This window comes from Mycobacterium sp. IEC1808 (assembly GCF_002101935.1).
Classification (GTDB): domain Bacteria; phylum Actinomycetota; class Actinomycetes; order Mycobacteriales; family Mycobacteriaceae; genus Mycobacterium.
This window is the reverse complement of record NZ_LQPV01000037.1, coordinates 1-57,671: the sequence shown is the minus strand read 5'-3', so window position 1 is coordinate 57,671 and position 57,671 is coordinate 1. Positions and strand designations below refer to the sequence as shown.

Annotated in this window: 51 protein-coding genes, 2 tRNA genes and 1 pseudogene (1 of these 54 running past the window's edge); 35 read left to right on the top strand and 19 right to left on the bottom strand. The window is 67.4% G+C overall.

What is annotated here, in order from left to right:
- A protein-coding gene (locus tag AWB92_RS20235) for a PPE family protein (protein ID WP_085188825.1) crosses the window boundary here: on the top strand, positions 1-73 show its end. 1,088 nt of this gene lie to the left of the window's left edge; 73 of the gene's 1,161 nt are visible here — the last part of the coding sequence; the start codon falls outside the window, past its left edge; its stop codon occupies positions 71-73.
- Positions 74-104: 31 nt separating this feature from the next.
- Here AWB92_RS20235 and AWB92_RS20230 read toward each other — a convergent pair whose 3' ends face one another.
- Positions 105-311, bottom strand: coding sequence for a long chain fatty acid-CoA synthetase Faa4p (locus tag AWB92_RS20230; protein ID WP_068111512.1), 207 nt, complete (start codon positions 309-311; stop codon positions 105-107).
- Between the two features lie 282 nt (positions 312-593).
- Here AWB92_RS20230 and AWB92_RS20225 point away from each other — a divergent pair, with 282 nt between their 5' ends.
- Positions 594-917: a hypothetical protein gene (locus tag AWB92_RS20225; protein ID WP_158090394.1), complete on the top strand. Its 324-nt coding sequence runs from the start codon at positions 594-596 to the stop codon at positions 915-917.
- 44 nt (positions 918-961) lie between these two features.
- Here the strand turns inward: AWB92_RS20225 and AWB92_RS20220 are convergent.
- From AWB92_RS20220 to dnaA, 9 genes are all read right to left on the bottom strand, one after another.
- A tRNA-Ala gene (locus AWB92_RS20220) sits at positions 962-1,034 on the bottom strand.
- A gap of 151 nt (positions 1,035-1,185) precedes the next feature.
- A tRNA-Ile gene (locus AWB92_RS20215) sits at positions 1,186-1,259 on the bottom strand.
- Between the two features lie 124 nt (positions 1,260-1,383).
- A complete protein-coding gene (locus tag AWB92_RS20210; RefSeq protein WP_085188821.1) occupies positions 1,384-2,274 on the bottom strand; it encodes a DUF3566 domain-containing protein in 891 nt (296 codons plus the stop codon).
- 121 nt (positions 2,275-2,395) lie between these two features.
- Positions 2,396-4,912, bottom strand: a complete 2,517-nt coding sequence (gene gyrA, locus AWB92_RS20205) for a DNA gyrase subunit A (protein WP_085188819.1) — start codon at positions 4,910-4,912, stop codon at positions 2,396-2,398.
- A gap of 39 nt (positions 4,913-4,951) precedes the next feature.
- Positions 4,952-6,985 carry a DNA topoisomerase (ATP-hydrolyzing) subunit B gene (gene gyrB, locus AWB92_RS20200; protein WP_085188817.1) on the bottom strand — a complete coding sequence of 678 codons (2,034 nt, stop codon included), beginning with the start codon at positions 6,983-6,985 and terminating at the stop codon, positions 4,952-4,954.
- 254 nt (positions 6,986-7,239) lie between these two features.
- A complete protein-coding gene (locus tag AWB92_RS20195) occupies positions 7,240-7,797 on the bottom strand; it encodes a DUF721 family protein (protein WP_068178777.1) in 558 nt (185 codons plus the stop codon).
- Positions 7,794-8,936 carry a DNA replication/repair protein RecF gene (recF, locus tag AWB92_RS20190; RefSeq protein WP_085188815.1) on the bottom strand — a complete coding sequence of 381 codons (1,143 nt, stop codon included), beginning with the start codon at positions 8,934-8,936 and terminating at the stop codon, positions 7,794-7,796. Before recF ends, AWB92_RS20195 begins: the two co-directional genes overlap by 4 nt.
- Positions 8,937-10,136 carry a DNA polymerase III subunit beta gene (gene dnaN, locus AWB92_RS20185; RefSeq protein ID WP_085188813.1) on the bottom strand — a complete coding sequence of 400 codons (1,200 nt, stop codon included), beginning with the start codon at positions 10,134-10,136 and terminating at the stop codon, positions 8,937-8,939. It lies immediately after the preceding gene.
- A gap of 480 nt (positions 10,137-10,616) precedes the next feature.
- A complete protein-coding gene (gene dnaA / locus AWB92_RS20180; protein ID WP_085188811.1) occupies positions 10,617-12,173 on the bottom strand; it encodes a chromosomal replication initiator protein DnaA in 1,557 nt (518 codons plus the stop codon).
- 590 nt (positions 12,174-12,763) lie between these two features.
- On the opposite strand from dnaA, the gene rpmH reads away from it, so the two are divergent.
- From rpmH to AWB92_RS20135, 9 genes are all read left to right on the top strand, one after another.
- Complete coding sequence (rpmH, locus tag AWB92_RS20175; protein WP_068111553.1) at positions 12,764-12,907, top strand: 50S ribosomal protein L34; 144 nt, start codon at positions 12,764-12,766, stop codon at positions 12,905-12,907.
- A gap of 21 nt (positions 12,908-12,928) precedes the next feature.
- Positions 12,929-13,285 carry a ribonuclease P protein component gene (gene rnpA / locus AWB92_RS20170; RefSeq protein WP_085188857.1) on the top strand — a complete coding sequence of 119 codons (357 nt, stop codon included), beginning with the start codon at positions 12,929-12,931 and terminating at the stop codon, positions 13,283-13,285.
- The gene (gene yidD, locus AWB92_RS20165) at positions 13,285-13,638 is read left to right on the top strand and encodes a membrane protein insertion efficiency factor YidD (RefSeq protein WP_085188859.1); all 354 of its coding nucleotides are present in this window, start codon (positions 13,285-13,287) and stop codon (positions 13,636-13,638) included. The genes rnpA and yidD overlap by 1 nt, the downstream gene beginning before the upstream one ends.
- On the top strand, positions 13,619-14,752 hold the full coding sequence (gene yidC / locus AWB92_RS20160; protein WP_142282205.1) for a membrane protein insertase YidC: 1,134 nt from the start codon (positions 13,619-13,621) through the stop codon (positions 14,750-14,752). The genes yidD and yidC overlap by 20 nt, the downstream gene beginning before the upstream one ends.
- 78 nt (positions 14,753-14,830) lie before the next feature.
- On the top strand, positions 14,831-15,418 hold the full coding sequence (locus tag AWB92_RS20155; RefSeq protein WP_085188807.1) for a R3H domain-containing nucleic acid-binding protein: 588 nt from the start codon (positions 14,831-14,833) through the stop codon (positions 15,416-15,418).
- A gap of 86 nt (positions 15,419-15,504) precedes the next feature.
- Positions 15,505-16,224 carry a 16S rRNA (guanine(527)-N(7))-methyltransferase RsmG gene (gene rsmG, locus AWB92_RS20150; RefSeq protein WP_085188855.1) on the top strand — a complete coding sequence of 240 codons (720 nt, stop codon included), beginning with the start codon at positions 15,505-15,507 and terminating at the stop codon, positions 16,222-16,224.
- Entirely contained in the window at positions 16,119-17,201 is a 1,083-nt protein-coding gene (locus tag AWB92_RS20145; protein WP_085188805.1) for a ParA family protein, read from the top strand. The genes rsmG and AWB92_RS20145 overlap by 106 nt, the downstream gene beginning before the upstream one ends.
- A gap of 23 nt (positions 17,202-17,224) precedes the next feature.
- Complete coding sequence (locus AWB92_RS20140; protein WP_085188803.1) at positions 17,225-18,208, top strand: ParB/RepB/Spo0J family partition protein; 984 nt, start codon at positions 17,225-17,227, stop codon at positions 18,206-18,208.
- A 275-nt stretch (positions 18,209-18,483) separates the two neighbouring features.
- Positions 18,484-19,236 carry an acetyltransferase gene (locus AWB92_RS20135; protein WP_068133929.1) on the top strand — a complete coding sequence of 251 codons (753 nt, stop codon included), beginning with the start codon at positions 18,484-18,486 and terminating at the stop codon, positions 19,234-19,236.
- Here the strand turns inward: AWB92_RS20135 and AWB92_RS20130 are convergent.
- The 6 genes from AWB92_RS20130 to murJ all read right to left on the bottom strand — a co-directional run bounded on the left by AWB92_RS20130 (position 19,233) and on the right by murJ (position 27,109).
- Positions 19,233-20,453 (bottom strand): N-acetylmuramoyl-L-alanine amidase, encoded by a 1,221-nt coding sequence (locus AWB92_RS20130; RefSeq protein WP_085188801.1) that lies wholly within the window; start codon positions 20,451-20,453, stop codon positions 19,233-19,235. The genes AWB92_RS20135 and AWB92_RS20130 overlap by 4 nt on opposite strands.
- A 132-nt stretch (positions 20,454-20,585) precedes the next feature.
- Entirely contained in the window at positions 20,586-20,939 is a 354-nt protein-coding gene (gene trxA / locus AWB92_RS20125; RefSeq protein ID WP_068111571.1) for a thioredoxin, read from the bottom strand.
- Entirely contained in the window at positions 20,936-21,943 is a 1,008-nt protein-coding gene (trxB, locus tag AWB92_RS20120; protein ID WP_085188799.1) for a thioredoxin-disulfide reductase, read from the bottom strand. Before trxB ends, trxA begins: the two co-directional genes overlap by 4 nt.
- A 152-nt stretch (positions 21,944-22,095) precedes the next feature.
- Positions 22,096-22,827, bottom strand: a complete 732-nt coding sequence (locus AWB92_RS20115; RefSeq protein WP_085188797.1) for a hypothetical protein — start codon at positions 22,825-22,827, stop codon at positions 22,096-22,098.
- The gene (gene sigM / locus AWB92_RS20110; protein ID WP_085188795.1) at positions 22,820-23,431 is read right to left on the bottom strand and encodes an RNA polymerase sigma factor SigM; all 612 of its coding nucleotides are present in this window, start codon (positions 23,429-23,431) and stop codon (positions 22,820-22,822) included. Before sigM ends, AWB92_RS20115 begins: the two co-directional genes overlap by 8 nt.
- A gap of 69 nt (positions 23,432-23,500) precedes the next feature.
- Entirely contained in the window at positions 23,501-27,109 is a 3,609-nt protein-coding gene (murJ, locus tag AWB92_RS20105) for a murein biosynthesis integral membrane protein MurJ (RefSeq protein WP_085188793.1), read from the bottom strand.
- Positions 27,110-27,207: 98 nt separating this feature from the next.
- Here murJ and AWB92_RS20100 point away from each other — a divergent pair, with 98 nt between their 5' ends.
- Positions 27,208-28,392: an RNA-guided endonuclease TnpB family protein gene (locus tag AWB92_RS20100; RefSeq protein ID WP_085188791.1), complete on the top strand. Its 1,185-nt coding sequence runs from the start codon at positions 27,208-27,210 to the stop codon at positions 28,390-28,392.
- A 50-nt stretch (positions 28,393-28,442) separates the two neighbouring features.
- On the opposite strand, the gene AWB92_RS20095 is transcribed toward AWB92_RS20100, so the two are convergent.
- Together AWB92_RS20095 and AWB92_RS20090 are read right to left on the bottom strand one after the other, a co-directional pair.
- A complete protein-coding gene (locus AWB92_RS20095) occupies positions 28,443-30,830 on the bottom strand; it encodes a hypothetical protein (RefSeq protein WP_085188789.1) in 2,388 nt (795 codons plus the stop codon).
- The gene (locus AWB92_RS20090; protein ID WP_068178826.1) at positions 30,827-31,561 is read right to left on the bottom strand and encodes an NUDIX hydrolase; all 735 of its coding nucleotides are present in this window, start codon (positions 31,559-31,561) and stop codon (positions 30,827-30,829) included. Before AWB92_RS20090 ends, AWB92_RS20095 begins: the two co-directional genes overlap by 4 nt.
- Positions 31,562-31,672: 111 nt before the next feature.
- On the opposite strand from AWB92_RS20090, the gene AWB92_RS20085 reads away from it, so the two are divergent.
- The 9 genes from AWB92_RS20085 to AWB92_RS30665 all read left to right on the top strand — a co-directional run bounded on the left by AWB92_RS20085 (position 31,673) and on the right by AWB92_RS30665 (position 41,389).
- Entirely contained in the window at positions 31,673-33,115 is a 1,443-nt protein-coding gene (locus tag AWB92_RS20085) for a CCA tRNA nucleotidyltransferase (RefSeq protein ID WP_085188787.1), read from the top strand.
- Between the two features lie 71 nt (positions 33,116-33,186).
- Positions 33,187-34,638 carry a MinD/ParA family protein gene (locus tag AWB92_RS20080; RefSeq protein ID WP_085188785.1) on the top strand — a complete coding sequence of 484 codons (1,452 nt, stop codon included), beginning with the start codon at positions 33,187-33,189 and terminating at the stop codon, positions 34,636-34,638.
- A gap of 110 nt (positions 34,639-34,748) precedes the next feature.
- Positions 34,749-35,396, top strand: a complete 648-nt coding sequence (locus AWB92_RS20075; protein WP_241523531.1) for a hypothetical protein — start codon at positions 34,749-34,751, stop codon at positions 35,394-35,396.
- The gene (locus AWB92_RS20070) at positions 35,393-37,099 is read left to right on the top strand and encodes a hypothetical protein (RefSeq protein ID WP_085188781.1); all 1,707 of its coding nucleotides are present in this window, start codon (positions 35,393-35,395) and stop codon (positions 37,097-37,099) included. The genes AWB92_RS20075 and AWB92_RS20070 overlap by 4 nt, the downstream gene beginning before the upstream one ends.
- Before the next feature lie 62 nt (positions 37,100-37,161).
- Complete coding sequence (locus tag AWB92_RS20065; protein WP_085188779.1) at positions 37,162-37,671, top strand: pullulanase; 510 nt, start codon at positions 37,162-37,164, stop codon at positions 37,669-37,671.
- 76 nt (positions 37,672-37,747) lie between these two features.
- Positions 37,748-38,077: a DUF2563 family protein gene (locus AWB92_RS20060; protein WP_085188777.1), complete on the top strand. Its 330-nt coding sequence runs from the start codon at positions 37,748-37,750 to the stop codon at positions 38,075-38,077.
- Positions 38,044-39,897 carry an alpha/beta hydrolase gene (locus tag AWB92_RS20055; protein WP_085188775.1) on the top strand — a complete coding sequence of 618 codons (1,854 nt, stop codon included), beginning with the start codon at positions 38,044-38,046 and terminating at the stop codon, positions 39,895-39,897. Before AWB92_RS20060 ends, AWB92_RS20055 begins: the two co-directional genes overlap by 34 nt.
- A 213-nt stretch (positions 39,898-40,110) precedes the next feature.
- Positions 40,111-40,542, top strand: coding sequence for a hypothetical protein (locus AWB92_RS29515; RefSeq protein WP_142282203.1), 432 nt, complete (start codon positions 40,111-40,113; stop codon positions 40,540-40,542).
- A 685-nt stretch (positions 40,543-41,227) separates the two neighbouring features.
- A complete protein-coding gene (locus AWB92_RS30665) occupies positions 41,228-41,389 on the top strand; it encodes a hypothetical protein (protein ID WP_241523530.1) in 162 nt (53 codons plus the stop codon).
- 196 nt (positions 41,390-41,585) lie between these two features.
- On the opposite strand, the gene AWB92_RS30660 is transcribed toward AWB92_RS30665, so the two are convergent.
- On the bottom strand, positions 41,586-41,846 hold the full coding sequence (locus AWB92_RS30660; protein WP_085188773.1) for a hypothetical protein: 261 nt from the start codon (positions 41,844-41,846) through the stop codon (positions 41,586-41,588).
- Between the two features lie 160 nt (positions 41,847-42,006).
- Between AWB92_RS30660 and AWB92_RS30655 the strand changes: the two genes are divergently transcribed.
- From AWB92_RS30655 to AWB92_RS19980, 14 genes and pseudogenes are all read left to right on the top strand, one after another.
- Positions 42,007-42,750: a DUF5632 domain-containing protein gene (locus AWB92_RS30655; protein ID WP_085188771.1), complete on the top strand. Its 744-nt coding sequence runs from the start codon at positions 42,007-42,009 to the stop codon at positions 42,748-42,750.
- A gap of 161 nt (positions 42,751-42,911) precedes the next feature.
- Positions 42,912-43,754, top strand: coding sequence for a hypothetical protein (locus AWB92_RS20040; protein WP_085188769.1), 843 nt, complete (start codon positions 42,912-42,914; stop codon positions 43,752-43,754).
- A 249-nt stretch (positions 43,755-44,003) separates the two neighbouring features.
- Complete coding sequence (locus tag AWB92_RS20035; RefSeq protein WP_068109340.1) at positions 44,004-44,339, top strand: DUF2710 family protein; 336 nt, start codon at positions 44,004-44,006, stop codon at positions 44,337-44,339.
- 7 nt (positions 44,340-44,346) lie between these two features.
- Positions 44,347-45,156: a transglycosylase gene (locus AWB92_RS20030; RefSeq protein WP_085188768.1), complete on the top strand. Its 810-nt coding sequence runs from the start codon at positions 44,347-44,349 to the stop codon at positions 45,154-45,156.
- A gap of 3 nt (positions 45,157-45,159) precedes the next feature.
- A complete protein-coding gene (gene eccB / locus AWB92_RS20025; RefSeq protein ID WP_085188766.1) occupies positions 45,160-46,644 on the top strand; it encodes a type VII secretion protein EccB in 1,485 nt (494 codons plus the stop codon).
- Between the two features lie 3 nt (positions 46,645-46,647).
- The gene (gene eccCa, locus AWB92_RS20020; protein WP_085188764.1) at positions 46,648-50,850 is read left to right on the top strand and encodes a type VII secretion protein EccCa; all 4,203 of its coding nucleotides are present in this window, start codon (positions 46,648-46,650) and stop codon (positions 50,848-50,850) included.
- A 302-nt stretch (positions 50,851-51,152) separates the two neighbouring features.
- On the top strand, positions 51,153-51,452 hold the full coding sequence (locus AWB92_RS20015) for a PE domain-containing protein (RefSeq protein WP_068109327.1): 300 nt from the start codon (positions 51,153-51,155) through the stop codon (positions 51,450-51,452).
- 9 nt (positions 51,453-51,461) lie between these two features.
- Complete coding sequence (locus AWB92_RS20010; RefSeq protein WP_085188762.1) at positions 51,462-52,658, top strand: PPE family protein; 1,197 nt, start codon at positions 51,462-51,464, stop codon at positions 52,656-52,658.
- 117 nt (positions 52,659-52,775) lie between these two features.
- Entirely contained in the window at positions 52,776-53,102 is a 327-nt protein-coding gene (locus AWB92_RS20005) for a WXG100 family type VII secretion target (protein ID WP_142282202.1), read from the top strand.
- A 39-nt stretch (positions 53,103-53,141) separates the two neighbouring features.
- On the top strand, positions 53,142-53,429 hold the full coding sequence (locus AWB92_RS20000; RefSeq protein WP_066941074.1) for a WXG100 family type VII secretion target: 288 nt from the start codon (positions 53,142-53,144) through the stop codon (positions 53,427-53,429).
- Positions 53,430-53,534: 105 nt separating this feature from the next.
- Positions 53,535-54,365 (top strand): ESX secretion-associated protein EspG, encoded by an 831-nt coding sequence (locus tag AWB92_RS19995; protein WP_085188760.1) that lies wholly within the window; start codon positions 53,535-53,537, stop codon positions 54,363-54,365.
- Between the two features lie 122 nt (positions 54,366-54,487).
- Complete coding sequence (locus tag AWB92_RS19990; protein ID WP_142282201.1) at positions 54,488-55,516, top strand: MinD/ParA family protein; 1,029 nt, start codon at positions 54,488-54,490, stop codon at positions 55,514-55,516.
- Entirely contained in the window at positions 55,513-57,042 is a 1,530-nt protein-coding gene (gene eccD / locus AWB92_RS19985) for a type VII secretion integral membrane protein EccD (protein ID WP_085188756.1), read from the top strand. Before AWB92_RS19990 ends, eccD begins: the two co-directional genes overlap by 4 nt.
- A pseudogene (locus tag AWB92_RS19980) lies at positions 57,027-57,671 on the top strand (type VII secretion-associated serine protease); the annotation flags it as partial. The gene eccD and the pseudogene AWB92_RS19980, both read left to right, overlap by 16 nt.

Genomic DNA, 57,671 nt, shown 5'->3' with positions numbered 1-57,671 from the left:
CCGTTACGGAAGAATGCTCCCGACCTACGGTTTCAAGCCGTCAGTGATGGCAAAGCCGCCGGCGGCCGGGTGACCGAGGCGCCTCGATCGAAAAGTGTTCGGCTCTAACCGATCTCGCGTGCAACGTAGATTGCGACATACCCGAGCGGGATGCCGGTGCGGTTCGCGATCGATTGCCGCGCCGCCAACTCCACGGCGGCCCGGCTGCTGGCGCGAGTCGCACCGCCGATCTCAGGAATTCGAATCAGCCATCCGTCGGCGTCGCGAGTGATCTCGATGTCGAAGCACTGGCCGACGGTGGGGCGCGTCACGCGGCGAGTGACGCGTTGCGTGCGGCTCCTGCGCAGCGTGCTGGGACGGTGCAGAGTCTGACCGGGCATGGCTACTTTCCTGAGTTGAAGATGGGCCGCGCGCAAGAGTAAATCCGACCGAACCAAAACACCTAATCGCCTGCTGCCGGGCCCGTCAGGTCGGGCGTTCGACCGAGATTGGATCGCGGCGGCTTTATACCGGGAGTGGAGCGAACCGGTGCTCTAGGGTCGTCTCTCGGATCTACCAAGGGGTGACCGGACCAGACGCAGGCCGGAGGCGTCGTGACCAAGATGCGGTGTGCAACGCCCGTCCGAGCGGGTGTGGCATCGGCGTTGATCGTCGCCTGTGTCGGCTACCCGCCCGCGCGCGCGGACGTGACTTACGGACCGGGATCCTACGCAGTGCCGGGCGAACTTCCCTACGGCGTATATGTCGCCCGCGCCGAATCCGGCGGCTACTCAGCAGCCTGCTCGTTCAGTACCTGGACCAGCGCCGGAAAATTCATCAGCTCCGACGACGGGGCTTCGCTTACCGCGCAGATCGTGGCGCCCGCGATCGGAAGATTCATTACCCACGGCTGCACGCCGTGGATCAAGGTCGGATAACGCCGTCGCATTGGGTTTCGGGAAGCGCCGACACATCACCGCGGTGGAGCCTAGGGGAATCGAACCCCTGACACCCGCCTTGCAAAGGCGGTGCTCTACCAACTGAGCTAAGGCCCCTCATCGTGGCTCGGTGGACGATCGGGTGGATCGGCCACCGCCACGTGCCAGACCTCGACTCCGCGTCGTGACCGCACCACCGCCGCCGCTACCGCGGCCAGTGCCAGTGGCAATGCAAGCCTCACGCAACGTCTGGACGGGCACATGGTTGTGGGCCTGGGAGGACTCGAACCTCCGACCTCTTCGTTATCAGCGAAGCGCTCTAACCGCCTGAGCTACAGGCCCGCACTCGCGTACGGCCGAGCGACGAGATTACCGCAATCGTCGCCGGACCCCCAAAACCGCGTGATCGCCACCAGTCCGATCGTGTCGACCCACTGCGCCCGGTTGCGCCGCGCTTGTGACGCCACTAGTCGCGGTCCGCCAATGTGACTTCGATGCCGCCGATCAGATCGGTGGCCAGGTTGTAGACGAACGCGGCGATGGTGGCCATCGCGGTCAGCAGGACGATGTTGACCAAGCCGATGAGCACGGCCCCGCCGAAGATCGTGCCGCTGGATACCAATTCCCCGCTGCTGCCGCTGGTGTTGTTCAGCAGGTCGCCGACGTTGCTGTTCAGCTTGGCCCACACGCCCATGCCGCCGAGCACGAGGTACAGGAAGGCCACCGCGATCATCCACACGAAGAACAGCGCCACCGACAGCAGCAGCGACACCTTCAGCGTGCTCCAGGGATCGATCCGCCGGATCTGCATGCTGGCCCGAACGGGACCGCGGGTCCGCCGCGACACCTGGACGCGGTTTTCGCGGCCTTCGTTGGTATCGGCGTTCGTCGACCTGGCCGAAACCGATGGGCTGGGCGCCTCCGCGCTGCGCTCCGGCGGAGGCTTGCGTTGCGGGGACCGGGGCAGCGGCCCGGACAGGTCGGGCAGCTCGCTGGCGTAGGCCTCGGCGGGCGGACCGTCACCGCGGGGCGGCGCGGGGTCGTACTCATACGGGTTCTTGGCACGAGCGGACGCGCCGGCCCCGGGCGCGGCCGTGCCCGAGACGAAGCGGTTGAGCCGGGCATCGGCACTGGTGGGAGCGGTGGCCGGTCGCGGCTCGCCGTGCGGTTCGGGCTCGCGATGCGTCGGGACAGCCGCCCGGGCGGCGCCGCGCTGCCGGGGCGGCGGATCGCCAGCTTCGGGTGCCCGGCCGGTCTGCGCAGGCGCCGCGCGGTGCGCGCCGGCGCGCTCGGCCGCGCCGTCCCCATTAAGGCCGTCGCCCTGTTTGGGGGCGCCCGGCTCGTTCGGTGAGGTCACCCCGACTCCTTAGATCTTCTGCGCTGGCCGCCTGCGGTGGCAGTCGCAATATGTCCGGTCGGGCCGAGTCTAGTTGCCTCGGCTTTTGTGCGGATCCCCGCTTGCCCGCATCGTTACCTGCCTAGCTCTGCGAGTCGTCGGCCTCGTCGGCGTCTCCGACGACCTCCTCCGCGGCTTCCTCGGCGTTGCGCGCGATGGCCAACAGCGTGTTGTCCTCGCCCAGGTTCATCAACCGGACGCCCTTGGTCTGCCGTCCCGCCTTGCGGACCTGGCGCGCCGCGGTACGGATCACGCCGCCCCCGGAGGTGATGGCGTACAGCTCGCTGTCGTCGTCGACGATCAACGCGCCGACCAGCCGGCCGCGCCGACGGTCGTACATCACGGTCAGGACGCCCTTGCCGCCGCGGCCCTGAACCGGGTACTCCTCGATCGCGGTGCGCTTGGCGTAACCACCGGATGTGGCGACCAGGAGGTACGTGCCTTCGCGGACGACGTTGAGCGACAACAGGTAATCGTCGGCGTTGAACCGCATGCCCTGCACGCCCGAGGTGGCCCGGCCCATCGGGCGCAACGCCTCGTCGGTCGCCGAGAAGCGGATGGACTGCCCGTTAGCCGACACCAGCAGCAGGTCGTCGTCGGACGAACACAGCACGGCGCCGACCAGCTCGTCACTGTCGCGCAGGTTGATCGCCACGATCCCGCCCGAACGGTTGGAGTCGAAGTCGGTCAGCTTGGTCTTCTTCACCAGGCCGTTGCGGGTGGCCAGCACCAGGTACGGCGCGTCCTCGTAGCTGCGGATCTGGATGACCTGGGCGATGCGCTCCTCCGGCTGGAAGGCCAGCAGGTTGGCCACGTGCTGACCACGCGCCGTGCGGGAGGCCTCGGGTAGTTCGTAGGCCTTGGCCCGATACACGCGGCCCTGCGTGGTGAAGAACAGGATCCAGTCGTGCGTCGAGGACACGAAGAAGTGCGCGACGATGTCGTCCTGCTTGAGCCCGGCGCCCTGCACACCCTTGCCGCCGCGTTTCTGGCTGCGGTAGAGGTCGGTCTTGGTGCGCTTGGCATAACCGGTTTCGGTGATGGTGACGACGACGTCCTCGCGGGCAATCAGGTCCTCGTCGCTGACCTCGCCGTCGGCCGCCACGATCCGGGTGCGACGGTCGTCGCCGTGCTTGTCGACGATCTCTTTGAGTTCGTCGCGCACGATCGCGCGCTGCCGCTCAGGCTTGGCCAGGATGTCTTCGAGGTCGGCGATCTCGGCCTCGATCTTGGCCAGGTCGTCGATGATGCGCTGGCGCTCCAGGGCGGCCAGGCGCCGCAGCTGCATGTCGAGGATCGCTTGGGCCTGGATCTCATCGATGTCGAGCAGCTCGATCAGGCCGGCCCTCGCGATGTCGACGGTTTCCGACGCCCGGATCAACGCGATCACCTCGTCGAGCGCGTCGAGCGCCTTGACCAGTCCGCGCAGGATGTGGGCCCGCTCGTTGGCCTTGCGCAGCCGATAGGTGGTGCGCCGGACGATGACGTCGAGTTGGTGCGCGACGTAATGGCGGATCATCTGGTCGAGCCGCAGGGTGCGCGGCACGCCGTCGACGATGGCCAGCATGTTGGCGCCGAAGCTGGTCTGCAGCTGGGTGTGCTTATAGAGGTTGTTGAGCACCACCTTGGCCACCGCGTCGCGCTTGATCTCCACGACGATGCGCACCCCGACCCGGTCGCTGCCCTGGTCCTCGACGTTGGAGATGCCGGCCAGCCTGCCGTCGCGGACCTGCTCGGCGATCGAGGTGATGAAGTTGTCGTGGTTGACCTGATACGGCAACTCGGTGATCACCAAAGACGTTCGGCCCCTGGCCTCTTCGACCTCCACCACACCGCGCATCCGAATCGAACCGCGTCCGGTCTTATAGGCGTCGGCGATGCCCTGGTTGCCCACGATCAAGCCGGCGGTGGGGAAGTCGGGGCCTTTGACCCGCTCCATGCAGGCGGCCAGGGTGGCTTCCTCGTCGGCCTCGTGGTTTTCCAGGCACCAGAACACGGCCTCGGCGAGCTCGCGCAGGTTGTGCGGCGGGATGTTGGTCGCCATGCCGACCGCGATGCCGCCCGAACCATTGGCGAGCAGGTTGGGGAACCGGCTCGGCAGCACCGTCGGTTCCTGCACGCGCCCGTCGTAGTTGGGAATGAAATCGACTGTCTCCTCGTCGATTTCGCGCAGCATCTCCATCGCGAGGGGGGTCAGCCGGGCTTCTGTGTAGCGCATCGCCGCCGGCGGATCGTTGCCCGGCGAACCGAAGTTGCCTTGGCCGTCGACGAGCGGGTATCGCAGCGACCACGGCTGGGCCATGCGCACCAACGTGTCGTAGATCGACGCGTCGCCGTGCGGGTGGTAGTTACCCATCGTCTCGGCGACCGAGCGCGCCGACTTCGCGTGGCTGCGGTCTGGGCGGAAGCCGGAGTCGTACATCGCGTAGAGCACCCGGCGGTGCACGGGCTTGAGGCCGTCGCGCACCTCCGGCAGCGCGCGGCCCACGATCACGCTCATCGCGTAGTCGATGTAGCTGCGCTGCATCTCCTGCTGGATGTCAACCGGTTCGATGCGGTCGCCGGCCTCGTCGCCCGGGGGCAGCGTGGTATCAGTCATCTATTCCTCGTTTGCGTCGGGATACGCGTGCCTGATCGATCAGACGTCCAGGAAGCGAACGTCCTTGGCGTTGCGGGTGATAAAGCTTCGGCGCGCATCGACGTCCTCGCCCATCAGGATGGAGAACAACTCGTCGGCGGCCGCCGCGTCATCCAGGGTCACTTGGCGCAGCACCCGCACGGACGGGTCCATCGTGGTTTCCCACAACTCCTTGGCGTCCATCTCGCCCAGACCCTTGTAGCGCTGGATGCCGTCTTCCTTATTGATCTTCTTGCCGGCCTTCAGCCCGGCCTCGAGCAGGCCGTCGCGCTCGCGGTCGGAGTAGGCGAATTCGGGATCGCTGCGCTGCCACTTCAACTTGTACAGCGGCGGCTGTGCCAAGAACACATGGCCGTTCTCGATGAGCGGGCGCATAAAGCGGAACAACAACGTCAACAGCAGTGTCGAGATGTGCTGGCCGTCGACGTCGGCGTCGGCCATCAACACGATCTTGTGATAGCGCAACTTGCTGAGGTCGAACTCGTCGTGGATGCCGGTGCCCAGCGCGGTGATGATCGCCTGAACTTCGGTGTTCTTCAGCACTCGGTCGATGCGCGCCTTTTCGACATTGATGATCTTGCCGCGCAGCGGAAGGATGGCCTGGAACATCGAGTCGCGGCCGCTCTTGGCCGAGCCACCGGCCGAATCGCCCTCCACCACATACAGTTCGGACTTCCGCGGGTCGGTGGAGCGGCAGTCGGCGAGCTTGCCCGGCAGCCCACCCAGATCGGTGGCGCTCTTGCGGCGCACCAACTCCCGCGCCTTGCGGGCGGCGATCCTGGCCTGCGCCGACGAAACCGCCTTGTTAACAACTACTTTGGCGTCGGCAGGGTTGGCTTCGAACCAGTGCGTCAGCTGCTCGTTGCAGACCTTCTGGACGAACGACTTGACCTCGGTGTTCCCCAGCTTGGTCTTGGTCTGGCCCTCGAATTGGGGCTCGCCGACCTTGACCGAAATGACCGCCGCCAGGCCTTCCCGGATGTCGTCACCGGTGAGGTTCGGGTCCTTGTCCTTCAGCAGTTTTTTGTCTTTGGCGTATTTGTTCACCACCGACGTCAACGCGCTGCGGAAGCCCTCTTCGTGGGTGCCGCCCTCGTGGGTGTTGATCGTGTTGGCGAACGTGTGGACCGACTCCGAATAGCCGCCGTTCCACTGCATCGCGATTTCGACCTCGTGGCCGGGGCCCTTGCCGTCGAAGTCGATGATGCTCTGCTGGATCGGGCTTTTCGTGCGGTTGATGTGCTTGACGAAGTCGACCAGACCGCCGGGGTAGTGGAAGGTGCGGTGCTTCACCTTGTGCGGCGCGGTCGATTCGGCCGCCTTCTCTTCGGCGGACTTTGGTGCGTCGGCCGTATCGCTGACCACCTCGTCGACGACCTCGTCCTGCTCCACCCGCTCGTCGGTGAGATTGATCGTTAGACCCTTGTTCAGGAACGCCATCTCTTGAAGCCGCCGCGCCACCGTCTCAAAGTCGTACTGGGTGGTCTCAAAGATGTCCGGGTCCGCCCAGAACCGGATGGTGGTTCCGGTCTTCTTGGTGGCCTCACCCTGTTTCAGGGTCCCGGGCACGGCGTGGTCGTAGAACTGCGACCACTCGTGGCCATCGCGGGAGATGTCGACCTCGAGGCGGGTTGATAGCGCGTTCACGACGGACACGCCGACGCCGTGCAAGCCGCCGCTGACGTTGTAGCCGCTGTTCTCACCGCCGAACTTGCCGCCGGCGTGGAGTTGGGTCATCACCACGTCGACGGTCGGCGCGCCGGTGGCGTGCATCGCCACCGGGATGCCGCGCCCGTTGTCGGCCACCTCGACACCGCCATCCTCCAGCAACCGGACGTCGACCTGGTTCGCGTAACCGGCCATCGCCTCGTCCACCGAGTTGTCGACCACCTCCCAGATGAGGTGGTGCAAACCACGCTCGCCGGTGGAGCCGATATACATGCCCGGGCGTTTGCGGACAGCCTCCAGCCCTTCGAGGACGGTGATCTGTTCAGCGCCGTATCCGGCTTGAGGCTTCTTCTTCTGGGCAGCCACGGTCGGAATGCTCTCCTTGGGGTTTCATGCGGGCGGTCCGGTCACCGCAGCAGTCGCACTCCGTCAGTCTACCGTGACTGGGGCTTAGCACCGATTTTCTGGGCGCGTTTCTACCCAGCTAACCGCGCCGTGCACACGATTTCTTTATTCTCACCGCGTCCCGACGTGCCTGATAGGGGTCTCTTTCGTCCTAGCGGCTCTGAGGCGCCTGTTGATACCGGCTCAACTGGGGACCGATTTGACCCCCGGACGCCTCAGCCGTACGTGTCCCGCGGCCCGCGGCCGGCGATGTGGCGGGGCCCCTTGCGCCACGACGGCGCGGTGGGTCCGGTGATCTTGAGCGAGGTCACCACGCCGTTGCCAACCGCCGCCGCGATCTTGGCCAACAGTTGTGCCTGGATCATCCGCAGCTGGGTGGCCCACGCCGTCGATTCGGCGGTGACACTGAGAACGCCATCGTTGAGCGCGGTCGGGGTGGCGTGATCGGCGATCTGGTGTCCCACCACCGACGACCAGTGGCCCAGCACCGTGCCTTCGGCGACGTGCGCCGTCCAGCCGCGTTTCTTCGCGAGGTCGCGCGCCAACCGTCCCAGCGGTTGTGGGTCGCGAACGTCGGGCCCCGGCCCCGACCAGCTCCGGCGCTGACCCGCGACGCGGCGGGGAGCCGATGGGACCGCGCGCCCACGGCCGGCGTCCTTTCCCTGCGCGCGGGCCGCCGCCCGGGCCTCCTCGAGCGTCCGGCGCACCAGGTCGATGCCGGTCAAGCCGCCCAGTCGCTCGACGTCGTCCTTTGTGTCGTCGGCATCGGTCATGACCGCACCGCCGATACCCGGCCCGTGTCGTCGTCGCGTAGATCGATGTGCACCCGCCTAGCATCCCAGTCCGCCGGAATGTCTTCCAGCACCGCCGCGGTCACCAAAACCTGCTCCGCTGACTCGGCCACCGTCGCCAACGCGCGACGGCGGGTGGCGTCGAGTTCGGCGAACACGTCATCGAGCAACAACACCGGTTCGCCGCCGTCCGCCCTCAGCAACTCATACGCCGCCAACCGCAGCGCGACCGCGAACGACCACGATTCGCCATGGCTGGCAAAGCCTTTGGCAGGTTGGTCGCCGAGTCGCAGCTCCAGGTCGTCGCGGTGCGGGCCGACCAGACACATCCCCCGCTCCAACTCCGCGTCGCGCCGGGTCGACAGGCCCGCCAACAAGGCGGCCTCCAGGAACTCGCGGTCGCTGATGTCGGAGGCATCGAGGCTCGCGCGGTAAGCGATCGAGGCGGGACGTGATCCCGGCGCCAGCAGCTGGTAGGCCTTCTCCACCTCCGGCGCCAGTTCGTTGACCAAATCGATGCGGGCGGCCATCAATTGGGCGCCGTGCTCGGCCAGCCGGCTGTCCCACACATCCAGCGTGTCCAGGGCGCCGCGATCGCCCCGAAACCGCGCACCGGAAAGGGACTTCAACAGCGCGGTCCGTTGCCGCAAGACCTTGTCGTAATCGGCGCGGACACCGGCCACCCCTGGGCGGCGGACCGTGGCCAAATCATCTAGGTAGCGCCGACGGTCCGACGGATCCCCGCGCACCAAGGCCAGGTCTTCGGGCGCGAAGAGCACCGCCCGCAATACACCGACCACCTCACGCGTGCTGCGAACCGGCGAGCGATTCAGCCGCGCCTTGTTGGCGCGGCCCGCGGCGATCTCCAGATCGATCGCGCATTCCCGGCCGTCGTTGACGACGATCGTCGAAATTACCGCGCGGTCCGCGCCCGCCCGGATCAACGGCGCGTCGGTTCCGACCCGGTGCGATCCCAATGTAGTCGAATACCACAGGGCCTCAACAAGATTCGTCTTTCCAAAGCCGTTTGGACCCACGAACACCGTGCGGCCCGGCTGCAATTCGAGGTCGACGTGGGCCCAGGACCTGAAATCGCGCAGACCTAAATGCCGGACGTACACCTAGCCAGGCAACCGGACTGGCATCAGCAGGTAAACATAATCCGTCGGCAACGCGGGGAAGGGCCCGGTGCCGGTGGGGGAGGCGTCGCCGTCCGACGCTGGGCGCAGCAACGCGGGCTTGCCCGGTGTCGTGAAGCCGAACGACACCCGTTCCGAATGCACCGATGCAAGGCCATCGGTCAAATACGTCGGGTTGAACGCGATCGTCAATGGTTCGCCGACGAAATCAACCTGGAGATCTTCCTCGGCCCGGCCCACGTCGTCGGCGCCGGCAGACAGCCGCAACGTCCCGTCGGAGAATTCCATCCGCACCTGCGCACCGCGGTCGGCCACCAACGCGACCAGCTTGATGGCCTCGGTCAGCTCGGCCACGTCGATGGTCGCGACCGCGGTGTGCTCGGCGGGCAGCAGCTGACGAAACTTCGGGAACTCCGCATCCAGAAGCCGGGTGGTGCTTTGCTTGCCGTTGCCGCTGATGCCGAGCAACCCGTCCTTTCCGACCCCGGCGCCCGCGCCCAGCGACAGCTGAACCTCAGACCCGTCGGCGCCGGCCTTGGCCGCCTCCGACAACGTCTTGGCCGGTACCAGCACCGCGGCCTCGATGTCAGGCGAAAGCGCCGTCCAGGTCAGCTCGCGAACCGCCAGACGGAACCTGTCGGTCGCGGCCAAAACCACCGTGTCGCCGGAAATCTCGACCCGAATCCCGGTCAGCATCGGCAAAGTGTCATCCCGGCCGGCGGCGATAGCGACCTGGCCGATCGCCTCCGCGAACAAGTCCGCCGGCAAGGTGCCGGTGCCTTCGGGCAGCGCGGGCAGCGTCGGGTAATCCTCAACCGGCATCGTCGGCAGGGAGAATCGTGCGCTTCCGCAGGTCAACGCGACCCGATTGCCGTCCACATAGAAGTCGACCGGTTTGTTCGGCAACGCCCGGGTGATGTCGGACAACAGTCTTCCGGATACCAAAACGCTTCCCGGAGAAGCGATTTCGGCGGCAACCTGGGCTTCGGCGGACACCTCGTAGTCGAACCCGGAGATCGTCAGGCCGTCGTCCGATCCGGACAACAGGACCCCGGACAACACCGGCACCGCGGGCCGGGTCGGCAGGTTCTTCGCAACCCACGACACCGCATCGGCGAATGACTCTCGCACCAGACGGAACTTCAAGTCGGTGAGGCCAGCTGTTGTCGTCGCCGCGTCCATAGCGTCCCTTTACCTGCCGAGTGTCCAAAAACCTTCAAAAACCACGGTGGCTAGCCGCCCGTCGCTAGCAGTCGAACCACAACCGTAGATCTTCTGCCGCCATCTTGAAAGCTAATGCCAGTGGCCGACAAGCGGGGTGAACGTGGGTCCCGGCGCGGCGCGCTCGACGGGTGTCCCCAACGTCGTTCTTCAAAGAAGAAATAACGGATAGATCTCAGTAACAGTATTAAGGCCTGTGCATTCTGGGGACAGCTTGGCTTTAGTGCAGCTAGGGGAGCGGCGGGGTTGTGGATGGTGCGGTTGACAACGGACCCGCGGTTGTTGGGCCGATGGGGATGGAAGACGGATGTGCACGGAAACCCCAATCCCGCACCGATCTTTGACCGGCTTGTGCACAGGGCTGCGCACAACGCCCTGGAGTGACAGCTGTGACAGGGGAGTGAGAAGTTTTTGAAAAAAAGTTCGGCGGAAGCGCCGCGGTCAGCGCTTGGACCGCTGCCGGATGCGGGTGGTGAGCTCCTTGACGTGATCGAAGACCTCACGGCGCTCGGCCATCTCGGACAAGATCTTTCGCTGCGCGTACATGACCGTGGTGTGATCGCGGCCGAATGCCTGACCGATCTTGGGCAGGGACAGGTCGGTCAGCTCGCGACACAGGTACATCGCGATCTGTCGTGATTGCGCCAGCGCCCGCGTCTTGCCCGGGCCGCGCAGTTCCTCGACGGTGGTGTCGAAGTACTCGGCGGTGGCGGCCATGATGGTGGCCGCGCTGATCTGCATCGTGCTCGCGTCGGCGATGAGATCGCGCAGCACGATCTCGGCCAGCGCCTTGTCGATGGGAGTCTTGTTCAGCGAGGCGAACGCCGTCACCCGGATGAGAGCCCCTTCAAGCTCGCGGATGTTGCGTTCGATGCTGCTGGCGATCAGCTCGAGCACGTCATCGGGCACCGCGAGCCGTTCCATCTGTGCCTTCTTGCGCAGAATGGCGATCCGGGTTTCGAGCTCGGGGGGCTGAACGTCGGTGATCAGTCCCCACTCAAACCGGGTCCGGAGCCGGTCCTCCAGCGTGGCGAGTTGTTTTGGTGGCCGATCGGACGAGATGACGATCTGTTTGTTGGCGTTGTGCAGCGTGTTGAAGGTGTGGAAGAACTCTTCCTGGATACCTTCCTTGCCTTCGATGAATTGGATGTCATCGACCAGCAGGACGTCGACGTCGCGGTAGCTGCGCTTGAACGCGACCTTGCGGTCGTCGCGCAGGGAGTTGATGAAGTCGTTGGTGAATTCCTCGGTCGAGACGTACTTCACCCGCATGCCGGGAAACAGCCGTTGGGCGTAGTTCCCGGCGGCGTGCAACAGGTGCGTCTTGCCCAGGCCGGACTCGCCCCAAATAAAGAGGGGGTTGTAAGCGCGGGCCGGGGCTTCGGCGATGGCCAGGGCAGCAGCGTGGGCGAAGCGGTTGGACGCGCCGATGACGAACGTGTCGAAGGTGTAGCGCCGGTTGAGGCTGGTTCCGCCGGCGACGGCCGGGTCTGCCGCGTGTGGGCGTTCGGTGAAGTAGTTCGGCCAGCTGTGCTCGGCGCCGCCCGGGACATCACCGTTCTCGTCGGTCTCGTCGGTGTCGATCGACGTGTCCAGGTCGGCGTCATCTACCTGGTCGAGGGTTTGGGTTTCCGAGACTTGGCCGAATGTTTCGGTATTGCTGAACGCGCCAGCGTCGGAATCGTCGGGGGGTGGGGCGATGCGGACACCCAGTTGGATCTGCTGCCCGAGCCGGCGGCTGAGCGCGTCGGTGATCGGGGCGCGGAGGTGACGCTCGATCTCGTTTTGCACGAAACTGCTCGGCACCGACAACAGCGCAAAGCCCTCGACGATCGTCAGCGGCCGGACGAGATTCAGCCACGCCCTTTGCTGGGGGGTCAGGGGGGTGACAAGCGTCGTGCGGTTGGAGCCCATCGCGTCCGAGGCAGACTCGCCGTTGAGCTCGGAGACGACCGCGTTCCAAACTGTTGTGAATCCTGAACCGGGGTCATCGGTCAACGACGTAATCTCCCTGGCTCTCGCAGATCCCGGGTCGAGGGGCAACAACGCTTAACGACGAAACAACTGTCCACATGGTTATCCACAGGTGTGGACAGGATAATCGTAGACGAGCCGCAGCCTACCGGCGACGGCTCGCGATCTCCGTGCTGATGGCAACCCCCGCCGGTCGCCTAGACAGCTACTTGATCCGCCATCCTCGCTTCGTCGTCGAGCGCCGCTCCACTCTGAAACGGCATTGGGAGAAGTTAACAGTTTTCCGTTCGGCTGCCAACAGTTCTGCTGCATTCCAATCGGCTTCTCTAGGGTGTCTTGGGGCCTGCTTGTCGCTCGTTCTCCCATGGTGCCGCAGGAACGGCTTCGAGAACTTCGGTTTTCGCGGATGTGTGAGTTTGGTGCGTTGCGGCAGACCAAGTTTGACCCAGCGAAGACACGTCAGTACCCTCGAACAGTCGCCCGAAAGTCGGCGATACGGCTGCGACCCAAATCAAGGCAGGGGACCGCGCCGGCCAGTAGCAAGACCCACCTCCGATCGACCCGCGGACGAATGGCGCGAGCGGCCGGAAGGTTCGAATTACGAGGAGAACGCCGTGGCCAAGGGCAAGCGGACCTTCCAGCCGAATAACCGGCGCCGAGCCCGCGTGCACGGCTTCCGGTTGAGGATGCGCACCCGCGCCGGGCGAGCGATCGTCTCCGGCCGGCGGCGCAAAGGCCGCCGCGCTCTGACTGCCTGATCGCAACGCCAGGTTTTGGCGGTGCTTTCCGCACGCAACCGCATGAGGCGGTCAACGGAGTTTGACGCCGCGGTGAAGTACGGGATGCGCTCGGCGCAGCCCGACGTCCTCGTGCACGTGCGGCGTGCTCCCGAGGACGGCACCGGTCCGCGTGTGGGGTTGATCGTCGGCAAACGGGTGGGCTCGGCCGTCGAGCGCCATCGCGTCGCGCGTCGGTTGCGGCACGTCGCCCGGACGATGCTGGGCGATCTCCACCAATCCGATCACGTGGTGATCCGCGCGCTGCCCAGCAGTCGGCTGGCGTCGTCGGCGCGCCTCGAGCAACAACTGCGGCGCTGCCTGCGACGCGCGTTCGAGTCGGCGGGAACCGACCGGTGATGCGCGCGGCGGGGATGCGCGCCGTGATCGGCGGGGCCGGCCGGGCCACCGTGCGCGGGCTGATTTTTGTGATCCAGCTCTACCGGCACATGGTGTCACCGCTCCGTCCGGCGACGTGCCGCTTCGTACCGACCTGTAGCCGATACGCCGTCGACGCCCTCACCGAGTACGGCTTGATCCGGGGGAGTTGGTTGTCCGTGGCCAGGCTGGCCAGATGTGGACCGTGGCATCCGGGAGGATGGGATCCGATACCGGATCGACACGGATGCCGGGCGAGCTTCGAAGGCGCCGGCCCCAGACAAGCGGGGCGCCCCGCGCCGCAGCAACGGGAGAGTGAGTCTTTTGTCGTTTGATTTTTTCAGCCTTGACATCTTCTACTACCCGGTGTCGTGGATCATGTGGGCCTGGTACAAGTTGTTCGCGGCCGCGCTTGGACCGTCGAACTTCTTCGCCTGGGCCCTGTCGGTGATGTTCCTGGTCTTCACCCTGCGCGCGATCCTGTACAAGCCGTTCGTGCGCCAGATCCGCACCACCCGGCAGATGCAGGAGCTGCAGCCGCAGATCAAGGCGCTGCAGAAGAAGTACGGCAAGGACCGCCAGCGCATGGCGCTCGAGATGCAGAAGCTGCAACGCGAGCACGGCTTCAATCCGATCCTGGGCTGCCTGCCGATGCTCGCTCAGATCCCGGTGTTCCTCGGGCTGTATCACGTGCTGCGGTCGTTCAACCGGACGACCGGCGGCTTCGGCCAGCCGCACATGTCGGTGGCCCAGAACCGGGCGACCGGCAACTACGTCTTCACCCCGGCAGACGTCGGGCACTTCCTGGACGCCAACTTGTTCGGCGCCCCGATCGGTGCGTTCATGACCCAGCACGCCGGGTTGGACGCCTTCACTCACTTCAGCCGGCCCGCGGTGATCGCCGTCGGTGCGCCGGTAATGGTCCTGGCCGGCGTCGCGACCTACTTCAACAGCCGAGCGTCGGTGGCGCGGCAGAGCGCGGAGGCGGCGGCCAACCCGCAGACCGCGATGATGAACAAGCTTGCGCTGTACGTGTTCCCGCTCGGCGTCGTCGTCGGTGGACCGTTTCTTCCGCTGGCGATCATCCTGTACTGGTTCTCCAACAACATCTGGACATTCGGACAGCAGCATTACGTGTTCGGCATGATCGAGAAAGAGGAAGAGGCCAAGCGGCAGGAGGCCGTTCAGCGGCGAGCCGCGAACGCGCCGGCGCCGGGGGCCAAGCCGAAGCGCAATCCGAAGGCGACGCCGGCGAGCGGCAACGGTTCGGCGACGGGGGCCGACGGGAGCGACGGTTCGGACTCGGATTCGGATCGATCGGATAACGGTGCCGCCGGGGCGAAAACGGTGACGGCGCAACCGGACAAGCCGAACGTGGCGGGCCGGACCGACGGCCCGACCAACCGCACCCCGCGACCCGGGGCGCGGCCGAAGAAACGGAAGCGCTGAGGCGCCACGGCTTTTAGGGGGTCCCCCGGGCGAGCGACCCGACTGGAGAGGGACCCGTGATGAGGGAGAGGGAACAACATGACAGACGCCGACACCACCGAGCGCGACGTGGACACGGAACTCGAGGCGCAGGAGCCGTCCGACGATGAGACGGCGGCGCCCGAGCGTGGCGACGACCAAGGCGATGACCAAGTCGACGACCAGGAGGAGCGATTGGTCGCCGAGGGGGAGATCGCCGGCGACTATCTCGAAGAGCTGTTAGACCTGTTGGACTTCGACGGCGACATCGACCTGGACGTCGAGGGCGACCGCGCGGTCGTCAGCATCGACGGCAGTGACGACTTGAACAAGTTGGTCGGCCGCGGCGGTGAAGTGCTGGACGCCCTCCAAGAACTCACCCGGCTGGCCGTGCACCAGAAGACCGGGGTGCGCAGCCGGCTGATGCTCGACATCGCAAGCTGGCGGCGTCGGCGCCGCGAGGAGTTGGCCGCACTGGGCGACAAGGTGGCGCGGCGCGTGCTGAACACGGGCGAACGCGAGGAGCTTTCCCCGATGACGCCGTTCGAGCGCAAGATCGTCCACGACGCCGTGGCGGCGGTGCCGGGGGTGCACAGCGAGAGCGAAGGCCAGGAGCCGTCGCGCCGCGTCGTCGTCCTGCTCGACTGACCCACTGAGTCACAGCCGTGTAATTCGCGGGTCGTAACGCGGGCGACAGAGGATCGAGGATGTTTCACGTGAAACAAGATCACGAGATGTTTCACGTGAAACATGCCCGCAGGCGCGGGGCCGCCGAAGGCCCCGGGTCCCTGAGCGATGCCGCGACCGCGGTGTTCGGCGACCGGCTAGATGTGGCGAAGCGCTACGCCGATCTGCTCGCCGGCGCCGGCGTGGAGCGCGGACTCCTGGGCCCCCGGGAAGTCGGCCGGCTCTGGGATCGCCATCTATTAAATAGTGCGGCTGTGGGGGAGCTTCTCGATCCGGGTGAGCGGGTGATCGACATCGGCAGCGGGGCCGGGTTGCCGGGGATCCCACTGGCGATCGCGCGGCCCGACCTTGAGGTCGTGCTCCTCGAGCCGATGCTGCGCCGCAGCGAGTTTCTCACCGAGGCCGTCGCCGAACTAGGGTTGGCGGTCGAGGTGGTGCGCGGCCGCGCGGAGGACCCTTGGGTGCGCGATCAGTTCGGCTCCCGGGACGTCGCCGTGTCGCGCGCCGTGGCGGCGCTGGACAAGCTGGCGAAGTGGAGCATGCCGTTGCTACGGCAGGACGGGCGAATGGTCGCGATCAAGGGGGAGCGTGCTCCCGAGGAAGTGGAAGCCCACCGGCGTGTGATGGCCGGTTCGGGAGCCGTTGATGTCAGGGTGGTGGCATGTGGCGTGAACTACTTGTGTCCGCCCGTAACCGTGGTTTTAGCGCGACGCGGAAAGCCGGCACGGCGGAAGCCGGACCGGTCGGCAGACAGGGGGGCACGGTGAGTTCTCCACACGATTGGTCCGGCGAGTCCGCGCCCGCACCGCCCGTCGCGCAGGCGCAACCATCGGCGCCCGTCGCTTCCGCCGACGCTGCGCCCGCAGATGTTTCACGTGAAACATCGGCTGACTACGACACCCCGATCGGCGCCGCCGCCGAGCGCGCCATGCGGGTCCTCCACACGACCTATGCACCGCTGCGCCGCCCGACCCACCGACGGGTGTTCACCGTCGCCAACCAGAAGGGCGGCGTCGGCAAGACGACCACCGCCGTCAACCTCGCCGCCGCGCTGGCCGTGCAGGGGCTCAAGACGCTCGTCATCGACCTCGATCCCCAGGGCAACGCGAGCACCGCGCTGGGCATCCACGACCGGCAAGCCGGGACCCCCTCTTCGTACGAGGTCCTCCTGGGCGAGGTGTCGTTTCGCGACGCGTTGCGGCCCAGCCCGCACAGCCCCCGGCTGTTCTGCGTCCCGGCGACGATCGACCTGGCCGGCGCCGAGATCGAGTTGGTGAGCATGGTGGCGCGCGAGAACCGGCTCCGCACCGCGCTGGCCGAGCTCGACCAGTTCGACTTCGACTTCGTGTTCATCGACTGCCCACCCTCGCTCGGACTGCTGACGATCAACGCGCTCGTGGCCGCGCCCGAGGTGATGATCCCGATCCAATGCGAGTACTACGCGCTGGAGGGCGTGTCCCAGCTGATGCGCAACATCGAGATGGTCAAGGCCCACCTCAACCCTCGGCTCGAGGTGACCACCGTGATCCTCACGATGTACGACGGGCGGACCAAGCTGGCCGACCAGGTGGCCGACGAGGTCCGTCGATTCTTCGGAAACAAGGTGTTGCGCACCGTGATTCCGCGCAGCGTCAAGGTTTCCGAGGCGCCCGGCTACAGCATGACCATCATCGACTACGACCCCGGTTCGCGCGGGGCGATGAGCTACCTCGACGCGAGCCGCGAACTCGCCGAGCGCGACTGACCACCATCCGTGAAGGGACGACCATGACGCAGCCGTTACGCAAGAAGGGTGGCCTCGGCCGGGGCCTGGCTTCCCTGATTCCCACCGGCCCGGCGGAGGGCGACTCGGGTCCGGCGACGCTGGGTCCCCGGATGGGCGACGCGGCGGCCGATGTGCTGATCGGCGGGCCGGCGCAGGACGCCGCCTCGGTCGGTGCGGTCTACCGCGAGATCGCGCCCGGCGATATCGAGCGCAACCCACGGCAGCCTCGGCAGGTGTTCGACGAAGAGGCGCTCTCGGAGCTGGTGCATTCCATTCGCGAGTTCGGGCTCCTGCAGCCGATCGTGGTCCGCGCGGTGACCGGGGCGCCGAGCGGCGCGCGGTACCAGATCGTGATGGGGGAGCGGCGTTGGCGCGCCGCGCAGGAAGCGGGCCTGGCCACCATCCCGGCGATCGTGCGCGAGACCGGCGACGACAACCTGCTGCGCGACGCCCTGCTCGAGAACATCCACCGAGTGCAGCTCAACCCCTTGGAGGAGGCGGCGGCCTACCAGCAGTTGCTCGACGAGTTCGACGTCACGCACGACGAACTGGCGTCGCGCATCGGCCGATCGCGGCCGCTGATCACGAACATGATCCGGTTGCTGAAGCTGCCGATCGCGGTGCAGCGCCGGGTCGCCGCGGGGGTCCTGTCCGCCGGGCATGCCCGTGCGCTGCTGTCCTTGGAGGCCGGCCCGGAGGCGCAGGAGGAGCTGGCGAGCCGGATCGTCGCCGAGGGTCTCTCGGTGCGCGCCACCGAGGAAGCGGTCACCCTGGCCAACCGCGGCGACGGGGCCGCCCCGGCGGCGCCGCGTCGCAAGCCGATCCAGATGCCCGGCCTTCAAGACGTTGCTGACCGGCTGTCCAACACGTTCGACACCCGGGTCACGGTCAGCCTGGGCAAACGCAAGGGACGGATTGTCGTCGAGTTCGGCTCGGTGGAGGACCTCCAGCGGATCGTCGATGTGATGACCCCACCCAAGGCCTGACCATCCACACGGTGTAATTACGTCACTGTGACACTGGGCCCCTCCCGGGCCCGAAATCGCCGGCCTCGTGTGCCCTTGCTCGGCGGAGTTTCGATGTGCCCCAAGATGTTTCGCGGTTTGCCGGACCGCCGACCGGCTGTCCGGACCATTCTGCGGGGCCGGCTGAAGTGGCGGGGCAAACACTGGTCCGATGAGGTCGAACTCTCCTATCCTGGAGGGGCTGCTGATGGCCGGGAATGGGTTGGCCGCAGTACCGCACGGAAGCCAGGAGGCTAGTGTCCGCTCGAATCACGCCGCTTCGGCTCGAGGCTTTCGAGCAGCTTCCCAAGCACGCGCGCCGCTGCGTGTTCTGGGAGGTCGACCCGGCGACCCTCGGTAACCAGGACCACCTCGCCGACCCCGAATTCGAAAAAGAGGCCTGGCTGTCGATGGTGATGTTGGAGTGGGGTTCGTGCGGGCTGGTCGCGACCGCGATTCCCGACGACGAACGCAGCCACTCCGAGCCACCGTGCCTGGGGTATGTCCTCTACGCCCCGCCGCGCGCGGTGCCACGGGCGCAACGGTTTCCCACCGCTCCGGTGTCCGCCGATGCGGTGTTGCTGACGTCGATGAACATCGAGCCGGGGCAAGCCGCCGACGATCTGCCGCATGGGCTCATCGCCCGGGTCGTCGACGAGCTCGTCCGACGCGGCGTCCGGGCCCTGGAAGCTTTCGGTCGCACATCGGAGGCGTCCGAGCTACAGGATCCGCGGTTGGTGGATCCCGATGTCCGGCCGGTGCTGGAGGCGCTCGGCGACTGCTCGGTCGACCACTGCATGATCGACGCCGAATTCTTGAAGGACGTGGGATTCGTTGTGGTGGCGCCGCACCGGTACTTTCCGCGGTTACGGCTGGAGTTGGACAAGGGACTCGGCTGGAAGGCCGAGGTCGAGGCGGCGCTGGAGCGCCTGCTGGCCCAACTGGAAGAACCGGTGGGTGCTGGTTCTTCCGCCGCGGGAAATACGCTGCGGGCCAACGAGAGCGGTTAGGAACCGCCCAGCCGCGACGCGCGTTCCACCGACAATTCGTGAGCCAGCAGCTCGGCGAAGGTGAAGGTGCCGGTGGGGCGGTCGTTCTTGCCGAGCAGGTAGAGCCGCTTGACCGCGGCCAGGATGCCCTCGGCGATGGCGTCGCGGGTCTGCGTGGAGATCAGCATCGCGCGGTCGCGCGGGTTCGTGATGTAGCCGACGTCGACCTGGACGGTGGGCATCCGGGTGAGCCGCAGCAGATCCCACGTCCGGCCATGCGTGCGGCAATCCCGTAAACCGGTGCGCGCCACCACTTCTCGCTGAATGAAGTCGGCGAGATTGCGTCCGATCGTGGAGACCGAACCGTGCGAGTTGCCGAAGTGAAAGGAGGCCACGCCGTTGGCCGACGGGCTGGTCTGGGATTCGCAGCGCAGGCTGATCATGAGGTCGGCTCCGACGTTGTTGGCGGTAGCGGCGCGTTCGGCGTCCGACGGGCTGCGATTGGTCGGCCGCGACAGGAACGTCTCCATGCCGATGGCGGTCATCCGGCCCTCGAGCCGACTTGCCAAGTCCCACAGCACATCTGCTTCGCTGACCGGGCCGCCCGGGCCCTGCATGATGGCGCCGTGGTCCGTGCCGCCGCGGCCCGGATCGATGATGATGCGCTTGCCCGACAGTTTGGGCCCGGAGCGGCGGACCAGCTCTTCCTCGCGAATGGCATGCGGGGACCCGCCGCTGACGCGGGAACTGAGAAAGTACAACGAGCGCAAGGTTTCCGGGCCGCAGATGCCGTCGGCGGCGAGCCCGTATTCGCGCTGGTACGACATCAAAGCGTTGTGGGTCTGCAGGCCGAAGTGCCCGTCGACCAGGCCGGTGTAGAAACCGAGGTCCTGTAACCGCGCCTGCAGGGTCGCGACGTCGTCGCCGTAAAGCGGTGCGCCGAACTGGTGATACAGCGTGCGCGCGCCCAGCCGATACGAGGCCTCCTTCAGCGCACGGTAGGTCGCTTCGCCGACGATGCCGTCCACCAGCAATCCGCGGTTCTGCTGGAAGGCGCGTACCGCCTGATCAAGGTGGTCGTCGAAGACTTCGAGGGCCACGTGTCGCCCGGTGGTCATGTCTTCGTCGGGATTGTCCAGCAGCCCTAGCGCGGCCAGCGTCGCCCGGATTTCGGTCACGGCAGCGCTGCGGTCACCACAGCGCAGCGCGTCGCCGTATTCACGGCGCTGACTCGACATACCAAAGGCCCTCCGGGACAAATTGACAGGCTGAATACGGGCAACGGCTAAGCGCTATTGTCGCAGATGCTTCTCAATTTTCGGAAAACCCCAGGCTAAGCGCCGGGGCGTGGTGCGACGAACTGGTTGGCGTCAGGCGAGGTTGGGAACCGCGTCGGAAAGCTCGCGCAGCAACGCCGCCTTGCCCTTGGCGCCGACGATCCGCTTCACCGGTTGGCCGTCCTTGAACAGGATCATGGTGGGAATCGAAACCACCTGAAAATCCCGGGCCGTTTCCGGGTTGGCGTCCACGTCGAGCTTGGCGATGGTGATCTGCTCGGCGCGCTCGCTCGCGATCTCCTCCAGAACCGGGGCGACCATCTTGCATGGCCCGCACCAGGTGGCCCAAAAGTCAACCAGCACAGGCTTATTGCTCGACAGCACCTCCGAGGAGAAAGACGCGTCAGAGACTTCTATTGTGGCGCCAGCCTTTTCGGCGTCGGTCATCGCGGTGCTCCAATCAATGTGTCGGTACCCTCAGCGCTTCCGGTTGCAGACTCGTCTTCCCGTTCGGCCAGCCAACGCTCGGCGTCGATGGCCGCGGCGCAGCCGCTGCCCGCGGCGGTGATCGCCTGCCGGTAGGTGCGGTCCACCAGGTCGCCGGCCGCGAATACGCCCTCCACCGAGGTGCTGGTGGTGCGGCCCTGCACGAGGACATAGCCGTCGGGATCGACGTCGACCTGATCGCGCACCAGCCCCGAGCGCGGCTCGTGACCGATTGCCACAAAAACGCCGGTGACCGCGAGGGTCGATTCTTCACCAGTTATGTTGTCGCGCAACCGCAATCCGGTCACCGTGGTGTCGCCCTCGACGGCGAGCACGGCGGCGTTGGTGATGAACTTGATCTTGTCGTGGTTGCGGGCGCGGTCGAGCATGATCTTGGATGCCCGGAACTCGTCGCGCCGGTGTACCAGCGTCACGCTGCTGGCGAAGCGGGTCAGGAAGATGGCCTCCTCCATCGCCGAGTCGCCGCCGCCGATGACGGCGATGTGCTGGTCGCGGAAGAAGAACCCGTCGCAGGTGGCACATGAACTCACGCCGCGCCCCAGCAACTCCTGTTCGCCGGGCACCTGCAGGTAGCGAGCGGCCGCGCCCATGGCCAAGATGACGGCTCGTGCGCGGTGGGTCTCCCCGTCGGCGGTGACGACGGACTTGACCGGCCCGTCCAGGGATACCGATTCGACGTCTTCCATCCGCAGGTCCGCGCCGAACCGCAGCGCCTGCTCGCGCATCTCGTCCATCAACTCCGGGCCGGTGATCCCGTCGCGAAAGCCCGGGTAGTTCTCCACCTCGGTCGTCGTCATCAACGCGCCACCGAACGAGGTGCCCTCGAAAACCAGGGGGGCCAGCTGCGCGCGGGCGGTGTAAAGAGCCGCGGTGTACCCGGCGGGGCCGGAGCCGATGACGATGACGTCGTGAATGGTGTCGTGAGCGGGGGTATCGGCAGTCATTCGGGCCTTTCAGGTACGGAAGCTACGCATACGAACGCCAGCGTAGGCGTAGGTGTTCCCGGGTGTCGGGCACCACACTAGGTGTCATGGCGGCGACCCGCCGCGCCCGGCTGCGCCGCGCTTGCGATCGCCGCTAGGCATGCTGGCGGCGACTACGCCCGCGGGACCTGCGTGTTGGCCAGCAACCCGGTATCGGCGGCGCTGCAATTCGGCGCCACCGCGAAGACCGCCAGATTTTCGGGCGTGTCGCCGGGCAACACCAGCAGCACGCCGGGGCGGGCGTTGATGTCGACCGGTCGCGCGCCCAGCACCTGCGTGGACGCCGAGTAGCCCAGGCCGCTGAGGCAGGACGCCCGCAGCGCGGGGTCGCCGAGCGGGCCGTAGTCCGGGCTGCGGTGGAGCAGTCCGAGGATCTCGGGCTGTGACAGCGGAATCGTCGGCGGCGGCGTCGACACCGTGATGTGCTCGGCGGTGGCCGGGGTGCTCGGGGCGGGCTCCGGGGCGCTGACCAGCGCCACCGTGCCCACGCCGACCGCCGCCAGCACGGCGCCCACGCCGAGCAGGCCGGCGACCACCCTGGGGGCACCCAGATGCGGCCGGGCCGCGTGTGTGAGACCGGTGTGATCGGCCGACCGCAACGCCTCCGAGATCCGCGCGGCGACTTCGGGGGGCACCTCGGGCGCGGACGCCGGATCGGCCCCTAACGTCGCGACGTCGCAGCGCACCTGGTTCAGCGCGCGCAGCATGCCCTGCGCCTCCGGGTCTTCGCGGACGCGTTTACGCACGCGGGCCGCGGCATCGTCGTCGAGCAGACCGGCCTGAAGGTCGGCCAGCAGCTCGACGGTCAGGGGCGGCTCGGCGGCTTCGTCGTCGGGTTCACCCATCCGCCCCAGTGTCCGTCATGCGCTGCTTGACGGCCATCGGTGGGCCCGCGTCGGGACCGGTGTCGAGGTAACCGAGCAGCTGGGCGAGGCGGACCCGGGCGCGGGAACACCGGCTCTTGACGGTGCCCTCGGCGACGCCCAGCAGCGCGGCGGTGTCGGCGACGGAATAGCCCTGCATGTCGACGGCCACCACCGCCGCCCGCTGCTCGATGGGAAGGCGCATCAGGGCCCGTTGCACCACGATCGCCGTCTCGACCTGCGCGGTGCGATCGGCGACGGGGTGCACGTCCTCGAGCGGGGCGGTCGGGTGGGCCTTGGTGCGGCGCAGCCGGTCCAGGCACGCGTTGACCACGATGCGGTGCAGCCAGCTGCCGACGGCCGCGTCGTGCCGGAACGATCCCGCCCCGCGATGTGCCGAGAGCATCGCGTCCTGCAGCGCGTCCTCGGCGTCCTCGCGGGTGCGGGTGGTCAGCCGTGCCAGCCGGTGCAGCTGGCGGTGGTGACGGTGGAACAACTCGGCGAACGCGTAGCGGTCGCCGGCTACGTGGGCCGCGAGCAGTTCGGCGTCGCTGCGTTCGCCCTGGCTGTTCCCCCCGAGACCCACGGCCGGACACTAACTAATCGGTGGTCGCGCGGCACTTCACCAACGCGGGGGCTGTGGGCGCCCGCTCCGTCAGGAGGCTGCCTGGACCGTGACTTCCGAGAAGCTGGCCTGGCTCTTGCCGTTGGTGGTTCCCAGCGTGGAGATCCACACCAACACGTTCGACGTCGCCGAGCCGCCCCGGACGGGGATGACGTTGTGACCAGGCTTGAGCGCGAAAGCCGGCGCCAGCACGGTGGTGTCTTCGAGCTTGGACGGCGCCGCGGTCGAGGCCGAGCGAATCTCAACCTTGGTGCCGCTGCTCGGGGTGTCGATGGTTACCTGACCGACCACGGTGGGGTTGGGCAGCTGCAACATCAGCCCTTCGCCCTGCTTGAAGGAGGGGAACGGGACGGCGTCGGTGTAGACCTCGGTGGACCAGGCGGTCGAGGGGTCGCCGTCGATCGCCTGCCCGGCCTGACCGGGGTTGTCGGCGTCTCCGTCGGGGGAGTAGACCGTCGCCTTGGTGGGTTTGACGACGCTGCCGGCGGCCGCGGAATTGGGAGCGGACGACGACGCCGACGACGACGGGCCGTTGAGCCCGAGCTCGTCTTTGTTCAGGCCGCCGCCGACGTTGCCGAAGATCTTGCTCACCACCGACGCAAGCACCAGCAAGGCGACCACGATGACGGCGACGGCGGCCCCGACACCGATCAGCACGTTGCGGCGCCGGCGCGCGAAGGTCGCGTACTCGCGGCCGGGGGACAACCGGGTGGTGGGAGGCAGCGCGGGCGAATCGTCGATCGGGCCGAGCACCTCGGTGCGATCGGCCACCGCCGTCGCCTGCTGCAGCAAGTTCAAAAGGGTTGAGGCGCTGCGGATTCCGCCGTCTTCTTGAACCGCCCGTACCGCGACCGCGGATACCTGGAACGGGATCTCGCGGTCGATCACCATGGGTTCGACGGGATTCCCCGATGAATCACGCTCGGCCGGCGCCAGCCCGCTGCGCACCCCGGATTCCGGCAGCGGCCACCGATTGACCAACAGCGCATACAGGGCGGCGCCGATTCCGCGGATGTCCTGTTGCGGGTTGCCGTCGGGCATGGTCGCGGGATAGGCCAGCACCACGTCGCCCTCGATGCTGACGCGCACCCGGCTGGGGTGATCGATCGACAGGGCGACCCCGGCGCGGTGGGCGGCGTCGGCGGCGGCGGCCAGCGATTGCATCGCGCGGACGGCGCCGATGGGCGACGGTGCTGTGTCGGCTACCTCCTGCAGCGAACCGCCGCGGATCCACTCCGAGACGACCAGGCCGCCGGAGCCGGTGTGGACCACGTCGAGCACGCGGGCGATACCGGGCTTGTCGATCCGGCTCAGCCGCAGGGTTCGAGACAAGATGTCCTGCAGCACCTCGCGGGGCAGGGCTCCGTCGGGATCGACGAAGGTCAGCGCCACCTGCCGGTCCAGCTTGGTGTCCAGCGCCTGCCAGAACTGCAGCGGGGGTGCGCCGCCGTGGAAGACCAGCAGCCGATACCGGCCGCCGGCGATGCGGGCGCCCGGGACGAGGTGCACGTCGTCCCCGGCCCCGACGGCGGTGTCGACCGACAGGTCGCCGTTCAAACGGTCGGTCGGGCGCGGCGCCGGCCGTTCATGGGCCGGACCGGGCGGAATGTCGGGCTGGAAGTCGTCGGCGACTGGGCGCGGAGTCTCGGCGCCTGACCCCAAATCGGATCCAGCGCTAGATGCGCTCTCCAATGGGCGGTCGGTCACCTCCGGTCCTTTCGCTACTCGGGCGCTGGCTACCCGCTCCGGAGGCCTGCGCCGGATCGGCTCCTGGACCGCACTTCCCCCCGGCGGGGACGAATTCCTCTGCTCAGGGTACGTGACGTGGCCCGGCCGAGACGATCCCTGTTGCCCGGCCGATTTGCGCGAAGCTACCGCGACGCGCGGTCCGCAGCGCGAAAAGCGGCGCCTGAGCGCGTCAATCGCCGCCTGCGCTTCGGGCACCCGCGCACGGACCATGACCGCGGCCATGATCGGCAACATGATGATCGCCAGGACCAACAGCCGCAGCAGCGAGCCCAAGCCGCCGTGGGCCGTCAGCCGGGCGAGCCCGAGCAGCCGATCGGCCACATGCGCGACGAGGCCGGCCAGCATCGACGCGACGATCGTCACCAGGATTGTCCGCACCGCCCCGACGTCGATCAGGTGGCCGCCCTTGGGCAGCAGCGCCCGTCGCAGCAGGTAGTAGCCGACGATCGCGCCGGCCAGGAAGCCGATGCCGTTGGCCAGGCCGAGGAAGCCGGCCACCAGCTTGGGGTCGTGGGTCAGGTGGGGGGCCAGCACCGAGCCGACGATCTTGACGGCGGTGATGACCAGGATGAGCACGATCGGCGTCCAGGGTTGTTCGCGCGCGTAGAAGACGCGCAGCTGCAGCAGCACCAGGCCGTAGGGGATCAACGTGAACGCCGACAATGCGATCGCGGCGCCCAGGTAGCCGGCGTCGACCTCCCCGAAATGCCCATAGGCGAACAGCGCGCTGCCGATCGCCGGGCCGCCGACGGTCATGAACGCCACGATCGGGATCAGCGTGAAGAGCGTCAGCCGGGTCGCCAGCGACAGGTCGGCCAGCACCGCCCCGGTGTCATCGGCGGCGGCGTTGCGGCTCAGCCGCGGCATCACGACGGTCAGCACCGTCACGCCGATCATCCCGTAGGGCAGCTGCAGCACCAGCCAGGTGTAGTTGTAGATCGCCGGACCGGACGCGGCCGCGGTGCTGGCGATCTGGTTGCCGACCACCAGGCCGAGCTGGCTGATCACCACGTAGAGGACCATCGCCCCGGCCATCGCGCCGAACCGCTTGAGCCGCTCGTCGATTCCCCACAGCGGGCGCAGGCTCACGCGCTGGCGTTTCAGCGCCACCAGCAGCACGGCGGTCTGCGCGAACACGCCAAGCGTGGTGCCGATGCCAAGCACCAGCAGCTTGGCGTTGCCCATCCGAACGGGATCGACGGACAGCTCGCCCGGCACCGCCAGGTACACGCCGAGGGTGGCGAGCGCGACCACGTTGTTGACGACCGGGGCCCACGCCGTCGGCCCAAACACATTGCGGGTGTTGAGAATTGCCATGAACACCGACGTCAGGCCGTAGGCGAGCACCTGCGGCAGCAGCAGGTAGGCGAAGGCGGTGGTCAGTGGCTCGTTGACCTGCGGGGAGCGGCCCAACATCAGCCGCACCAACAGGGGCGCGGCCACGACCGAGAGCGCGGTGGCGACCAGCAGCAGTGCGGTCGTCAACGTGACCAGGCGTCGCACGAACGCCGCGCCGCCGTCGGCGTCGCCTTGCTCGGCGCGGGCCAGGACCGGCACGAAGATCGCGGTGAACGTCGCCTCCAGCACGAGCGCCGCCACCAGGTTCGGCAGCTGATTGGCCACCGAGAAGGCACTCGACAGCGCGGCACCCAGGATGGCGGCCAACACGACGATGCGCGCGAAGCCGGTGAGGCGGCTGATCAACGTCGCGAAGGCCATCGCCCACGACCGCGACACCAGGGCGGCGTCGGACAGCTCGGGCCGGCGCCGCGCGAGCTCAGGCACCGGCGGCAGGGGACCGGTCGGTGGGCCCGGCCGGCCGTGGCGCGGCCCCGCCGGCAGGCGCTGTGGTGGCGGCTGTGCGTGCGTCCGCCGGTGGGCGTGATCCATCAGTTTTGCGGTGTGGAAACCCGCGGCTTTAGCCGGGGAAGAAGAGGCCGCATTCCTCCTTTCGGCAGGATGTCGGTGGTCGTTCTTAGGTTATTGGCGTGTCCAGATTTCGATTGCGTCCGAACCCCGAGCAAGCAATGGCGTTGGCTGAACAATGTCGTCACGCCCGGTTTGTATGGAATCGGGCCGTCGAGCAGCAGCAGCACTGGCAACCAGGTCGTCGGGCGCCGGGCTATAACGAGCAGTGTGCCCAGTTGACCACAGCCCGCGCCGAACACGAGTGGCTGGCAGCCGGATCGCAAACCGTGCAGCAGCAGGCCTTGCGCGACTTCGCCCAAGCAATGCGCAATTATTTCAATGGCACCCACCGCCGCCCAACATGGCGTAAGGCTGGCACCCACGAAGGATTTCGGCAGGTCGGATTCAAAGCGCGCCACCTCAAACGGCTCAACCGCCGCCAGGGACAGGTATGGATACCGAAGATCGGGTGGGTTTGGTTTCGGTGGACCCGCGCCATCCCTGCCACGGTGAAGTCCTACCGGGTCACGTTGGATCGATCGGGGCGCTGGCACATCGCCTTTGCCGTTATCCCAGAACCCGTTTCGGGACCTGGTGATGGCAGCGTCGTTGGCGTTGATCGCGGCGTGGCGGTATCGGTTGCACTGTCCAACGGCGAGCTGCTGCGCGCTCCCGGCCTCAGTGTTGGTGAAGCTAGGCGACTGCGCAGGTTGCAGCGGCGTCTGGCCCGCGCGCAGCGCGGATCGCGCCGCCGGACGGGAACCAAGCGGGCCATTGCGCGGTGGCGCGTCCGCGAAACCGATCGCCGCCGTGACTGGGTGGAAAAGACCACCACCGATCTGGCGCGCCGCTTTGAGACCATCCGCGTCGAGGACTTGAACGCGCGGGCGATGACCCGCTCGACACGCGGGACTAGGGAATGTCCGGGCACTAATGTCGCCCAGAAACGGGGCCTCAACCGTGAGATCAGCCGCCAAGGGTGGGGACTGGTGGCGGCCCGACTCAAGCACGAGGTCAAGGGGCGGCTGGAATTCGTCCCGGCAGCGTATACGTCGCAACGATGCTCCCACCGCGGGCACGTCGCGCCGGAAAACCGCAAGAGCCAAGCGGTTTTCCAGTGCGTCGCCTGCGGCGCGGGGCCGTGCCACGCTGACGTCAACGCCGCACGCAACATCGCCGCCGGACGGGCGGTGACAGCACGGGGAGACCTCGGCACTGGCCGGTCTGCGAACCGTGAACCTCAACTCTGCTCTCCTGCTGCCTAAGTGCGACGGGGAAGGGTTGGAATCCAACGGCTTGAAGTCGATGGAGGACGTCAAACGCGGGGTTTGTGCTCGACCCGATCGTCGATCTCGTCGTGCAGGTCGGCGGATCTGGGATGCGGCGGGTCGGGGCGGTCCAGGTCGGCGCGGTCGGGCTGGCCGCGGAACCGGTGCCACAGCCGGCGACCGGCCAGCAGCACCAGCACCGCCGCCGCGCTGAGCGTGATCGCGAACAGCACCTTGCCGTACGCGTTGGAATGCACCGACAACCGCACCGGCTCGCCGAGCCGCATACCGTCGGGGGTCCGCAGCGTCACATCGACCGCGACGCGCTGGGTGAAGTTCACCTCGATCGGCACCCGGAGCGGCAGGTAGCCCGGCGGCAATTCGATCTGGCCGACGTCGGTGACCGTCATGCCCGGCGGGGCGTCGACCTGCAGCCGCACCCGGATGGGGACCGCCAGGCCGTTGTGCAGCGCCAGCGGAAGCGGGCTGTGCTCCGTGGCCAGGGTGTAGGAGCCGCCCGGGTTGACGATCGTGACCGCACCGAACAAGTCGCTGATCGTCTTGCCGACCACCACCAGACGCTGTTGGGCGAGCCCGTTGCGGGTGTCGGGCGGTTCGGATTGGCTCAACGCGCGCAGCATGTCCTCGCGCAGCGGCGCGGTGTACTGGACGCCGGTCAGGCCGGTGCGTTCGTCGGTGGTCAGCGCGGAGGTGAGGCCCCACAGCCGGCCGACCTGGGCGGCGATGTTGGCGGTGACGTCGTCGGTGAACCGGCCACGCGCGGAGCCGTCGTTGGCTGCCTGCTCGGGCGGCTCGGTGCGGGCCGCGGCCTCGGCGATGACGGCGGGCAGCGGCCTCGGCACCGCCAGGCCGGACCGGATGCTGGTGGCCAGCGCCGTCAAGATGACCTGCGCGTCGTCGGCCTGCAGGTTCCACGTCGCCGGCGGCACCAGCAGCTGGGTGCGCGGCACCGCATCGCGCTGCAGCGCGTGCCAGAAGATCGAACCCAACGCGTCCTGGCGCCGGGCGGTGTTGGAGTCGTGCGAAAGGCGGACGGTCAGCGAGGAGTCCAGGTAGGTGGGGGCGATCGGGTTGTTGCCCGCGCCAGCGAGCGCGGCGCCGACGGCCGGGTCGAACGGCGCGACCACCACCTGCGGGGACAACCGCCGGGGCGCGGTGTCGACGCCGGCCGGGTTGTCTGTTGTCGAGTTTTGGGCGGACAACTCGCCGGCGGCGATCGCGACCGTGCTGTCATCGGCACTGAGCAGGCTGACGGTTCGGCCGGTCAACGGGCCGTCGGGCAGCAGCGTGGCCCCGCGGGTGGACTGGACGTCGAGGATGCGGTCGACGATGCCGCCGACGCTGTTGGTGGCGGCTGCGCTCAGCCCGGGGTCGTTGACGCGTTGCAGGGCGTCGAGGTCGGCCTGGGCGTAGGGCAGCGGCGCCACGCAGGTGCGGTGGGACAGGGCGCGCAGCCGGTTCAGCCACTCGGTCGCGGCGGCCTGGCCGGTTCCCGGGTGGGTCGGGGTGCCCGGCAGCTGGGCGGGCCCGTCGGGCGAGTTGGACACCACGTAGCCCGCGGTCATCGCGTTGACGGTGACCAGCAGGTCCGGGTCGACGGCCAGGCACAGCGCGTGGCTGACGGCGCCGTCGGGGTCGACGTCGTGGCTGGTGGCGACCTCCGCGGCGGCGAGCAGGATGTCCAGCCGCCCGCCGGTGGCCAGGGAGGTGGCCAAGTCGTCGTCGACCAACCGGACCGGAATGGTGCCGCCGGGCACGCCTGGGGACAGCCGCGGCCGATCGGCCAGCGGCCAGAGCATCGTGATCCACACGGGTTTGGAGGTGTCGGGCGCGACGGCGGAATTGACGTCGTCGGCGTGATCGGGCGGCACGCCGACAACGGGCAGCAGGAACCGCGCGTTGTCGAGGCGGGCCGGAGCGCCGTAGTCGGGTGTCCCGTTGACGTTGACCAGGACGGGGTAGATCCCGGGCTTCTCCATCCCCAACGACGGCTTGGTCAATGCCCGCAGTGGGGCCGCCAGAGTGAAGCTCACTTCCTGGCCGCGCTGCAGCTCGGGGGCCACCGTGAGGAAATCGGCGGCCGGCTGGTACTGGTCGGTGCTGCCGTCCAGCGAGGTGCGCAACGCCGCGGAGTCGTTGACCGCCGGCGCGTGCTCCAACCGGACCATGACGTCGCGGACCGGGCGGTCACCGATGTTGGTCACCATTCCACTGACGGTGACGACGGGTGGGCTTGTCGTGGTGACCACGTCCGGGGTCACCTGGTCGATGCGGACCCGGACGAAGGGCGTCTCCCCGGGTTCGCCCGCCGCCGCGCGCGGGGTGGGCCCGGCGAGCACCGCAAAACCGGCCACGATGCTAACCACGGCGGCGAGGCGCACGAAGCCGGCCCAGCAGAGTCGGAGAGCCGTCACGGCCCTGGCCCGTGACCGTTCTTCCGGCCCGCCACGGGCTTGTCGGAATGCCGGGTCCGTGAATGCGTTTGCGGGCGTCGCCGCGGCGAGCTCGGCGGCAGCGGCGGAAGCGCGGACGGGCCGTCGCTCTGCAGCTTGTCGATCAGCTCGTCGGCGACCTGGGCGAGGCGGCGCTCGTCGGCATAGGCCAACCGGGACGGCAGCTCGCCGATCGGCACCCACGCCACCTCGGCGACTTCAAGGTCCTCGTCGGAGAGCTCGCCGCCGGAGAAGCGCATCAAATAATGGTGCACGGTCTTGTGCACCCGGCGGCCGTCGGTGACGAACCAATAGTCGATGCGTCCCAGCGCGGCAAGCACGCTGCCGCGAATACCCGTTTCCTCGGCGACCTCGCGAATCGCGGTCTGTTCCGCGGTCTCGCCCATCTCTATATGTCCTTTGGGCAGCGACCACAGCATCCGTCCGCGCCGATCGACGCGGCCGATCAACGCCGCGACCTGCTCGTCGCGCGGCCCGTCGATTCCGTCGATGACGAGACCGCCGGCGGAGGTTTCGTGGACGGTCTTGAGTCGATCGGGGACGCCGCGGGATGGCCGGGACCGCCGGGGTTTCGAAGGCGACGAGTCGCCGTTCGTCTGGGGATCCTTGGGGGTTTCGGCCGCGGCAGCCGCGCCACGACGCCGACGCCGCCCCCGGCGTCGACGTGGTTTGGCTTGTTCGGCGTCCGACACCCAAGCGATAGTAGCTGGCACGGGCTGGTCTTCCCGAGATACTCGCCGCTAGTCGCCGTCCGGCGGCGCGGGGTCAGTGTCGGCCGCGTCACCCGACTACGCTGATCGAACGTGCCTGACGCCGCCCAGGATGCCAACCTGCTGACCGCTGCCGCGGTCGCCCTGAACAAGCACGCCTCCGTGCTGGGTGAATTGGGTGCGCTGTTCGATGCCGGCGGTCACGAGCTGTACCTCGTCGGCGGTTCGGTGCGAGACGCGTTGCTGGGCAGGCTCAGTCCCGACTTGGACTTCACCACTGACGCCCGCCCCGAGCAGGTCCAGGAATTGGTGCGGCGCTGGGCCGACGCGGTGTGGGAGACGGGGATCCAGTTCGGCACCGTCGGCGTCGGCAAGGGCGACTATCGCCTGGAGATCACCACGTTCCGCGCCGACGCCTATGACCAGGTGTCACGCAAACCCGAGGTGCGCTTCGGCGATCGCCTCGAGGACGATCTGGTGCGCCGCGATTTCACGGTGAACGCGATGGCCGTGCGGGTGCTGCCGACCGGCCCGGGTGAATTCCTTGATCCCCTAGGCGGTTTGGCGGCGCTGCGCCAGCGCGTGCTGGACACCCCGGCCGCGCCCTCGGTGTCGTTTGGCGACGACCCGCTGCGGATGCTGCGCGCCGCGCGGTTCGTCTCGCAACTCGGTTTCACCGTCGCGCCGCGGGTGCGGGAGGCGATCGAAGAGATGGCGCCGCAGCTGGCGCGGATTAGCGCCGAGCGGGTGGCCGCCGAGCTGGACAAGATGCTGCTCGGCGACGACCCGGTGGCCGGCATCGACCTGCTGGTGGAGACCGGGATGGGTGAGGTGGTGCTGCCCGAGGTGGGCGGCATGCGGATGGCCATCGACGAACACCACCAGCACAAGGACGTCTACCAGCATTCGCTGACGGTGCTGCGCCAGGCCATCGCGCTGGAGGACGAGGGACCGGATCTGGTGCTGCGCTGGGCGGCACTGCTGCATGACATCGGCAAGCCGGCGACGCGGCGGCACGAGGCCAACGGCGGGGTGAGTTTTCACCACCACGAGGTGGTGGGTGCCAAGATGGCCCGAAAGCGGTTGCGGGCGTTGAAGTATTCCAAGCAGATGGTCGACGACGTCTCGCAGCTGGTGTTTCTGCACCTGCGGTTCCACGGCTACGGCGAGGGCAAGTGGACCGACTCGGCGGTGCGCCGCTATGTCACCGACGCGGGGCCGCTGCTGCCGCGGCTGCACAAGCTGGTTCGCGCCGACTGCACGACCCGCAACAAGCGCCGGGCCGCCCGCCTGCAGGCCAGCTACGACCGGCTGGAGGAGCGGATCGCCGAGCTGGCGGCCCAGGAGGACTTGGCGCGGGTGCGCCCCGATCTGGACGGCAACGCGATCATGGAGCTGCTCGGCATCCCGGCGGGCCCGCAAGTCGGCGAGGCGTGGCGGTACCTGAAGGAGCTGCGCCTGGAACGCGGGCCGCTGACGACCGAGGAAGCAACCGCCGAGTTGCTGTCTTGGTGGCGGTCGCGCGGGAACGCCTGAAAGGCCCGACTTCGGCCACCGGGCATAAAATGCAACGCGGATGCCGGTCTTTGTCCTGATTAGGAGGCCATATGACCGAACGTACAGGCGCAGATTCCGACGATCATGCGACTCCGCCTGCGGTTCCCGCCGGCCCGCCCGAGGCCGTAGCGAACGGGTCAGGGCCGGTGCCGTTGCGCCCACAGGACGACAAGCTCGACAACGGGGCTCCCGCGGCGGAGACGCCAAACGACGCCCCCTATCAGTGGCCGGACCAGCCCGCGTTCCGCCACGGCGGGCCGCTCGACGAGACCGCCACGCTGTTCGACCGCTCCAGGGCGCCAGGCCCCACACGTGGACGGGGCCGCGAATCCGGGCCTGCCCCAAGCAGACCCGACGCCGGCCAGTACGGGGGCCCGCGCCCCGACGGATGGGCCTCAGCCCAGCAACCGCCGGCATCGGGCGCCGCCTCGCCGCCGCGGCCGGATGTCCCCACTGACCCGCCGGGCCCGGCGTGGCCGCAACCGCAGCAGCAGGCGGCGGCGCCGCCGACGGGAAGCCCTGGCTGGGGTCAAGCCCAGCGTCCGCCGCCGCCGCCGTTGAATTATGTCGACAGCATCCGCCGCAGCGACCTCGTGCCGACCCGGCGCATCCCACCCGGCCGCGGCTGGCGCAAAGCCGTTTACGTCGCCAGTTTCAAGCTGATCAATCTGGGCTGGTCCCCTGACGAGCGTTATCAGGCCGAACTCGAAGCCAAGATCCGGACCCTGTTGCGCGGCACCTACAAGATCGGCGTGCTGGGCAAGGGCGGGGTCGGCAAGAGCACCATCGCCGCCAGCGTCGGGTCGGTGTTCGCCGAGTTGCGAAACGACGATCGCGTGGTGGCGATCGACGCGGACACCTCGTACGGCAAGCTGGCCAGCCGGATCGACCCGTCGACGGCGAGCTCGTACTGGGAGCTGGCCACCGACCGGCACCTGTTCTCGTTCGCCGACATCCGCGCCCGGGTGGGCAGCAACAGGGCCGGCTTGTTCGTGCTGGCCGGGGATGCGGCCACCGCCAGTCGCCGCGTGTTGGACCCGGCGATCTACCGCGAAGCGACGACGCAGCTCGACAAGCACTTCACCTTGTCGATCGTCGACTGCGGATCGAGCCTGGATTCGCCGGTGACCCAGGAGGTGCTCGCCGGTGTTGATGCGCTGATCGTGGTGTCTTCGCCGTGGTACGACGGCGCCTCGGCGGCGGCGCAGGCCCTGGATTGGCTGGCGAATCATGGGTTCAACGGTTTGCTACAGCGCACGGTGGTGGTGGTCAACGATTCGGACGGGCACGCCGCCAAGCGCGACATCGCGCTTTTGGTCCAGCGCTTCGGCGGCCGGGGCCAGAAAGTGATCGAGATTCCCTTCGACGGGCACCTGCGCCCGGGCGGGGTGATCGACGTCAAGGACGAGATCAACCGGACCACCCGGCGACGCCTGTTGGAACTGGCCGCCGCGTGCGCCGAGCATTTCACCACGACCGCTGGCCGGCCGAGGGGACTGTGACCGCTGACACCGCCGAAAGCGCTTGTCGGGCGTTGGCGCGGGTGCAGTGCGACGAATATCATCGAAAGATTCCAATGGTCTGAAGTCCGCCCAGGAGGCATACTGCACGTATGTTGAATTCCGATGGGCGCCTTCGGGTCGTCGCTGAAGGATTTGCGCTGCCCGGGCGGATGCTGGCGCTACCGCCGGAGAACGAGTTCTTGATGTCAGCGGGTTTCGGCGGCGTTGCAGCGCTCTGCGCAGCCATCATCGTGGCCCTCCTTGTGCTGCTCGCCATGCAGCGGGCGTCGCGGCGACACCGGATGGAGCTCGAGCAGCAGGAACGCCAGAATCGGGAACGTCGGGATGATGAGCAGCACGCGGCCGCGGTGACGCGATGCTGGCAGCGGCTGGTGTGGGTGGTCGAGACCGCGGGCATCGAGCCGGCGGCTGGTAATGGTGCCACCCTTGGCCTCGGGCTTGGGCCGGAGCTGGCTTTGGAAATCTTGCGAGGGCTCCTGCGCGACGCGGAGCACCTCGGAGACGACACGCTCGCCAGGGCCGTGTCGGTCTACCTCGGCCAGTTCACGCTGGTGTTGGCCCAGCAAGGCAGCCTGCTCGATGAACCTCCTGGCGATCTGCCTTCTACCGCTGCGGGCGCAAAGCCAGACCTGCTCGCAATGCCCGAGGCGCTCCGAGCGGCACCCCGACCGTTGGGCGACGAAATCCCCGAACCGGGCCGGCGGATCGCCGCGGGTGGGAGGCGTCGGCGCCAGTGACAACCACACGGCAACACATCGAAGACCTCGACCGCGACGAGTGGGCGGCTTTGACAAAGCGCGCCGCTGCAGAAGCGGTCGCTGCTGCGGCGCGGCTGGGCACAAAGCCCCCCGCGGTGTTGGCGGTGATGGCCGCGATGACCGAACAAGACCTTGTCGAACACCGCAACCGGTTTGGCCCCGCGCGAACTCGCCTCTCGCCGATGATGCAGGTCGTCGAGGCGGACCAGTTGCGGCTTGCGGCCGAGCGCCGGGCACGCGAGGCCCAACAAGACAAGCAGGACGCCAACGCCGCCGCGTCGATGGCGCAGGCGGAGGCTGAACAGTCTGCGCGCGCCGCCGAAGAAGCGCGCGAGCGCGCCCGTGCTGTCGAGGCGCAGGCGGCCAGCAAAGACACCGAGTGGGCGGGCGAACGAGCGGCGGCACGCCAGGCCTTGGAGAGGGTGCGCGCCGAGCTCGGGCGGGCCCGTGCTGACGCAGCGGCCGACGCCGCCGTAGCCCGGGAGCTGGTCAGCGCCGCTGAGGCCCGCGCCGAACAGGGGATCGCCGAGCTGGCAGCCCAACGCGTGGCGGCGGAACAAACATTGCACACGCTGCGCGCCGAGCTGGAACGGGTCCGCGCCGACGCGATAACCGCGGCCGCCGCGGCGCAGGAAAAGATCAGGGCGGCGGAGGCACGCGCTGAGCAACGGGTCGCCGAGCGTTCGGCCGAACGAGCGGCTGCCGAGCAAGCCCTGCAGGAGGTGCGTGCGGAGCTGGAGCGGGTCCGCGCCGATACGGCGGCCGAGGTTGCCGCGGCTCACCAGCAGGTCAGGGCGGCGGAGGCGCGCGCCGTGCAAAGGTTCGGCGAGCGGGCCGCCGATCGAGCGATAGCGCAGGAAGCCCTGCAGCAAGTGCGCGCCGAGCTGGAGCGGGTCCGCGCCGACGCTGCTGCGGAGGTTGCGGCCGCGCGCGGGCAGATCAGTGGTGACGTGGAGGCCGGACAGCGAGCCGCGAAAGCCGAGGTCGACCGGGCGCGAGCGGAAGCGAATAAGGCCATCGCACGCGCGCAGGCCGAGGCCGAACAGGTCCGCGCCGATGCCGCCGCCAAGGTCGCGGCCGTGCGCGAGCGGGCCGATAGTGAGATGGCCGCTGCGCGCGAGCAGGCCGAGCGTGAGATTGCGGCCGTGCGTGAGCAGGCCGAGGGTGAGATCGCGGCTGCGCGCGAGGCCGCAGACGCCGAGGTGGCACGTGTGCGCGCGGAAGCCGACGCTCGCCTCGCCGCCGCGACGCCAGCCGCGTCGCCCGAGTTGTTGACGATCCCCATCCCGCCGCCGGGAGTGCGGGCGCATACGGGCCGTATTGAAGACGCGCTCGCTGTGGTACATCAGATTTATTGCGTCCTCGAAGCCGGCGTGGCTGACGATGTCGGACCGGCGGGATCGGTCGACGTCGAAGAGGTACGCCGCCTCGTGAAGACGGTGCAGGAGCAGGCCGCCGATTTGTCGCAGGAGCTTCGCGACCTGCCCGCGCAGTACAGCGCAGCGTGGCAGGTGGACGCCGCGGCCGGATACGCCAGCGCCGCGGCCAATGCCTATGGTGCTCTGCTGCAACGGATTTCGGCCGTGACCGAACAGCTGGCGCGCCCCGACGAAGACACTGATGCCGAAGTCATCGAGTTGGTCACGACCATGTTGGCCGAGCACCCGTGGCGAAGGCGCTAACGCTCAGCGTCGGCTCATGGAGTTGCGGGAACGCCTAGCGGTTGCCCAGCGTCCGACAAGGCATGGATTACTGCCTGGGTAATGACGATGGCTCCGCGGCCATTTGGAACGGCCAGCCCAACCTCGATTTGGACGGCGACGGCCGTCTCGATGCAATCGGGTTGGATCTCGACGGCGACGGCATGCAGGACGACGCGCTGGCGGATTTCGACGGTGACGGGATGGCCGACCACGCCGTCCTCGACCTTGACAATGACGGCGCCCCGGAGGCGTATTTCACCGACGACGGGTCAGGGACGTGGGGGGTCGCCTTCGATCGGGGCGGGCAGCTGCGGTGGTTCGGGCTCGACGGCGTCGAGCGCATCGGAGGTCCGCTGGTCGACTTCGACGGGCACGGTCAGGCCGACGACCGATTGCTCGATAGCGACGGCAACGGGGTGGCCGACCGGGTGCTGTGCGCCGACGAGGGGGTTATAACCGGGTACGTCGACTCCGACGGCGACGGGCACTGGAACGTCAAGCTGACCGATGCCGACGGCGACGGGCTGGCCGACGGGGCGAGCGCCTTATGACTGAATTGACGGGGGAAGGGGCGCTTATTAGCTTGGCCACCAGTTCAGCCTGCGCGCGGGCCGGGAGGGGGTAGCGATGTTCGTCGACACCGACATGCTGCACTCGGGGGCCAACGATTCGCACCGCGCCGGCGGGCATGCACAGGAGGGGGCCGATCAGCTGTCACGGGGCCCGCTGTCAGCCGGGATGTTCGGCGCTTTTGCTGCTGCCGAAACGTTTCACGAGGCGGTGACCGTGGCACACGGGCGGCACGTCGAGGCCTTGCAGAACCACCAGCAGACGCTGACCGGACTCGGCCACAATGCGCATTACGCCGCCAACCAGTTCACCAATATGGATGACCGCAACGCCGCCGAAGAGCGGGCGGTGCGATGGACTTCCGATACATCAGCCGTTCGCACCTGATTGCCGAAGCCGGGGGCGACCCCTGGGCGATTGACGACAGCCTGCAGTCTGGGCGCCCAGCGCAGATATCCGAACTGGCGCAGGCGTTTCACGACGCCGGCCGCTGTACCGCCGAATCCGCCGCCGCCTTCGATGCGGCGCGCCGCCGGTTCGAGGAGTCCTGGAATCGGGTGGCCGGCGAACACCCGATCAACGACTCGGTCGAAGTGGGGCGCACGGCGCAGTCGCTCGGGGCCCAATCTTTGCAGCTGGGAGGGATTGGAGCGGACCTGGAAGGTGTCGCGGCCGCATTGGCCGAGGCGCAATCCGCTGGCGCCGTGGCGACCTCGACGTTGGAGATGCGATTGCGAGAGGTCGATGACTTGCTCGGCCATGCCCTCTCGCTCGAGAAGGATAGCCGGCTCGCGTCGGACGATCGCCTCGCGCTCGACGCGCTCATCGGTGCGTTGGAGCAGCAGGCCGTTGACGACACTGCGGCCGCGTTGGGCGAGCTTCGGTCTCGGCGCGATGGCTACTCGCAGTTTTTGCGGAGGTCGCTGAGTGCCTTGCGCTCCGACGGCTACGACCCGGCGGTTCTTCACACGGTGGATGCCCCGGCGAATCTTGAAGAGCTGCTCGAGATTCCGCCATCGGGAACGAGCGCCGAGGAGGTCAACAGGTGGTGGAAAACTCTCAACGGCGAACAGCAGGGCCGATTGATCGCCGAGCATCCTTCTGAGTTGGGAAACCTCAACGGTATCCCCGTCGCCGTGCGAAGTCGCGTGAATGAGGCGGTGATGAATGACGACCTTCGCCGCGTGGAAGAGCTTGCTAAGTCGCGCGGTGTGGGCGTCAACGATGTGCTAGCCCAACCCGTCGAGTACGGGCTGACCGGTGTCGCAATCGGCCGCTACGCCAACGCTTTTCGCACCCAAAGCGGCCTAAAAGCGCCGGATGGCGTCGCGGACGTCTTTCTGTTGAAGTACCAGCCCGAGGCTTTCGGAGGTGAGGGGTCCGCGGCCATCGCGGTTGGCAATCCCGACACCGCGGTCAACACGGCGGTTTTGGTGAAAGGGGCGGCCACGTCAGTGCGCGAGGGGACGCTGGCCGAGGTCGAAGGTATGCGCCTGTATCGGGAATCCGCCCGCGCCGATTGGGGCAACCCGACCGCGGTGGTGACGTGGATTGGCTACGACGCGCCGAACAACTGGTTCGATCCCGGCCTTCGCGAAGTGGAGATGGCCCGGCAGGGTGCGCGAGTGCTGGCCGCCGACGTCAACGCCCTGGCGGTCACCCACGAAGGTGCACCAACCCATATGACGGTGATCGGCCACTCCTACGGATCAACCCTCGTCGCGGACGCGGCGGCGGCCTTTGGGATGCACGCAAACGACGTGGTGTTGATCGGATCCCCAGGCACCGACCTCGCGCAATCGGCGTCCGACTTCCATTTGCCACAGGGCGGGCACCTCTACGTCGGCGCGGCGTCGGGCGATGCCGTCACCTGGTTGCCTGCCCACGTGACCGGCCCCGGACTCATCGGCGTGAACTTCGGCGGACTCGGCAACGATCCTGCCGTCGACGGCTACGGCTCCACCCGCTTCAAAGCCGAAGTGGCGGGCAATTCGATAAACCCGGCCTTTGATCATCTGCACTATTTCGACGACGGGTCGGAGTCCCTATTCAGCATGTCCGATGTGGTTTCCGGCCATGGTGATGCGCTGCAGCGCGACGGCATAACGGCTCGCCATCGCGGTGAATACGGCCTGGGCCGTTTGGTCGACCCCGAACTCTTGCGTCCCGCGACGGGTGCGCACCGCCATCGGGGACCGGCGGAGTAATCGCAAGCGGGCGTCGCGCGAGCTGAATGAGCCGGCGTAGTCCGGTATCCAACAAGGCTGCCGACGACGACGGCTTGAAGTGACATTGGGGCGCATCCGACTAGCCTTGAGTAGGTGATGAATCCTCAGCCACCTCCGATGGCGGAGTGGACACCACCCCCGGCGCCCGGCAGGCCACGGCCTAATGGCGGCATTGCTGTAGGTCTGGTCCTGGTGGGTCTCATCGCAGTGGCGGCGCTTGTTGTGGGCATCATTGCGCTAACCCGGCCGACGACCAGTAGCGCTGGAAAGGCTCCGACCGCCGCAACGCCTTCGCCGACGTTTACACCCGACCAGGTCGCGAGCGCAAAAAAGGAGCTGTGCTCGGCGTATCAGCTTGCAGCTCACTCGGTGAATGTGGACACGCATGCCTCAGACGCCGCTATTGCGCGGGTGTCGCTAGTCAATGGGGCGGGGCTGCTGGACGCTGCGGCCGCAAATCCGGCTTTGAGCGCGAGTGATCGCGACGCTGCAAGGGCATTAGCTTCGGCTTATCGCACCTCCAACGCCGTCAGCAGTGGGACCGATCCCGCTTCGCCGCAATATCAAAGGACAATTGACGAGGTGAATCGACTGGATGACGTGATGGCGGCAATCTGTCGGTAGACCCGAGCATCTCAATCTGTAGGACATGGCGGGTTGCTGAGTCCCGCGCACTGTCCGACGGACCACAGGGACGGTGGGAGCCTAGCTCGGAGAGGGGTATTAATGGCGGGGGATTTGCCAGCGGGCAAATATACGGCCGCTCTCATCGGTGCATGGTGGCCACAGCCATCATCCGAACTTCGCATCGGCGCTGGACATTGGGGCGCGCTTGGACAGCAGCAGGTCCAGTACGCTCGCAACCTTCATGACCAGTGGACAGCTTTAGCGTCACGAAATCAGGGGCACACTGTCGATGATCTGGTCTTCCGTTTCCAACAGGGCGAAAAGCACCATCTTGACTTGGCCGAGAAGTACCAGCTCAAAGCAGACGCCTTTGAGAAAGGTGCCGACGCAATTGACAACCTGAGGGAGGGGCTTAGGGGAATCGCTGACGATTACAACCAACGGATTGAGAATATCGAAAGCTCCAAGGAGCCCGAGGTTGTCAAGGCCGCGGAGATTCAGAACCTCATCATCGAGGCGAATGGATTTGCAGGGTATAAGTCCGACGCGGCCGTCTCCACAATCATGGACGCCGCTCAGAAAATTCTGACCGCTGAGGGCATTAGCACCTCACCGCAAGACTTCTTTGGGAGTCAAGGGCTAGGTCCGGGGGGGTCCACCGCGAGCCCTAGTGGCAGTACTGGTGACAGCCCACAATCGGGAGGCGGCGGCCACATGGGTGCTGCTGGCGCCGCGGGCCCCGGTGTCGGTTCGCAGCCCGGGGGTAGTAGTGGCCACATGGGTGGCGCTGGCGCCGCGGGCCCCGGTGTCGGTTCGCAGCCCGCGGGTAGTACTGGCCATATAGGGGGTGCTGGTGCGGATGTTCCCCTCAGCTCTGGTGACAGCACACCAATCAACGCTCCTGGCGTTGGCCATGTCCCGAGTTCGCCCGCAGTTACTTCTCCCTTACCTGGTGGCTCAGGACTCTCTCCCGCCGCCGCTCTCGGGGGGCTCTCGCCGAACCAGCTCGGGCAATCATTCGCCCAAGGAATGATGACGGGTCAGCCGGCGGCGGCAGGTGCCCATGACTTGTCGCAGGGGTTGATGAACACAACGGGCGCGTCGGCAGCGCCACCAGCCCAGGCGCCGGTCGTGCCGCCGGTAGCTCCATCAATTGGGGCCAGCGGTATCGAATCGGCGGCGGTGGACCATGGCTCGAGCGCGTCGGCCGCCACTCCCGCCGGCGCCCCGCTGTCCTCGACCGGCGGCGCGGTCCCAGTCGCCGCACCGATGCCGGTGTCGGCACCGGCCGCTCCTGTCACAGGACCCCCGGTCGTCCCCGCCGGCCCGTTGCCCGCCTACGGCTCCGATCTTCGGCCCCCTGTTGTGACCCCTCCGGCGGTGTCGGCGCCGACCACCCCAGTATCGGGCGCTCCGGTAGCGCCCTCGCCATCGACGTCGCCTTCAGCGGGCAGCCCGTTGATGTCGACGGTCCAGCGTGGCGCCGCCGCCCAGGCCGCGGGCAGTGCGGCGACGCCGGCGGGCGCGTCGGCGTTGTCGGCGGCAACTGGCGCCCTGGCTGGCGACGTATCGAGCCGGGCCGCGGAACAGCAAAGGCTGCAGCGCCTCGTGGACTCGGTGGCTCGTCAGGCCCCGGGTCTGTCTTGGGCCGCCGGCTTGCGAGACGACGGCACAACGCTTTTGGTCGGCAGCATCGGGTGCGGGTGGATCCCGCCGAACGTCAAAATCCCCGTTGGCGTGAATCGATTACTCGAGCCTGCGCTTCGCCGGTCCGACGCCGACGTGGTTGACCTACTGGGAGCCGTTACGGCTGCGGCAGTACACAAGGCCCACGGATTCATCGCCAAGCCGGGACCGGATGACCCGCCCCTTACCAATGATCGCGTGGCGCGCACCGGCCCGGAAGTGGAAGAGCTTGGCCCAACCCTGGTTGAGGCCGTTCGACGCCGCGACGGATTGCCGCGAATCGCCCAGACCTTGGCACAAGCCGCGACACGGGAAACAGGTGTCACCGAGAACGAGGTTGACGCGTTGCAGCGTGAGCTGCAAGCCGCGCACAACAAGGCGCTGGAGGATCCTCACAACCTGTCGCGGGCAGCCGACTGGATGCTCCTCGCAGCGGTACAGGCTCTTATCGAAGGCCACGAGTGGCTCGCGCACTACCACGTAGCGTGGTATGAAGCGGTTTCGCCAAAGCTGGGGTGACTACCCTTCAAAGGGCTGCGGCTCTACCATGCGACTAATTGGTGCGCGGCACGCATGGCCGCGGTTAAGGGGTTTGGGGTGCGACCATGAGCGGGGGCTTCGAGGTAAGTCCGGCGGACTTCGCCGGGGTAGCCGGGGCGCCACAGTCACCGCCGCCGATAATGCCGAATGGTCTTCCTCCGGCGGCCGGTGCACCGGCTGATGGCGCCCAAGCCGGACTCGCAGCCGCCGGCAATCTCGGCGTAGCCGCGGACCAAGCGTCCAGCACTAAAGGCGATCTGGATCGTCGCGCGCATGCACTCGACGCCGCGAAGAAGTTTCCGGAGAACGAGGCCCAATCTTCGCAGCAGTTCCAGCAGTTGGCACAAATGATCCCCCAGATGGCCTCCGGGATCGCGGGTTCGCTCACCGGCGCGCTCGGCGGGGTCATGGGGCCGCTCACGCAGCTTCCGCAACAGGCGATGCAGGCCGCCGAGAGCGCGATTCAACCGCTGATGGGAGCGGCAAAGGGCGGCGAGGCCGCGGCGGCGCTGACTGATATGTCCGCGGAAGATCCCGGTTTCGGCGGGTCTGGCGGCGGCGACGCTGGGCTTAGCGGCGGCGGTGTGGGAGTCGGCGCAGGCGGTGGCACCACCCCGACCGGATTCATGGGCCCGCCACCGGTGCCGTCGTCGTCGCCTCCGACCACGCCCGCGGCAGCGTCGGCCAAACCGGTGACGGTGACGCAGACCGGTGGCATGACGCCGCAGGCCGGTCCGATGGGCATGACCGGCATGCCGATGATGCCCGGCGCAATGGGAGCGGGCGGGGACGGAACCAAGGACAAGCCCGCGGAAAAGCGCGTGACCGTCCCGGGGATTCCCAACGGGCAGCCGGTCAAGGGCCGCTTGACGGTCCCGCCGAGTGTTCCCGTCACAAAGTCCGCCGAGGGCAAGCCACCCGTCGTCGCCAAGCCGAACCGGCGGATCGTGATTGTGCCGACCGACGAAGAGCCGCAGGAATAGCGCTCGGCCCACACCGAATATTGAAAACCGTAATTCTCGGCGCTGAATTGCATTTCCAAGCCAAATGCCTCGACGCGATCGCGGCCACTAATACCACCCTCAAGATTGAGTGGTCGCGGCTCGCTAGCGGCAGTAATGTCATGATCGTGCGGCCATTACCATCCGCGGTGGCAGCGACACACGGCACGGGGACGCGTGTGCACCGGGGCGGGGAATCCAAGGCCAACTGGGCCTCAAGTTATTGGAGTTGTGGCTGAGGTGTCCGATACGGATGCGGTGCGCCCGGACGCGTCGGCGGATAAAGCATTGGTAGACCAGGTCTTGGCGGACCTGAAGGCGAATTTCGAGAAGTGGGAAGCGGTTCTGGCTGCCCAGGAGTCGGTGACGTTTACGGCCGACGTTGGTGACGTCTATGCAGTATGCAATTCGGACGGGCGGCTGACCGGGCTGTCGTTGGCCCCCCACGTGGTGACGTCATACTCGTGTCGGGAGTTGATGGACCGTCTGAATATGGTTTTTGAGGCATTGCGCGAAGAGGCGCAGGCCGATTTCGATCGGAATTACGGTGGGGGAATCGTTGAATGATCCAGCGATGACGCGCGCGGTGGCCGCCTTGTCCCGGGGTCACAGCCTCTTCGCCGGCGACGGTACCGGTCGCGGCGTCGGTGATACGCCCGCTCGGGTGCACGCGCACGCCACTGGGATGACGGCCCGATCGGCCGCCTCGGCGGCAAGGCTGCGCCAGCTGGCCGACACGGACCGGTCGCTGGACGCGATCCTGGCGACGGCGCGTGCCGACCGCTTGGAAGCGAAGACCGCGACGGGACTCAACCTGCACGCGGCGATCGCCGACGCCGTTGCGGCGGGCGACACGCCGCTTGGCCGGCGCGAGGCGATGGCGCGGATGTCCGCTCGGTTGCGCACGCAGCACCGGCACATCGTGCGGGCACGGGCGCGGGCGCGGACGTTGGCACGGCGACTGCGCCGCCTGCGATACAGCCGCGGCCACACCGGCGTTGGGAGCGGCCGCGCCGCGGTGCACTCGGCCATCCGTAAAGCCCTGGACATCAAGGGCATTCATGACCCGGTGGCCCGTGCCCGCTGGGAGCGCGGCATGGATCTGGTGGCTCGCCGCGAGTCGAACTACGACGCCTACGCCGAAAACGACTGGGACTCCAACGCCGCGAGAGGCACGCCGAGCAAGGGTGCGTGGCAGTTCATCGCCCCGACCTTCGCCGCCTATCACCAGCCCGGCACGTCGGCAAACATCCACGACCTGGTAGCGCAGGCCTGTGCCTTCATCAACTACGCACAACGTCGTTACGGCGTCGCCGTCGACGGGTCGGATTTGGCCGAGCGAATCCAGCAGGCCGATCCCCGCCGCGGACCGAGGGGCTACTGAGCGATGCCGCTGAGTTTGTCCAACCGCGACCAGAATTCGGGTCACCTGTTCTACAACCGGCGGCTGCGGGCGGCGACTACCCGCTTCTCAGTGCGGATGAAGCACGATGACCGCAAGCAGACCGCGGCCCTGGTGTTGTCGGTGGTGCTGGTGGCCATCGCCTCGGGGTGGATGGTCCTGCTCAACGTGATCAAACCCAGTGGGGTGGTGGGGGATTCGCCGATTATCGGCGACCGCGAATCCGGGGCGATCTACGCGCGAATCGAAGGCCGGCTGTATCCGGCGCTCAATTTGACCTCGGCGCGGCTGGCGACGGGCACCGCCGGGCAGCCGACATGGGTAAAGCCGGCCGAGATCGCCAAATATCCAACCGGGCCGCTGGTCGGCATACCGGGCGCGCCGGCGGCCATGCACGTGAACGGGGGCGCAGTTTCGGCGTGGGCGGTGTGCGATACGGCCGGCCGGCCACGCACCGCGGACAAGCCGGTCGTGACCTCCATCGCGGGACAGCTCATCGGCGGTCGCGCCGCCCCGATGGCCAAAGACGCGGGGCTGCTTGCGACGTTTCAGGGCGCCACGTATGTGATCTGGGGCGGCAAGCGCTCGCAGATCGACCCCTCCGACAGGGCAGTCACACTGAGCCTGGGGCTGGACCCGGGAGCCACTGTGCCGGTGGAGATCTCGCGTGCGCTCTTCGACGGGATGCCGGCGACGGAGCCGCTTCGCGTACCCAAGATCTCTGAGGCCGGAACCCCGTCGAAATGGCTGCCCGGCTCGCAGGTGGGGGCGGTCCTGCAGGCCCAAACCGCCGGAGGCGGCAGCCAGTTCTACGTGTTGCTCACCGACGGGGTGCAAAAGATCGGTGGCTTCGTGGCCGATCTGCTGCGCAGCGCGAACTCCTACGGGTCGGCGTCGCCGCGGACTGTGACCCCGGACGTGCTGGTCAATATTCCCGAAGTGAATTCACTGACGGTGGACTACTACCCGACGGGGCACCTGAATTTCATTGACTCCGCGGCGAATCCGACCACCTGCGTCGGGTGGGAGAAGGCATCGACCGATCCGCAGGCCCGGGTCGCCATCTACAACGGGCGCGGGCTTCCGGTGCCCTCGTCGATGGACGACCGGATCGTGCGCCTGGTCCGTGACGACCGTGACCTGACATCCGTCGTGGCCAATCAGGTGCTGGTGTTGCCGGGAGCGGCCAACTTCGTAACGTCGACGAGCGGCGTGATCACCAGCGACTCAAGGGAATCGCTGTTCTGGGTGGCCGACAACGGCGTGCGGTTCGGCATCGCCTCCGACGATTCGACCCTGCGCGCACTGGGCCTGGATCCCAGGATGGCAGTGCAGGCGCCGTGGCCGTTGCTGCGGACCTTTGCCGCGGGCCCGGCGTTGTCGCAACAGGCGGCGTTGGTGGCGCGCGACACGGTGCCAGCGACGGGTCAGGCGACCGTGGTCACGACATCGGCGAGGGCGGGAGGCTAGAAGGTGTCAAAGAGAGCGTTTCCCATCAACCGCGTCAAGATCCAACCGCCGAAACCCGTTCGGGTCGCGCCGAATGCGCCGATAGCTCTGCCCGAACGCGAACCGCGCAACATCTGGGTGATGATCGGCGTGCCGGCGCTGATCGTCGCGCTGATCGGCACGATCGTCATGCTCTACGTCTCGGGGGTGCGTAGCTTGTCGACCGGGTTCTTCCCGTTGATGGGCATCGGCGCATTCAGCATGCTGGCGTTTTCGGGCCGATTCGGACGCGCGCGCAAAATCACTTGGGGGGAACTGGAAAAGGGTCGGCGCCGTTACCTGCGCGACCTCGACAGCAACCGCGACGAGATCCAGACCGCGGTATGCGCGCAGCGCCACTGGCAGCAATCGGTGCATTCGGACCCCCGCGGGTTGGGAGCCATCATCGGCGGTCCGCGGATGTGGGAGCGCGGTCGCGGCGACGTCGACTTCCTGGAGGTCCGACTGGGTACCGGTGTTCAGCACGCCCCGGATTCGGTGTTGTCGGTGACGTGGCCCGACATTGCCTCCGACGAGGAACTCGAGCCGGTCACCGGGCAGGCTCTTCGCGATTTCATCTTGGAACAACGCAAGATCCGCGACATCGCCAAGGTGGTGAACCTGCGATCGGCTCCGGGCTTCAGCTTCGTCGGTGAGGATTTGAACCGCGTCCGGTCGCTGATGCGCTCGGTGCTGTGCTCGCTGGCGGTGTTCCACAACCCGCGCGACGTCAAGCTGATGGTGGTCACGCGCAACCCCGAGTTGTGGTCGTGGATGGTGTGGTTACCGCACAATCTGCACGACGAGCTGTTCGACGCCTGCGGGTGGCGCCGCCTCATCTTCGCGACACCCGAGGAGCTGGAGGCGGCACTCGGCGCCGAGCTGCACATGAAGGGCAGGCGCGGCCAATGGACGCCGCTGGCGGCGGCCAGTCCAACCACCCTGGGCTCCACCCTGGAGACGGGTCAACCCGATGCCGGGGCCGAGCTCGGCCCGCATTGGGTGATTGTGGACGACAACACCGGCAGCCCGGAGGCATGGGAGAGCGTGGTCGGCCAAGTCGGCAAGGCCGGAATCACGGTGCTGCGCATCGCTTCTCGGCCCGGCATCGGGGTTGGGTTCGATCGCGATCAGCTCTACGAGATGAGTGAGCGGCACACCGCGGTCGTCGGCACCGTTGCCAAGGCCCGCAGCAACGGCGACGGCGGCGAGGACAACGACGGCCGTCCGGCGCCGCTCCTGCGCACCGGCGGCAAGTTCTTCGCCCACGCGGACCAGCTGTCGATCCCGCGGGCTTACCGGTATGCGCGTTCGATGGCCCGGTGGTCACCGACCAGCAGCGCCGAGATCGCCGATTCGACCAGCGGCGCTGCCGAACTACTGCGAGCGCTGGGTATCAGCGACCCGCGCGAGTTGGATGTCGACCGGCTGTGGGCCGAGCGGCGTGGCCGCGGCGACGAGCGGTGGTGTGAGATCCCGGTTGGCGCCAAGCCCAATGGCGAGCTGCAGAACGTGATCATCCGCGCAAAAGACTTCGGCGGCTTCGGTTTCCACTCGGTGGTTATCGGCACCAGCGGCTCGGGCAAATCGGAATTCTTCCTGTCATTGGTGTACGGGATCGCGCTCACGCATTCGCCCGAGACGTTCAATGTCATCTTCGTCGACATGAAGTTCGAATCGGCGGCCCAGGACATCCTGGGCATCCCCCATGTGGTCGCCGCGCTGTCGAACCTCGGCAAGGACGAACGGCACTTGGCCGAGCGGATGCGCCGGGTCATCGACGGTGAAATCAAGCAGCGGTACGAGCTTTTCACCTCGGTGGGTGCGCGAGACGCGAACGATTACGAGGAGATCCGGTTGGCTGGACGCGACCTGCCGCCGGTGCCGGTGCTGCTGGTCATCGTCGACGAATACCTCGAGCTGTTCGCCAACCACGATAAATGGATCAACCTGATCATCCACATCGGTCAGGAAGGCCGGGGAGCCAACGTCTTCTTCATGCTGGGCGGTCAGCGGCTGGACCTGTCTTCACTACAAAAGGTCAAGTCCAACATCGCGTTTCGCATCGCGCTGCGCGCGGAATCCGGCGATGACAGCCGCGAGGTGATCGGCACCGACGCCGCCTACCACCTGCCCTCGAAGGAAAACGGTTTTGCGCTGCTAAAGGTCGGTCCCCGCGACCTGGAGCCATTCCGCTGCTTTTACCTGTCCGCGCCGTTCATCGTGCCGAAGAAGAGTCAGGTGGTCCGGACCGTTGACATGACCCTGACGCAGCCGCGGCTCTACAACTGGCAGTATCAGCCGTTGGATGAGGCAGACGCCGCGGCGCTGGAGGCCGCTTCGGCCGCCGACGAGGAACCCGACGAATTCCTTTTGCACGACGACGGTTTCAAGAAGAAGAAGATCGTGGACGTGCTGCGGGAGTCGCTGCAGACGGTGCCGCACCGGGCGCCGCGCCGGCCGTGGCTGGAGCCACTCGAGCACCCCGAGCCCGTCGACGCCCTGGTGTCCGGGTGGCGCGGCAAGCCCTGGCATGTCGACTACGGTCACAACCCCGGGCTGGTTTTCCCGGTGGGCATCATGGACATTCCCGAAGAGTCCAAGCAGGTGGTGTACTCCGTTGACGCGTTGCGCAGCAACATCATCGTGGTAGGCGCCAAGCAGCGCGGCAAGACGACCACGATGATGACGCTGATGTGCTCGGCGGCAATGATGTACACGCCGTCGCGGGTGACATTCTTCTGCGTCGGCGGGGCGACCATGGCCCAGATCGGGTCGCTGCCGCATATCGCAGACATCGTGTCGCCCAGGGACACCGAGGGCATCGAGCGCATCCTGAGCAGCATGGACGCGCTCATCGACGCCCGCGAGGACGCATTCCGGCGCGCCAACATCGACCTCGACGGGTTCCGCGAGCGACGGTTCGGGCCGGGCAGCGACGGACTGGGCGGGACCGACCCAAATGATCCGTTCGGCGATGTCTTTGTGGTGGTCGACGACTACGACGACCTCTACACCAAAGACATGGTGTTGGGCGATCGGATCATCTCGTTGAGCAGCCGCGGTCCCGAGTACGGCGTGCACGTGATGTGCAGCGCGGGAGGTTGGATTCACGGACAGCGGCAGAAGCTGCTGCAGAACGCCACGGCGCGAATCCAGTTGCGGCTGGCCGAGCCGGGAGAAAGTCAAATGGGCCACTCGGCGATCGAGTCGCGCGAAGCGGCCCGTCGGACGTTGAACCGCCCCGGTTTTGGCCTGACGGACTCGTTGCACGAATTGTTGGTCGGTCTTCCCATGGCGGTCGATCCGGCGACCCGCACGGTGGTGGACACTCCGGACGTCGGCGCGCGCATCGCCGAGGTCGCCGGAGTCACCAAGCACGCCGTCCTGCAGCGGCTGCCAGAACGCGTGGAGCTGAGCGCGATTCTGGCGGCCCACGCCGGCGCCGAGGACCTATCGATCGCGTTCGCAATCGGGGAGCGCCACCAGTTGGGTCCCGTTCCCCTCCGGTTGTCGGAGAGCCCGGGCTTGATGATTCTGGGCAGGCAAGGCTGCGGCAAGAGCACTTCGCTGGTCGCCATCGGCGAGGCGGTGATGAGCCGGTTCAGCCCGGAAGAGGCTCAACTGACGCTGATCGATCCCAAAGCCGCCCCGCACGGTTTGCGGGATCTGCACGCCCCCGGTTACGTGCGCGCCTACGCCTATGACCAGGACGAGATCGACCGAGTCCTAACCGAATTGGCGCAAGAGGTGCTGCTCCCGCGGCTCCCTCCCAAGGGCCTGAGCCAGGAGGAGCTGCGTGCGCTCAAGCCGTGGGAGGGGACCCGGCATTTCGTGCTCATCGACGATGTCCAAGACCTTCGGCCGGCACAGACGCAGAGCTACCCGGCGACGCCGCCGGTGGGCGCGGCTCTGTGGATGCTGATGGAACGTGCCCGACAGATCGGCCTGCACGTGTTCACAACGCGCAACAGCACCAACTGGGCGACGCTGCAGATGGACCCGTGGTCGAGGTATCAGACGTCGGCGAAGGTCGCGCAGCTGTATATGGACAACGATCCGCAGAACAAGATCAATCGGCTTGTTCGTGCCCAGATGTTGCCGCCGGGGCGCGGATTATTGGTCAGCGACGAAGCCGACGTCGAGGGGATTTTGGTCGGGTTGCCGTCAATTGCCGCCAGGCATTAGCAATTGCTGGCGGCAACGCATTAATTGCAAATGCCAGCCGGCGCTGAAAACGGCGATTTCAGTTGCGCCGCACTCTGACTGCACAGAGTGACGGGCGGTACAGGAGTGGTCATCGCGCTCATTGCGCCGCAAGTGGCAGTAATTCTACGCGAGTGGAATTGCGTAGAAGATGCTGGTGAGACGCCATTTGTTTCGGACGGGGATAGGAAGATAAAGCATGTGAATACGCGATTGTCCGGCAGCTACTAGACTGGCCGATCATTCGCAGATCATGCGACGGCGGGAACGCTCGGAGGGAAATTATGTCGTGGACTGTGCAGCCCGAGGCTGTTTTGGCGTCAGCCGGGGCGGAATCGGCGATCAGCGCAGAAGTCGAATCAGCGGCGGCGGCTGCCGCGCCCGCGCTGTTGGGCACCTTGCCGATGGGCAATGACCCCGACTCGGCTCTGTTCGCCACAGCGCTGAACGCGTGCGGGGGCGCCTACTTGGGCGTGGTTCAGGAGCACTCGCTGCAACGCGGATTGTTCGCCGGAACGCAGAGCATCTCGGCATGCGTCTACACCGCCACCGAGGCGGCGCGCGCCTTGACGCTCGGACTGTAAGCGGCAAATATGCCTGATCCGGGGTGGGCGGCGCGTCCACCCGAAGTGAATGATCTCCTGCTCAAGCTGGGGACCGGGGTGGCCACGATGTTGGCCAACGGGTCGGCTTGGACCGCCGTCGGCGCCAGTCACCATGCCTCTGGTGTTGCGTCGGCGATAAACACCGCCGTGACTTCAGCAAGCTGGGTGGGAGCCGGGTCGGTGGGCTCAGCCGCGAGCGTCACGGCGCTGAACGCGTCGCTGCACGGATTGGCGGGCTGGGTCGATGTGAAGCCGGGAATCGTCTCGGCGGCCGTGTCGGCTTACGAGACCGCCAATGCCGCGATGCGCCCGGAGCCCGAGTGCACCGCGAACCGTGTCGAATGTGCCACCGACTACCACATCAACCCGCTGGTGTTCGGGGCGCTGACGCCGCGCATCGGCTCGCTGGAGTTCGAGTACTACGGGGTGATGTGGCCGAACAACTCCGCCACCGGCGCCAGCTATGGCGCCATCCTCGCGGGGTTGGCCGAAAGCCTCGCCATCCCACCGCCGTTGGCGACCATGGGCGCCTCGCCGGCCGCCCCGGCCGAGGCGGCCTCGGCGATCGGTCAGGCGGCCGCCGACACCGCCGCCGGCGATGGGATGCGTTCCGCCTTGCAGGGCGCGCAGTCCGGCACGACGGGAGCCGGTCAGGCGGCATCGAGTGGCCAGGACATTGGCAGCCAGGTCGGCACCTTCATGCAACCGCTGCAGTCGATGATGGGCGCGGTGCCGCAGGCGCTGCAGGCGCCGTCGCAGCTGATGCAGGCGCCGATGAGTGCGATGCAGCCGCTGCAGTCGATGATGGGCATGTTCGCCAACCCGGGCGCATTGGGCGCGGGTGCTGCGACACCCGCCTCCGCGGTCAGCGCGGTGTCCGCGGCGCCAAGCGCCGCCGCGGGCGCCGGTGGCGGAGGGGCATCACTCGGCGGCTCGGGCCTGCCCGCGACGACCTTCACCCGGCCGGTCAGCGCGTTTGAACCCGGCAGCGGCGGTCGCCCGGTGGGGCTGCGCCCAAGCGGGGCGTTGGGCGCCGAATCGCTGCGGCCCCCGACGACGACAACGACGTCCGGTGGCACGGGTGTCGGCGGCATGCCGGTGGGCCACGCGGCGGGCGGCCACGGCGGGTCGCAGAAGAAGTCCGAGCAGCCGTCCACTGTGCGCGTCGTCGACGAAGCGGTCTGAAAACGGCCTGCTCAGCGGGTGAATCGACACATCTGAATAGCGCCCATACACTTCGACCCATGCCCCCGGGGTCAATAAGGGGATTCAAAAGGGGACACGCCAAACCGGATAAGGAGTATCGCAGTGACAATCAAGGTGACACCGCAATTGCTGCGCAGCACCAGCCACGACATCCAAGCGAATATGGAGCAGGCGATTGCTATCGCCCAGGGCTACCTGGCTAATCAAGAAAACGTCATGAACCCGGCAACCTGGTCGGGCGCGGGTGTCGTCGCCTCCCACATGACGGCCGCCGAGGTCTCGAACGATCTGAACAAGGTGCTGATGGGTGGCACCCGCCTGGCCGAAGGCCTCACTCAGGCCGCGGCATTGATGGAAGGCCACGAGGCCGACTCCCAGGCGGCGTTCCAATCCTTGTTCGGCGGCGCAGCCCACAACGCGTAGTAATTCCAGGCTTATTCGGATTTCGAAAGGAACCTCATCATGGACGACATGATCACGTATAACCCCGGCGCCGTCGCAGACTTCGCGACGGACGTTGGTTCTCGCGCCGGCCAACTCCACGCAATCCACGAAGACGTTGCGAACAAGACCAATGCGCTGCAGGAGTTTTTCGCTGGCCACGGCGCGACGGGCTTTTTCGACGCCCAGTACCAAATGCTGTCCGGGCTGCAGGGGCTGATCGACACGGTGCGCCAGCACGGTCAGACGACCAACCACGTGCTCGACGCGGCGCTCAGCACCGACCAGCAAATCCACGGTCTGTTCTGAAATCCCTTGCCCAGCGGGACCGTTCGTGCCGCTGAGCGGCGACCGAGGCGGGGCACCGACAGTCCATGTGCCCTGCCTTCGGCGACCGGGTGAGGTGAATGTGGCTTGCTGACAACGACACTCGATGGCCTGTGGGTGTTGCAGGCGGTGACCGGGGTCGAGCAGCTATGCCCCGAGCTGGGCCTCCGGCCGCTGCTGCCTCGGCTGGAGACCCCGGAGATGGCGCTGCGCCACCCGGTCGTCGCCGAGCTCAAAGCGTGCGGAGCCCTCGACGAGGCCGGTAACGCCGACCCGATGATCCGGGAATGGATGACCGTGCTGTTGCGGCGCGACCTCGGGTTGCTGCTGTTGATCAACGTGCCGGGTCGCGAGCCGACGCGCGCGGCCATCTGCCGGTTCGCCAGTTGGTGGGTGGTGCTGGAACGCCACGGCGAGCTGGTGCGGCTGTATCCGGCCGGCACCGCCAGCGAGGCGGCCACGGCCACCGAGCTCGTGGTGGGCCAGGTCGAACGGCTTTGCGGGGTCGCCGAAGCGGCGCCGCTGCGGCCGGTCACCCTGGATACCGCGGAGCTGCTGGAGTCGGTGCACGACGCCGCAAGCCTGAAATCGTTTCTGCTCAAGCAGCATTTGGATGTCGACCAGCTGCACATCCTCACCATGGCCGCCGATCCCGAACGTTCGGCGCACGCGGTGATCGTCGCAGTGCAGGCCGGCGTCGGACCGGAACAAACGGCCCGCTTTGCGATCGCGGACTCATCGGTCGCGATCATGGACACCATGGCCGGCCGGGTGTGTGTGGAAGGCGTGCTGTCGGGCGGTCGCCGCTACCAGGTTCTGTCACCTGGGTCGCGGAGCGACATCGGTGCGGCCGTGCAGCGGCTCATCCAAAGCCTGCCCGCCGGTGAGGAGTGGTACTCCTACCGGCGTGTGGTCTGACAACACCGCAAAAGACGCGTTACAACCAATCATCGGAATGGCAAACCCGGCGCGCTTGTAATGCACTTCGCGGGCTTGATCGCGGAAACGGGCTATCCCAAATCGTGTTAGAGTTGGCGGTCGTGACGACCTCTTGGAATGACCCCAATATGTACGACGAAGAGAGGCTTGGGCGGGGGGAACCGCCAGCGGCGCGCCACCGGGATTCGGTATCGGACACAATGCGTATTACCGATTTAGCCGCACCGCGAAAAATACCGCCGGGCTCCGGTTGGCGAAAATTCATTTACAACATTTCTTTCCGCAATATAAACCTCGGGGAATCACCGAGGGAGCGGCATTATCGCGAATTAAAGGAACGCATCCGGCGGCATATCCGACGGCAGTTCGTCATCACACTGGTCTCGGGCAAGGGCGGGGTCGGGGTGTCGACCTTGGCCGCGTGCATCGGTGGCGTCTTCCGCGAGTGCCGCCCGACGAACGTGATCGCGATCGATGCGGTTCCCGGTTTCGGAACCCTGGCGGACCGCATCGACGAGTCGCCGCCCGGCGACTACACCGCCATCATCAACGACACCGACGTCCAGGGCTACGCGGACATCCGCGAACACCTCGGGCAAAACGTGGTCGGCCTCGACGTGCTGGCCGGCAACCGGACGTCCGACCAGCCCCGGCCGCTGGTGCCGGCGATGTTCGCCGGGGTGCTGGCTCGGTTGCGGCGCACCCACAACGTCATGGTGGTGGACACCGCCCCGGACCTGGAACACCCGGTCATGAAGACCGTCCTGGACAACACCGACACCCTCGTGTTCGTATCCGGAATCACCGCGGACCGCTCCCGGCCCGTGTTGCGCGCCATCGACTTCCTCAGCGCGCAGGGCTATCACGAGCTGGTCTCGCACAGCACCGTGATCATCAACCACACCGACAGCGCCGTCGACAAGGATGCCTTGGCCTACTTGACCGAGCGGTTCACCAAGGTCGGCGCGACCGTGGAAGTGATGCCGTTCGATCCCCATCTGGCAAAGGGCGGCATCATCGACACGGTCCACGAGTTGAAGAAGAAGTCGCGGTTGCGGCTCTTCGAGATCACCGCGGCGCTGGCGGACAAGTATGTGCCCGATGCCGGCGCCGAAAGAGCCCAGCAGTGACCTCGCCCCACAAGGTCGCCTTCCCGGCGCGATGTGCGGTCAACATCTCCTACGACAGGCACCTTTGCTCTCAGGTCTTCCCCGCGGGGACGCCGGTGGAGGGGTTCTTCGAGGGCATGGTCGAACTGCTCAGCGACGACCTGAAACGTAAGGGCTTCGACGGGGTCGCGTTGCCGCCGGGCAGCTACGAGCTGCACAAGGTCAACGGCGTGCGCCTGGACATCAACAAGAGCCTCGACGAGCTCGGCGTCCAGGACGGCGACACGCTGGTACTGGTGCCCCGGGTCGACGGGGAATCCTTTGAGCCGCAGTACGAGTCGTTGTCGACGGCGCTGGCGGCCATGGGCAAGTGGCTGGGCCGGGATGGTGGGGACCGGATGTTCGCACCCGTGACCGCGTTGACGGCCGCCCATACGGCGATCGCGATCGCTGCCATGGCGGCCGGCGTCGTGGTCGGATTGACCTTGCGGGAGCGGACCTTCACCGACGGCCTGGTCCCCGCGGCCGTCGCCGGCGTGGTCGGGGCGCTCCTCGCGGTCGCATCGATCGTCGTATTTCGGGGATGGCCGCAGCGGCGCGATATGTTCAGCGGATTCGCTTGGCTCACAGTGATTTTGGTCGCCGTGGCGGGCGCGTGCGCCCCGCCCGGCAGGCTCGGTGCGCCGCACGCGCTGATCGGGCTCGTGGTGGTGATCCTTGGTGCCATCGCGATCAGCGCCGCGACGCGCAAGCGCTGGCAGACCGCGGCGGCGACCGCGGTTGTGACGGTGTGCGGAATCGCGGCCACCGTGGCCACCGCACGGATGTTTCGGCCGGTTTCGGCGCAGGTGCTGGCGATCTGCGTGCTGTTCGGGCTGCTGGTGCTGGTACGGATGGCACCGACGATCGCGCTATGGGTGGCAAGGGTGCGCCCGCCGCACTTCGGATCCATCACGGGCCGAGACCTATTCGCTCGCCGCGAGGGTATGCCCGTGGACACGGTGTCGCCGGTCAGCGGGAAGGAAACCGAGGACGAGGACGACGAACTCACCGACATCACCGCCCGCGGCGCCGCGATCGCCGCCTCGGCGCGGTTGGTCAACGCGATTCAGGTCGGCCTGTGCGTCGGGGTGTCGGTCGTACTGCCCGTCGCGGTGTGGGGGGTGCTGACGCCGGGTCGCCGCTGGGCGTGGTTGGCCCTGCTGGTCGCCGGTCTCGTGGTGGGCATCTTCATCACTCAGGGCCGCGGATTCGCTGCCAAGTACCAGGCCATCGCGCTGGTGTGTGGCGCGTGCGCGGCGGTGTGCGCAGGTGTCGTCAAGTACGCACTTGCCGGACCGAGGAGCCTCGAAGCCGCCCTGGTGTGGCCGGCCGCGCTGGTGGTGGCATTCGCCGCATTGGGTTTGGCCGCAGCGCTTTTGGTGCCCGCGACACGGTTCAGGCCGTTGATCCGGTTGACCGTGGAGTGGCTCGAGGTACTGGCCATGATCGTGTTGCTGCCGGCCGCCGCGGCGCTGGGAGGGCTGTTCACTTGGCTTCGGCACTGAAACCGGTGTGCACTCGGGCCGCCGCGATCTTCGCAGCCCTGATCCTGGTTGCCCTTACGGGCAATATTCCTGCGGCCCAGGCCATTTCACCACCCAAGGTGGATCCGGCCGCCGTTCCGCCGGACGGGCCGCCGCGACCGGACCAACCGATGCGGCGCGGCAACAGCTGCTCGGTGCCGATCACGGTGAAGACGCCCGACGTCTCGCAGCTGGCGCCCGGTTTCGACCTGCTCAACATCAGCCACGCGTGGCAATACAGCACGGGCAACGGGGTTCCCGTCGCGGTCATTGACACGGGGATAACGCCGAACCCGCGACTGCCGGTCGTGCCCGGCGGGGACTACATCATGGGTGAGGACGGCCTGTCGGACTGCGACGCGCACGGTACCGTCGTCGGCGCGATCATCGGGGCCGCGCCGCAGGGTCTGGTGCCGATGCCGCGGCCTATCCCGCCCACGCCGGCGTTCCCGCCGCCGGCCGCGCCGCCGCCGGCTGTGGGGGCGCCGCTGCCCCCGGTGGAGGTTCCGCCGCCCGCCGCGCCGCCACCACCACCGCCGCCGGTGACGATCACCCTCGTTCCGCCACCGCCACCGCCGCCCCCGCCGGGAGCACCCGACGGGGTGGTCGGG

Bases quoted from the DNA above. Each gene is read 5' to 3' on its own strand.
- gyrA (WP_085188819.1), bottom strand. From the start codon at position 4,912: ATGACTGATACCACGCTGCCCCCGGGCGACGAGGCCGGCGACCGCATC.
- AWB92_RS20195 (WP_068178777.1), bottom strand. From the start codon at position 7,797: ATGACCGATGCCGACGACACAAAGGACGACGTCGAGCGACTGGGCGGC.
- dnaN (WP_085188813.1), bottom strand. From the start codon at position 10,136: ATGGACGCGGCGACGACAACAGCTGGCCTCACCGACTTGAAGTTCCGT.
- yidD (WP_085188859.1), top strand. From the start codon at position 13,285: ATGCGCGCGGCGGGGATGCGCGCCGTGATCGGCGGGGCCGGCCGGGCC.
- AWB92_RS20155 (WP_085188807.1), top strand. From the start codon at position 14,831: ATGACAGACGCCGACACCACCGAGCGCGACGTGGACACGGAACTCGAG.
- rsmG (WP_085188855.1), top strand. From the start codon at position 15,505: ATGTTTCACGTGAAACATGCCCGCAGGCGCGGGGCCGCCGAAGGCCCC.
- AWB92_RS20145 (WP_085188805.1), top strand. From the start codon at position 16,119: ATGTGGCGTGAACTACTTGTGTCCGCCCGTAACCGTGGTTTTAGCGCG.
- AWB92_RS20140 (WP_085188803.1), top strand. From the start codon at position 17,225: ATGACGCAGCCGTTACGCAAGAAGGGTGGCCTCGGCCGGGGCCTGGCT.
- AWB92_RS20130 (WP_085188801.1), bottom strand. From the start codon at position 20,453: ATGTCGAGTCAGCGCCGTGAATACGGCGACGCGCTGCGCTGTGGTGAC.
- trxA (WP_068111571.1), bottom strand. From the start codon at position 20,939: ATGACCGACGCCGAAAAGGCTGGCGCCACAATAGAAGTCTCTGACGCG.
- trxB (WP_085188799.1), bottom strand. From the start codon at position 21,943: ATGACTGCCGATACCCCCGCTCACGACACCATTCACGACGTCATCGTC.
- AWB92_RS20115 (WP_085188797.1), bottom strand. From the start codon at position 22,827: ATGGGTGAACCCGACGACGAAGCCGCCGAGCCGCCCCTGACCGTCGAG.
- murJ (WP_085188793.1), bottom strand. From the start codon at position 27,109: ATGGATCACGCCCACCGGCGGACGCACGCACAGCCGCCACCACAGCGC.
- AWB92_RS20080 (WP_085188785.1), top strand. From the start codon at position 33,187: ATGACCGAACGTACAGGCGCAGATTCCGACGATCATGCGACTCCGCCT.
- AWB92_RS20075 (WP_241523531.1), top strand. From the start codon at position 34,749: ATGTTGAATTCCGATGGGCGCCTTCGGGTCGTCGCTGAAGGATTTGCG.
- AWB92_RS20065 (WP_085188779.1), top strand. From the start codon at position 37,162: ATGGATTACTGCCTGGGTAATGACGATGGCTCCGCGGCCATTTGGAAC.
- AWB92_RS20060 (WP_085188777.1), top strand. From the start codon at position 37,748: ATGTTCGTCGACACCGACATGCTGCACTCGGGGGCCAACGATTCGCAC.
- AWB92_RS20055 (WP_085188775.1), top strand. From the start codon at position 38,044: ATGGACTTCCGATACATCAGCCGTTCGCACCTGATTGCCGAAGCCGGG.
- AWB92_RS30655 (WP_085188771.1), top strand. From the start codon at position 42,007: ATGTCGACGGTCCAGCGTGGCGCCGCCGCCCAGGCCGCGGGCAGTGCG.
- AWB92_RS20040 (WP_085188769.1), top strand. From the start codon at position 42,912: ATGCCGAATGGTCTTCCTCCGGCGGCCGGTGCACCGGCTGATGGCGCC.
- AWB92_RS20030 (WP_085188768.1), top strand. From the start codon at position 44,347: ATGACGCGCGCGGTGGCCGCCTTGTCCCGGGGTCACAGCCTCTTCGCC.
- eccB (WP_085188766.1), top strand. From the start codon at position 45,160: ATGCCGCTGAGTTTGTCCAACCGCGACCAGAATTCGGGTCACCTGTTC.
- AWB92_RS20015 (WP_068109327.1), top strand. From the start codon at position 51,153: ATGTCGTGGACTGTGCAGCCCGAGGCTGTTTTGGCGTCAGCCGGGGCG.
- AWB92_RS20010 (WP_085188762.1), top strand. From the start codon at position 51,462: ATGCCTGATCCGGGGTGGGCGGCGCGTCCACCCGAAGTGAATGATCTC.
- AWB92_RS20000 (WP_066941074.1), top strand. From the start codon at position 53,142: ATGGACGACATGATCACGTATAACCCCGGCGCCGTCGCAGACTTCGCG.